General features: G+C 38.7%; 52 protein-coding genes and 1 tRNA gene (2 of these 53 only partly in view). 28 read left to right on the top strand and 25 right to left on the bottom strand.

Annotated features, from left to right (window positions below):
• Positions 1-374: the 5' portion of a pyridoxamine 5'-phosphate oxidase gene (gene pdxH / locus QVL57_RS01155; RefSeq protein WP_290076812.1), read on the bottom strand. Its footprint begins 211 nt before the window's first position; the window shows 374 of its 585 coding nt (coding positions 1-374); the start codon lies at positions 372-374; the stop codon falls past the left edge of the window.
• 103 nt (positions 375-477) lie between these two features.
• On the opposite strand from pdxH, the gene QVL57_RS01150 reads away from it, so the two are divergent.
• Both QVL57_RS01150 and QVL57_RS01145 read left to right on the top strand, forming a co-directional pair.
• Positions 478-1,365 carry a DnaJ C-terminal domain-containing protein gene (locus QVL57_RS01150; RefSeq protein WP_290076810.1) on the top strand — a complete coding sequence of 296 codons (888 nt, stop codon included), beginning with the start codon at positions 478-480 and terminating at the stop codon, positions 1,363-1,365.
• A gap of 88 nt (positions 1,366-1,453) precedes the next feature.
• Positions 1,454-1,990 (top strand): copper chaperone PCu(A)C, encoded by a 537-nt coding sequence (locus QVL57_RS01145; protein WP_290076808.1) that lies wholly within the window; start codon positions 1,454-1,456, stop codon positions 1,988-1,990.
• 80 nt (positions 1,991-2,070) lie between these two features.
• Here the strand turns inward: QVL57_RS01145 and hemA are convergent, their stop codons facing one another.
• Together hemA and hemB are read right to left on the bottom strand one after the other, a co-directional pair.
• Positions 2,071-3,294 (bottom strand): 5-aminolevulinate synthase, encoded by a 1,224-nt coding sequence (gene hemA, locus QVL57_RS01140; protein WP_290076807.1) that lies wholly within the window; start codon positions 3,292-3,294, stop codon positions 2,071-2,073.
• 5 nt (positions 3,295-3,299) lie between these two features.
• A complete protein-coding gene (hemB, locus tag QVL57_RS01135; protein WP_290076806.1) occupies positions 3,300-4,286 on the bottom strand; it encodes a porphobilinogen synthase in 987 nt (328 codons plus the stop codon).
• 136 nt (positions 4,287-4,422) lie between these two features.
• Between hemB and fabI the strand changes: the two genes are divergently transcribed.
• From fabI to rnhA, 11 genes are all read left to right on the top strand, one after another.
• Positions 4,423-5,229, top strand: coding sequence for an enoyl-ACP reductase FabI (gene fabI / locus QVL57_RS01130; protein ID WP_290076804.1), 807 nt, complete (start codon positions 4,423-4,425; stop codon positions 5,227-5,229).
• A gap of 23 nt (positions 5,230-5,252) precedes the next feature.
• The gene (gene aroC, locus QVL57_RS01125; protein ID WP_290076801.1) at positions 5,253-6,362 is read left to right on the top strand and encodes a chorismate synthase; all 1,110 of its coding nucleotides are present in this window, start codon (positions 5,253-5,255) and stop codon (positions 6,360-6,362) included.
• Positions 6,363-6,425: 63 nt separating this feature from the next.
• Positions 6,426-7,520 carry a 3,4-dihydroxy-2-butanone-4-phosphate synthase gene (gene ribB, locus QVL57_RS01120; protein ID WP_290076799.1) on the top strand — a complete coding sequence of 365 codons (1,095 nt, stop codon included), beginning with the start codon at positions 6,426-6,428 and terminating at the stop codon, positions 7,518-7,520.
• A gap of 3 nt (positions 7,521-7,523) precedes the next feature.
• On the top strand, positions 7,524-7,823 hold the full coding sequence (locus QVL57_RS01115) for an exodeoxyribonuclease VII small subunit (RefSeq protein WP_290076797.1): 300 nt from the start codon (positions 7,524-7,526) through the stop codon (positions 7,821-7,823).
• Positions 7,804-9,771, top strand: coding sequence for a 1-deoxy-D-xylulose-5-phosphate synthase (gene dxs / locus QVL57_RS01110; RefSeq protein WP_290076795.1), 1,968 nt, complete (start codon positions 7,804-7,806; stop codon positions 9,769-9,771). Before QVL57_RS01115 ends, dxs begins: the two co-directional genes overlap by 20 nt.
• Positions 9,772-9,775: 4 nt before the next feature.
• Complete coding sequence (locus QVL57_RS01105) at positions 9,776-10,540, top strand: TlyA family RNA methyltransferase (protein WP_290076794.1); 765 nt, start codon at positions 9,776-9,778, stop codon at positions 10,538-10,540.
• Entirely contained in the window at positions 10,527-11,648 is a 1,122-nt protein-coding gene (locus QVL57_RS01100; RefSeq protein ID WP_290076792.1) for an RNA methyltransferase, read from the top strand. Before QVL57_RS01105 ends, QVL57_RS01100 begins: the two co-directional genes overlap by 14 nt.
• Positions 11,649-11,690: 42 nt before the next feature.
• On the top strand, positions 11,691-12,614 hold the full coding sequence (locus QVL57_RS01095; RefSeq protein ID WP_290076791.1) for a heme o synthase: 924 nt from the start codon (positions 11,691-11,693) through the stop codon (positions 12,612-12,614).
• Positions 12,615-12,626: 12 nt separating this feature from the next.
• Positions 12,627-13,616 carry a 4-hydroxy-3-methylbut-2-enyl diphosphate reductase gene (ispH, locus tag QVL57_RS01090; RefSeq protein ID WP_290076789.1) on the top strand — a complete coding sequence of 330 codons (990 nt, stop codon included), beginning with the start codon at positions 12,627-12,629 and terminating at the stop codon, positions 13,614-13,616.
• A gap of 9 nt (positions 13,617-13,625) precedes the next feature.
• The gene (gene thrB / locus QVL57_RS01085; RefSeq protein ID WP_290076787.1) at positions 13,626-14,585 is read left to right on the top strand and encodes a homoserine kinase; all 960 of its coding nucleotides are present in this window, start codon (positions 13,626-13,628) and stop codon (positions 14,583-14,585) included.
• 3 nt (positions 14,586-14,588) lie between these two features.
• Complete coding sequence (gene rnhA / locus QVL57_RS01080; protein WP_290077426.1) at positions 14,589-15,056, top strand: ribonuclease HI; 468 nt, start codon at positions 14,589-14,591, stop codon at positions 15,054-15,056.
• A gap of 4 nt (positions 15,057-15,060) precedes the next feature.
• Here rnhA and QVL57_RS01075 read toward each other — a convergent pair whose 3' ends face one another.
• The 5 genes from QVL57_RS01075 to QVL57_RS01055 all read right to left on the bottom strand — a co-directional run bounded on the left by QVL57_RS01075 (position 15,061) and on the right by QVL57_RS01055 (position 22,281).
• Positions 15,061-15,870, bottom strand: a complete 810-nt coding sequence (locus QVL57_RS01075) for a protein-disulfide reductase DsbD domain-containing protein (RefSeq protein ID WP_290076785.1) — start codon at positions 15,868-15,870, stop codon at positions 15,061-15,063.
• A gap of 3 nt (positions 15,871-15,873) precedes the next feature.
• Positions 15,874-18,765 carry a sensor domain-containing phosphodiesterase gene (locus tag QVL57_RS01070; protein WP_290076784.1) on the bottom strand — a complete coding sequence of 964 codons (2,892 nt, stop codon included), beginning with the start codon at positions 18,763-18,765 and terminating at the stop codon, positions 15,874-15,876.
• A 93-nt stretch (positions 18,766-18,858) separates the two neighbouring features.
• The gene (locus QVL57_RS01065; RefSeq protein ID WP_290076782.1) at positions 18,859-20,124 is read right to left on the bottom strand and encodes a pitrilysin family protein; all 1,266 of its coding nucleotides are present in this window, start codon (positions 20,122-20,124) and stop codon (positions 18,859-18,861) included.
• A gap of 65 nt (positions 20,125-20,189) precedes the next feature.
• Positions 20,190-21,584 carry a threonine synthase gene (gene thrC / locus QVL57_RS01060; protein WP_290076780.1) on the bottom strand — a complete coding sequence of 465 codons (1,395 nt, stop codon included), beginning with the start codon at positions 21,582-21,584 and terminating at the stop codon, positions 20,190-20,192.
• A gap of 7 nt (positions 21,585-21,591) precedes the next feature.
• Positions 21,592-22,281: an HAD family phosphatase gene (locus QVL57_RS01055; protein WP_354669854.1), complete on the bottom strand. Its 690-nt coding sequence runs from the start codon at positions 22,279-22,281 to the stop codon at positions 21,592-21,594.
• A gap of 164 nt (positions 22,282-22,445) precedes the next feature.
• On the opposite strand from QVL57_RS01055, the gene QVL57_RS01050 reads away from it, so the two are divergent.
• The 7 genes from QVL57_RS01050 (at position 22,446) to QVL57_RS01020 (ending at position 29,243) form a co-directional block, all read left to right on the top strand.
• Entirely contained in the window at positions 22,446-23,579 is a 1,134-nt protein-coding gene (locus QVL57_RS01050; protein WP_290076778.1) for a site-specific DNA-methyltransferase, read from the top strand.
• Positions 23,580-23,605: 26 nt separating this feature from the next.
• On the top strand, positions 23,606-24,130 hold the full coding sequence (locus QVL57_RS01045; protein ID WP_290076777.1) for a DciA family protein: 525 nt from the start codon (positions 23,606-23,608) through the stop codon (positions 24,128-24,130).
• Complete coding sequence (locus tag QVL57_RS01040) at positions 24,127-24,813, top strand: thioredoxin domain-containing protein (RefSeq protein WP_290076775.1); 687 nt, start codon at positions 24,127-24,129, stop codon at positions 24,811-24,813. Before QVL57_RS01045 ends, QVL57_RS01040 begins: the two co-directional genes overlap by 4 nt.
• A 62-nt stretch (positions 24,814-24,875) precedes the next feature.
• Positions 24,876-27,542 carry a pyruvate, phosphate dikinase gene (ppdK, locus tag QVL57_RS01035; RefSeq protein WP_290076773.1) on the top strand — a complete coding sequence of 889 codons (2,667 nt, stop codon included), beginning with the start codon at positions 24,876-24,878 and terminating at the stop codon, positions 27,540-27,542.
• Between the two features lie 81 nt (positions 27,543-27,623).
• Positions 27,624-28,355, top strand: a complete 732-nt coding sequence (locus QVL57_RS01030; RefSeq protein ID WP_290076772.1) for a DUF1499 domain-containing protein — start codon at positions 27,624-27,626, stop codon at positions 28,353-28,355.
• Positions 28,356-28,439: 84 nt separating this feature from the next.
• Positions 28,440-28,513, top strand: a tRNA-Gln gene (locus tag QVL57_RS01025).
• A 121-nt stretch (positions 28,514-28,634) separates the two neighbouring features.
• On the top strand, positions 28,635-29,243 hold the full coding sequence (locus QVL57_RS01020) for a superoxide dismutase (RefSeq protein WP_290076770.1): 609 nt from the start codon (positions 28,635-28,637) through the stop codon (positions 29,241-29,243).
• A 70-nt stretch (positions 29,244-29,313) separates the two neighbouring features.
• Here the strand turns inward: QVL57_RS01020 and QVL57_RS01015 are convergent, their stop codons facing one another.
• Entirely contained in the window at positions 29,314-31,419 is a 2,106-nt protein-coding gene (locus tag QVL57_RS01015) for a S9 family peptidase (RefSeq protein WP_290076768.1), read from the bottom strand.
• Positions 31,416-31,847, bottom strand: a complete 432-nt coding sequence (locus tag QVL57_RS01010; RefSeq protein WP_290076767.1) for a SufE family protein — start codon at positions 31,845-31,847, stop codon at positions 31,416-31,418. Before QVL57_RS01010 ends, QVL57_RS01015 begins: the two co-directional genes overlap by 4 nt.
• 393 nt (positions 31,848-32,240) lie before the next feature.
• Here QVL57_RS01010 and QVL57_RS01005 point away from each other — a divergent pair, with 393 nt between their 5' ends.
• Complete coding sequence (locus tag QVL57_RS01005; protein WP_290076765.1) at positions 32,241-32,594, top strand: hypothetical protein; 354 nt, start codon at positions 32,241-32,243, stop codon at positions 32,592-32,594.
• On the opposite strand, the gene QVL57_RS01000 is transcribed toward QVL57_RS01005, so the two are convergent.
• The 3 genes from QVL57_RS01000 to QVL57_RS00990 are packed head-to-tail and all read right to left on the bottom strand — an operon-like array spanning position 32,587 to position 35,879.
• On the bottom strand, positions 32,587-33,150 hold the full coding sequence (locus QVL57_RS01000; protein WP_290076764.1) for a hypothetical protein: 564 nt from the start codon (positions 33,148-33,150) through the stop codon (positions 32,587-32,589). The genes QVL57_RS01005 and QVL57_RS01000 overlap by 8 nt on opposite strands.
• Before the next feature lie 7 nt (positions 33,151-33,157).
• Positions 33,158-33,796: a DUF1214 domain-containing protein gene (locus QVL57_RS00995; RefSeq protein WP_290076762.1), complete on the bottom strand. Its 639-nt coding sequence runs from the start codon at positions 33,794-33,796 to the stop codon at positions 33,158-33,160.
• On the bottom strand, positions 33,789-35,879 hold the full coding sequence (locus tag QVL57_RS00990; protein WP_290076760.1) for a PBP1A family penicillin-binding protein: 2,091 nt from the start codon (positions 35,877-35,879) through the stop codon (positions 33,789-33,791). Before QVL57_RS00990 ends, QVL57_RS00995 begins: the two co-directional genes overlap by 8 nt.
• 102 nt (positions 35,880-35,981) lie before the next feature.
• Between QVL57_RS00990 and QVL57_RS00985 the strand changes: the two genes are divergently transcribed.
• From QVL57_RS00985 to QVL57_RS00960, 6 genes are all read left to right on the top strand, one after another.
• A complete protein-coding gene (locus QVL57_RS00985; protein ID WP_290076759.1) occupies positions 35,982-36,569 on the top strand; it encodes a hypothetical protein in 588 nt (195 codons plus the stop codon).
• A gap of 7 nt (positions 36,570-36,576) precedes the next feature.
• Positions 36,577-36,987 (top strand): cytochrome c maturation protein CcmE, encoded by a 411-nt coding sequence (locus QVL57_RS00980; protein ID WP_290076758.1) that lies wholly within the window; start codon positions 36,577-36,579, stop codon positions 36,985-36,987.
• A gap of 3 nt (positions 36,988-36,990) precedes the next feature.
• The gene (gene ccsA / locus QVL57_RS00975; protein ID WP_290076757.1) at positions 36,991-38,880 is read left to right on the top strand and encodes a cytochrome c biogenesis protein CcsA; all 1,890 of its coding nucleotides are present in this window, start codon (positions 36,991-36,993) and stop codon (positions 38,878-38,880) included.
• A 63-nt stretch (positions 38,881-38,943) separates the two neighbouring features.
• A complete protein-coding gene (locus QVL57_RS00970; RefSeq protein WP_290076756.1) occupies positions 38,944-40,440 on the top strand; it encodes a Do family serine endopeptidase in 1,497 nt (498 codons plus the stop codon).
• A gap of 6 nt (positions 40,441-40,446) precedes the next feature.
• The gene (locus tag QVL57_RS00965; protein ID WP_290076754.1) at positions 40,447-41,124 is read left to right on the top strand and encodes a response regulator transcription factor; all 678 of its coding nucleotides are present in this window, start codon (positions 40,447-40,449) and stop codon (positions 41,122-41,124) included.
• 73 nt (positions 41,125-41,197) lie between these two features.
• On the top strand, positions 41,198-42,529 hold the full coding sequence (locus tag QVL57_RS00960) for a HAMP domain-containing sensor histidine kinase (protein ID WP_290076752.1): 1,332 nt from the start codon (positions 41,198-41,200) through the stop codon (positions 42,527-42,529).
• Here QVL57_RS00960 and QVL57_RS00955 read toward each other — a convergent pair.
• The 6 genes from QVL57_RS00955 to QVL57_RS00930 all read right to left on the bottom strand — a co-directional run bounded on the left by QVL57_RS00955 (position 42,514) and on the right by QVL57_RS00930 (position 50,608).
• Positions 42,514-44,691: a PAS domain-containing sensor histidine kinase gene (locus QVL57_RS00955; protein WP_290076750.1), complete on the bottom strand. Its 2,178-nt coding sequence runs from the start codon at positions 44,689-44,691 to the stop codon at positions 42,514-42,516. The genes QVL57_RS00960 and QVL57_RS00955 overlap by 16 nt on opposite strands.
• Positions 44,692-44,818: 127 nt before the next feature.
• Positions 44,819-47,446, bottom strand: a complete 2,628-nt coding sequence (gene pepN / locus QVL57_RS00950) for an aminopeptidase N (RefSeq protein WP_290076748.1) — start codon at positions 47,444-47,446, stop codon at positions 44,819-44,821.
• Between the two features lie 7 nt (positions 47,447-47,453).
• A complete protein-coding gene (locus QVL57_RS00945) occupies positions 47,454-48,143 on the bottom strand; it encodes a uracil-DNA glycosylase family protein (protein ID WP_290076746.1) in 690 nt (229 codons plus the stop codon).
• Between the two features lie 13 nt (positions 48,144-48,156).
• Positions 48,157-48,762, bottom strand: coding sequence for an SAM-dependent methyltransferase (locus QVL57_RS00940; protein ID WP_290076744.1), 606 nt, complete (start codon positions 48,760-48,762; stop codon positions 48,157-48,159).
• Positions 48,762-49,505: a PIG-L deacetylase family protein gene (locus tag QVL57_RS00935; RefSeq protein ID WP_290076743.1), complete on the bottom strand. Its 744-nt coding sequence runs from the start codon at positions 49,503-49,505 to the stop codon at positions 48,762-48,764. The genes QVL57_RS00940 and QVL57_RS00935 overlap by 1 nt, the downstream gene beginning before the upstream one ends.
• Positions 49,499-50,608, bottom strand: coding sequence for an acyl-CoA dehydrogenase family protein (locus tag QVL57_RS00930; protein ID WP_290076741.1), 1,110 nt, complete (start codon positions 50,606-50,608; stop codon positions 49,499-49,501). Before QVL57_RS00930 ends, QVL57_RS00935 begins: the two co-directional genes overlap by 7 nt.
• A 113-nt stretch (positions 50,609-50,721) precedes the next feature.
• On the opposite strand from QVL57_RS00930, the gene QVL57_RS00925 reads away from it, so the two are divergent.
• Positions 50,722-52,806, top strand: a complete 2,085-nt coding sequence (locus QVL57_RS00925) for a catalase (RefSeq protein ID WP_290076739.1) — start codon at positions 50,722-50,724, stop codon at positions 52,804-52,806.
• On the opposite strand, the gene QVL57_RS00920 is transcribed toward QVL57_RS00925, so the two are convergent.
• The 6 genes in view from QVL57_RS00920 to thiC are tightly spaced (at most 11 nt apart) and all read right to left on the bottom strand, a layout consistent with a single transcriptional unit that may run on beyond the window.
• Positions 52,803-53,546, bottom strand: a complete 744-nt coding sequence (locus tag QVL57_RS00920; protein ID WP_290076737.1) for a hydroxymethylpyrimidine/phosphomethylpyrimidine kinase — start codon at positions 53,544-53,546, stop codon at positions 52,803-52,805. The genes QVL57_RS00925 and QVL57_RS00920 overlap by 4 nt on opposite strands.
• Positions 53,546-54,178: a thiamine phosphate synthase gene (locus QVL57_RS00915; protein ID WP_290076735.1), complete on the bottom strand. Its 633-nt coding sequence runs from the start codon at positions 54,176-54,178 to the stop codon at positions 53,546-53,548. Before QVL57_RS00915 ends, QVL57_RS00920 begins: the two co-directional genes overlap by 1 nt.
• The gene (locus QVL57_RS00910; protein WP_290076733.1) at positions 54,171-54,944 is read right to left on the bottom strand and encodes a thiazole synthase; all 774 of its coding nucleotides are present in this window, start codon (positions 54,942-54,944) and stop codon (positions 54,171-54,173) included. The genes QVL57_RS00915 and QVL57_RS00910 overlap by 8 nt, the downstream gene beginning before the upstream one ends.
• A 2-nt stretch (positions 54,945-54,946) precedes the next feature.
• Positions 54,947-55,144 carry a sulfur carrier protein ThiS gene (thiS, locus tag QVL57_RS00905; RefSeq protein WP_290076731.1) on the bottom strand — a complete coding sequence of 66 codons (198 nt, stop codon included), beginning with the start codon at positions 55,142-55,144 and terminating at the stop codon, positions 54,947-54,949.
• A gap of 11 nt (positions 55,145-55,155) precedes the next feature.
• On the bottom strand, positions 55,156-56,115 hold the full coding sequence (locus QVL57_RS00900; RefSeq protein WP_290076730.1) for an FAD-dependent oxidoreductase: 960 nt from the start codon (positions 56,113-56,115) through the stop codon (positions 55,156-55,158).
• Positions 56,115-57,671, bottom strand: the 3' portion of a protein-coding gene (thiC, locus tag QVL57_RS00895) for a phosphomethylpyrimidine synthase ThiC (protein WP_290076728.1). 225 nt of this gene lie beyond the right edge of the window; the window shows 1,557 of its 1,782 coding nt (coding positions 226-1,782); the start codon falls outside the window, past its right edge; it ends in the stop codon at positions 56,115-56,117. The genes QVL57_RS00900 and thiC overlap by 1 nt, the downstream gene beginning before the upstream one ends.

Raw genomic sequence — 57,671 nt, 5'->3', positions numbered from 1 at the left:
AAGCTGCGCGATTGCTTAGAGGCCCATGCCCCTATTTGGCTAAGTCTGGGACGAGAGTGGAAATATTGGTCGGCTTGTTCATTGTTAATAGTTTCAACATCGCCTTGTATCCTTATTTGTTTTGCAAGCGATTTCCAATGAAAAACCGCAGCTGCTTTTAAGGTTTTAAGTAGTTCTCTGCCTTTTGCGCTTTCAAAATTAGTGTAAAAAATAAATCCTTCCCGGCTGAATTCCTTTAGCAATACTATGCGTACATTAGGGTAGCCAGTTTCATTTACGGTGGCTAGGGCCATTGCATTGGGGTCGCTAGGCTCTACTTCGCAAGCTTCCTCATACCATTTATTAAATAGGCTGAAAGGATCATTATTTTCCATTAGTTAAAACTCTTCTCGCTGATTATATATTTGCTATACTATAGACATTAATTACTTACATTTCCATATTATATGTGTAAAAGAAAATTGCAAAGAGGTGTCTATGTTAAATCCATATTCGGTTTTAGGAGTTAGCAAAACTGCAAGTGAAAAAGAAATAAAGTCGGCCTTTAGAAAACTTGCTAAGCAATACCACCCGGACCATAACCCAAATGATAAATCTGCGCAGGATAACTTTGCAAAAATTAACCAGGCTTATGAAATTCTAGGGGATGCTAAAAAAAGGGCGCAATTTGACCGAGGGGAAATAGATGGCGACGGTAAGCCGGGCTTTCAGGGCTTTACCGGTAAAGCTAATCCGTTTAACTCCGCTGGCTCTTCTGGCGGTTTTAATTTTAAATCTGAGCGTGGATTTGATGCTAGTGATATTTTACGAGATATTTTTGGTGCAGCTGGTGCTAGTGACTCTGCTTTTGGTATGGGGGCAAATAGTTCTATAAAGGCTGCTGATATAGCAGCGGAAACCTCTATAAGTTTGCAACAATTGATAGCTAACGAAAAAATAGATGTTCGTTTGCCAAATGGTAAAGCATTAAAAATACAATTACCTAAATATTTAGAAGATGGCCAGGTGATTCGCTTGCGTGGCCAGGGAGAAAGGCAGGCATTTGGGCCTAGCGGTGATGCGCTGATTACAATAAAAATTAAAAAAGATCCGCTTTTTGAAGTAAAAGGCCGTGATTTATATATGGATCTTCCTATACAACTCAAGGATGCAGTGCAAGGTGGCAAAATCTCAGTAGCGTCGATAGACGGCACTTTGGCAATTTCTATACCTGAATGGTCAAGCTCTGGTAAGTTATTTCGTTTAAAGGGCAAAGGTTTGCCTACCAAAATTGGTGGTCGGGCGGATTTATATATACGACTTTTAATTATGTTGCCAGATAAGCAAGATAAAAAATTAAAAGCTCTTTTCAACGAGGATAAATAATGCTAAAGTGATTCTAGTAATAAAATAACCATGTAATTTTTTCTTGGACTTTTATTGCTTTAATTAATGTGAGTTAGGAGAGTTAATAATGACAAAACAATTAACAAAAACATATCTATTGGCCATAGCAGTAATTGCTTCGCTTTTTAGTGTAAGCGGCGCGGTTGCTCAAGAAGCAAAAAAAGCTTCTGTTGTTGTTGAAGCACCATGGGCCAGAGCTTCTCATGCTGGTGTTAAAACCGCTGGCGGCTATGTGCATTTGGTAAATAATGGAGATAAGGACGATTTTCTAGTAGCCGTTAAATCTCCAATTGCAGCCAAGATACAATTGCATAAAATGGCTTTGGTTAACAATATCATGAAGTGCAAACTATTGCAGCATCCGATTTTGGTTAAAGCGCATAGCGACTTTACTTTAAAGCCAGGTGCTTTTCACATTATGTTTATGGACCTGAAGAAACCGCTTGTAAAAGGTGAAACTTTTCCAGCTGTGTTTTTCTTCAAGCATAGCGCTCCTGTGAATGCAACTTTTGTTGTTGGTGGTATGGACGAGGTTTCTGCTCCAGTGTTAGCTAAAGAACCAGTTGCAGTAATAACAACGACAACAAAAACAGTATCTAAGTAATTTAGATCCATTGCCGCTATTAACTTCGATAACGGCTTTATAAGACTTTTGGGCGCTTTAGCATAAGCGCCCATTTTTTATTATTCAGCGTAGGGTAGATGCAGCTCTTTCCATAATTCCTGCAGGGCTATTACCAACTCTTCTATCATTGTTTGGCTGTGCAGTGGAGTTGGCGTTATACGCAGTCTTTCAAAACCTTTTTCTACTGTAGGGTAATTTATAGGCTGTAGGTAGATATTATACTTATCCAGCAATGCCTGGCTTAATTTATTACATTTGGAAGAATCATTTACCATTAGCGGTATAATATGTGAATTGGTTTCAATTATTGGCAAATTGCTATTTTTTAACATAATTTTTAATGTTTTTGCGTTTTTTTGCTGCTTCTGTCTTAGTTTATCTCCAGCTTCGCTTTGTAAATAATTTATACTAGCCAAACTAGCTGCAGCTATAGCAGGCGGGATAGAGGTGGTAAAGATAAACCCACTCGCGTTTGAGCGTATTACGTCTATTAGTAAATCGTTTGCTGCAATGTAGCCGCCGACGCATCCAATTGCTTTACCCAGCGTTGCCTGTATGATATCGATTTTATTACTAGCATTATATAATTGAGCTAGCCCAGCACCTGTTTTGCCATACATTCCAACGGCATGTACCTCATCTAGGTAGGTTAACGCGTTATATTTTTTGGCTAGCTCTGAAATTTCAACTATCCGGCCAAAATCACCATCCATTGAATAGACGCTTTCAAAAACTATAAGCTTGGGTATATTTATGGAATATTGGTTTAAAAGTTTTTCAAGCTCTATTAAGTCATTATGTTTAAAAACATGTTTAGCAGCGCGGCTAGATTTTATGCCTGTAATTATAGAAGCGTGATTCTTTTGATCTGAAAATATTACACAGCCGGGTAAAGCCTGTACCAGCCCAGTAATTGCTGCTTCATTGGCTACATAGCCAGAGCTAAACAATAGTGCTGCTTGTTTTTCATGATAATTAGCTAATGTTTGCTCAAGCAAGTAATGATAATAGCTATTGCCTGAAATATTGCGTGTGCCACCAGCGCCAGTGCCAGTTTCTTTGGCAGCTTTGCACATTGCTCTTATTACATGCTGGTTACAGCCTTGGCCCAAATAATCATTTGAGCACCATATGGTAACTTCTTTGCTTGTTTCTTGTTCTAAAAAATATTTAGCTTTGGGAAATTTTCTTGAATCTCTAAGTAATTTTGCAAATATTCTATAGCGATTTTCAGTTTTTAATGTAGCTATATTAGTGGCAAAGGCGCGTTGATAATCATACATTAAGGCTAGTCCTGTAATAGCTGTGTGATTTGCGGTGTAAAATAGCTTATTATTATAGAAGCCCCGGCTCTTTTTATAGCCGTCAAACTTTCTAATATTGCGGCGTTTTCGTCTAACAGACCAGCTGCACAGGCAAATTTGATAGCACTATATTCTCCGCTTACCTGATACGCTGCTACCGGGAGATAGGTAAGGTCACGTAACTTTGTTATTACGTCTAGATATAGTCCTGCAGGCTTTACCATAAGTATATCCGCGCCTTCTTTTTCATCAAGGATTGCTTCTTGTAGAGCCTCATTTGCGTTAGCCATATCCATTTGATAGGTCTTACGATTGTCTAAGACGTTATTATTAGTTATTGCAGATTTTGCGGCATGGCGAAAAGGGCCGTAAAAGCTAGAAGCAAATTTAATTGCATAAGACATAATCGGTATATGTTCAAATCCGTGTTTATCCAAAGCCACCCTTATAGCTTGTATTTGTCCGTCTAGCATAGCGGAGGGAGCCACCATATCACAGCCAGCTTCGGCACATATCACAGCTTGTTCGGCTAATAGTTTTATGCTGGCATCATTATCTATATATCCTTGTGCTGTTAAAATACCACAATGTCCGTGCTCAGTATATTCGCAAAAGCAGTTATCTGTAATAATTAACATTTCTGGAGCACTATCTTTAGCTATTTTAACTATGCGCGCTAAGAAGCCGTTTTTATTTAGACTGTTGCTGCCCTTTGTATCTTTATTTTGGGTAACGCCAAATAATATTACTGCTTTTATGCCGAGCGTATAGAGATTTTTTAAATGTTTTCCTAAATTATTTTCTGCTATTCTACTTTGCCCAGGTAGAGCAGCTATAGCAGTGTTTTGCTCTGCTGTTTCTTCAACAAAAACTGGATAAATAAAATTAGTCTTTTGTAGATGTGTTTCTTGCACCAAAGCGCGCAAGGTAGGGCTTCTACGCAGCCTGCTTAATCTTAGCGAGGGAAACATTGAAAACTCCAATAGATTAACTATTGTTATGATACTATTATAGAATTATTCACTATACAATGTTTTGCTATAGAAATTCTAAACAATTTTCGTTATATAATTTAACTTTATTATTTTAAACAACGCAAGGTTTTTTATGGCGAATAAGTTATTAGATGGAAAAAAGGGTTTAATATTAGGTTTAGCGAATCAGCATTCTATAGCGTGGGGCATTGCAAAAGCCGCTGCTGCTGCAGGGGCTCAGTTGGGCTTTACCTACCAAGGCGAAGCGTTAAAAAAACGTGTAGAGCCTTTAGCTAGCCAAGTTGGTGGTGTTGTGTTTGGAGCCTGTGACGTTTCTGATTGTGATTCTATAGATGCTCTTTTCGATCAGGTAGAAACGCAGTGGGGTAAATTAGATTTTTTAGTGCATGCCATAGGCTTTTCAGATAAAAATGAGCTTACAGGACGTTATGTTGAAACGAGCTTAGCTAATTTTTTAAATACTATGCATATTTCCGTTTATTCTTTTACAGCCATAACAAGGCGCGGCATGAAGCTTATGCAAAATGGAGGCTCTATACTAACGCTTTCTTATTACGGTGCAGAAAAGGTTATGCCTCATTATAATGTTATGGGGGTAGCTAAAGCTGCTTTAGAGGCTAGTGTAAAATATTTAGCTGTTGATTTAGGACCACAAAAAATAAGAGTAAACGCGATTTCAGCCGGGCCTATAAAGACTTTAGCAGCTTCTGGCATAGGAGACTTTCGTTATATTTTAAAATGGAATGAATATAACTCGCCTTTGCGCAAAACCGTTGATATTGATGAAGTTGGAGATTCGGCTTTATACTTTTTATCCGACTTATCTAGAGGCGTAACGGGAGAAGTTCATCATGTTGATAGCGGCTATCATGTTGTGGGGATGAAGGCTGTTGATGCACCTGATATTTCTGTGGTTTAGTAAGCAATTAGCTAAGGTTGTTAATGTCGCATAATAGCTTCGGGCATTTATTTAGAGTTACTACATGGGGCGAAAGCCACGGTGCAGCTATAGGCTGTGTTGTCGATGGCTGTCCCCCCCATATTATTTTTAGTCAGGGCGAGATGCAGCATTATATGAATAAGCGTCGTCCAGGCCAGAGTGCTTATGTAAGTTCTAGACAAGAAGCAGATAATGTAGAAATATTAAGCGGCGTAATAGAGCAAGAAACTATAGATGGTACAAAAACTTATTTAACTACGGGCACGCCAATATCATTGTTGATTCGGAATATTGATTCGCGTAGCAAGGATTATGATGAATTAGCGGATATTTATAGGCCCTCTCATGGTGATTATAGCTATGATGCTAAATATGAAGTACGGGATCATAGAGGCGGCGGCCGCGCTTCTGCACGTGAAACTGCCACTAGAGTTGCGGCCGGAGTGATTGCTAGAAAAATATTACCCATGGTTAAAATACGTGGCGCTATAACTAGCATTGGTCCGTATAGTATAAATTATAATAACTGGAATTGGGAAGAGGTAGCGCGCAATTCTTGCTATTGTCCTGATCAAGAGGCATCAACAAAATTTGCAGATTATTTGAAGCAAATAAAAGAAGATGGCAGTTCAGTAGGCGGCGTTGTAACAATTATTGCCGAAAATGTGCCTAAAGGGTTAGGCGCGCCCATTTATGGCAAATTAGATCAAGATCTTGCGGGTCTTATAATGAGCATTAATGCGGTTAAGGCTGTGGAAATTGGTGCGGGTTTTAGCGCAGCTATGCTAAGGGGAGAAGAACACGCAGATCAGATGACGATAGGGTCTGAGGGGGCAGAGTTTTTAAGTAATAATGCTGGCGGTATTTTAGCTGGGATTTCGACGGGACAGCCTATTGTAATAAGTTTTGCGGTAAAACCTACCTCTTCTATTGCTAAAAATTTACAAACTATAAATAAGGCTGGTGAAGCAGTTCAATTAACTACAAAAGGTCGTCATGATCCGTGCATAGCTATACGAGCCGTAGCCGTAGGTGAGGCGATGGTAGCTTGCGCATTGGCAGACCACTTTTTACGCCATAGAGGGCAAATAGGGGTTGCAAATTTAAGCTAGCTATATTTTTTAGAATAAGCTATATTGTAATTCTTAATAGAGTTGTAATTAAAGTATTAAAATATGTATAATGAAGAAAATTTATTAAAAGCGCTGGCGGCTTTTGCAAAGGGTCAAATGGTTGTAGTAACTGATGATAACAACCGTGAGAATGAAGGCGATTTAGTTATAGCTGCTAATCATTGCACAGTAGAAAATATGGCGTTTATGATTCGTCATACCTCTGGTATTATTTGTGCACCGCTTACCAAGGAGATAGCGTCTAAATTAGACTTGCCTTCTATGGTAGAAAAAAATTCCTCTGCGTATAATACAGCCTTTACGGTTAGTGTAGATAGTAAACGTGAAACCACAACGGGTATTTCTGCGGCTGAGCGCACAGCAACAGTGAATCGGCTAGCTAATAGTTCATCAGCTCCGTGGGACTTTGTAAGGCCTGGACATATTTTTCCACTTATTGCGAAAGAAAATGGGGTATTAACTCGCTCTGGCCATACTGAGGCAGCGGTAGATTTATGTAAGTTAGCTGGCTTGCCGGAAGTTGCCGTTATTGGTGAGTTGATGAATGACGATGGTACAGTGCAGCACGGCGAAGAAGTAAGTAATTTTGCAGCAAAGCATGATTTACCGTTATTAAGCGTCGAAGATTTAATTATTTATAGACAGCGGCATGAAGAATTAGTGAAGCCTAGAAATAAATATATAATAGAAGATAGTGCGTTTAAAGTCGTCAGCTATGATTATGCTGTATTAGGATCTGACAGACATTATACAGTATTAGTAATTGGCGACACGTCTATGGGCGAGGCTGCTTTATTTGTTGAGCAGCTTAATTTTTTGACTCCGAACGGGCCGCAATTTGTCAAAAGCACAGAAGAAATAGATGAGCAATATGGCAATTATCCATGCGCCGTATGTATTCGTATAGTTGTGCAGATAAAAAACGCTAAAGATTCTACTCTTTCTCAAAGCGACGCAGAAAATTATGAGCAAGCTTTGGGGCGTCGTCAGCATTGGAGTCTTTATGGTGCTAGTGCACAAATTTTACGAAATTTAGGTATAACTAATGTTTATTTGCCTGATATTGGCCCGGGGGAGGAGCATAAAAATTACAAAAAAGAGCTCAATGCCTGCGGTATTCATTTAGAGGATAAGTAGCATATGGTTAAATCAGCTGTAGATAATAGAGATATTGCGGAGTTAACTTTTGAACAGGCAATGGCTGCCTTGGATAATATTCTGCAGCGTTTAGAAAGCGGTGAGATAGAGCTGGCACAATCTATTGCTATTTATGAACGAGGCGAGCTTTTGAAAAAGCATTGTGAAAATTTACTTAAAGCTGCAGAACTAAAAATAGAGAAGCTGAAAATAAATAATGAAGGTGCTGTTGTTGGTGCTGAGCCGCTGAAAGAGCATTCCAATAGTTATATAGATACTAGTGATGAAGATTTACCCTTTTAATAATGCAGATGGCTCAGAAAATAAGACAACAAATACTGTTTTATTAGATCAAATTGCCTCGCCGCAAGATCTGCGTAAGTTAGATAAATCTCAATTGTTGCAATTATGTGACGAACTTCGTAAAGACATTATAGATATTGTTTCGGTAACAGGTGGGCATTTGGGAGCGGGCCTTGGCGTTATCGAGCTAACGGTAGCCTTGCATTATATTTTTGAAACACCATATGACCGATTAATTTGGGATGTGGGCCACCAGGCCTACCCGCATAAAATACTTACTGGACGGCGTAAGGACATGTATAGTTTGCGTAAATCAGGTGGGCTATCTGGTTTTACCAAGCGTAGTGAAAGCGAATACGACCCTTTTGGAGCAGGGCATGCTTCTACCTCTATTTCTGCAGCCCTAGGAATGGCTGTTGCTGAAGAACTGCGCCAGGCAGAACCAGAAAAAAATGAAGATAAGGCAAGAAATGTTATAGCGGTTATAGGTGACGGAGCTATGTCGGCTGGTATGGCTTATGAGGCTATGAATAATGCGGGTGAAGCGGATGCGCGCTTGATAGTGATTCTAAATGATAATGATATGTCAATTGCACCGCCAGTTGGGGCTATGAGCAATTATCTGGCTAGGTTGGTTTCAAGCCCTTTTTATAGAAAAATTCGTGAACAAGCAAAAGAGATAAGCCATAAATTACCTAATGTTGTTTTGCAAAAAATGCGTCAATCGGAGGAATTTTTTCGGGGATTTTTGGCAGGTGGCACCACCTTATTTGATGAGCTTGGTTTTTATTATATAGGCCCTGTTGATGGGCATAATCTTGAAAATTTGCTAGCTATTTTAAAAAATGTAAAAGAGTGGCAATATGGGCCTGTGCTTATACATGCTATAACGCATAAGGGGAAAGGTTATGCTCCGGCAGAGGCAGCTTTTGACAAATTTCATGGGGTAAGTAGTTTTGATATAGCCACTGGTGCGCCAAAAAAAATTATGCAACCAGTTAAGCCTAGCTATACAAAAATTTTTGCAGAAGCTTTAATTAAAGAAGCAAAAATTGACAATAAAATCGTTGCTATTACTGCCGCTATGCCGTCGGGTACAGGGTTAGATGCGTTTGCAAAGGAATTTCCGAATAGAATGTTTGATGTCGCTATTGCCGAGCAGCATGCTGTAACCTTTGCTGCTGGATTAGCGTCAGAAGGCTATAAGCCTTTTGTAGCTATTTATTCTACATTTTTGCAAAGGGCGTATGATCAAATCGTGCATGATGTTTCGCTACAACATTTGCCAGTACGTTTTGCCATAGATCGAGCTGGATTTGTTGGCGCTGACGGTCCAACCCATGCTGGTAGCTTTGATATAGCTTTTTTGGCAAATTTACCAGATTTTGTTCTTATGGCGCCTAGCGATGGCAACCAATTACAAAAAATGGTTGCGACGGCAGCTTCTTATAATGAGGGCCCTATAGCATTTCGTTTCCCACGTGATAATAGTGCAGTTGCTATGTCTGAAATTTTGGGCGAGCTTATTTTGCCCATAGGTAAGGCTCGGCTAATTAAGCAGGGGACAACAGCAGTATTATTAAGTTATGGTACATGCTTAGATCAGGCCATTCAAGCGGCTGTCTTATTAGAGGATCGGTGTATTTCTACAACGGTAATAGATGCTCAATTCTGCAAGCCCTTGGATACGGATTTAATTACTATGGCTGCGCAGCAGCATGAGGTTATGATAACTATAGAAGAGGGAGCTATGGGCGGATTTGGTTCGCAAATCAGTAATTATTTAGCTAATAATGCCTTATTAGATGGCGCGCTGAAGCTTCGCCATATTTATTTACCCGATGTATATTTGGAGCATGGCGACCGTGAACAAACGCTAAAGCAGGTTGGGTTTGATAGCCAAAATATTTTTAAGTTAGTTCTACAAGCTTTAGGCAGAAATTTATAGCTGTATGCAGGACGGCATTCGTTTAGATAAATATTTAGTTGAGTTGGGTTATTTTGCCAATCGCTCACGGGCAGAAGATGCAATAAAGCGTGAGGCTGTAACGGTAAATGGGCAAGTAATTACTAAAGCGGGAACTTTGATTAATGCTACTTTACCTAAATCTGTTATAAAAGTACAAGACGCCGCGCAGGGTTATGTTTCTCGCGCTGCTTTAAAATTAGCTTCGGCGTTAGAGCATTTTTATATAGATGTTAGAGACAAATTAGCTTTAGATTTGGGCGCATCCACTGGCGGTTTTACACAGATTTTGTTGCAAAAAGGTGCCAAACATGTCATAGCTTTAGATGTGGGGCATAATCAGATTGCTGATATTTTGCGTAATGATGCTAGAGTTACCGTGTTGGAGGGTATTAATGCTCGGCATGTTACTCGAAGCCAATTAGGTGGTAAACAATTTAATTTGCTCGTATGTGACGTTAGCTTTATATCTTTGAAGCTAGCGCTACCAGCTAGTTTAGATTTGGCTTTACCGGGTAGCTTAGCTGTAATCTTGGTGAAGCCGCAATTTGAGGCTGGAAAAAGAGCCTTAGGAAAATCTGGTATAATTAGGGATGAACAAGTAGGATTGGCTGTGGCAAAAGAAATTTCCTATTGGTTTGATAATTTACCAGGTTGGTCAACAAGAGGTTTATGTCCTTCTTCGATAAAAGGCCGGGATGGGAATCAAGAGTATATTTTGTTTGGAGAAAAAACGTGTGATACAGCCTGATTTTCTTGAATCTGTAATGAATGGGCAGCCTTTGTGTAAATTTTTTGGCAGTTGTGGTGGCTGCACCGCACAGCATATGAGCGCTGACGCTTATAGTGCTTGGAAAGAAGGGCAAGTAGCGCAGATATTGCAGCATAATGGTATAAAAGGGACGCTGCAGCCTATTTTCAAAGGTGCTCCTTATAGAAGAAGATGCTTAACCTTAACCATAGAAAATAGCTCTTGCCAGCAAAAGCTTGGCTTCATGGTTTATCACAGTCACGAATTGGTAGATTTGACAGAGTGTCATTTAGCTTTGCCAGAGATAATAGAGCGGTTGCCAGAAGTGAAAACTTTAACTGCCTTATTGCAAAACCATGCAAAAACTTTTCGCGTTAGACTTTTATGGAGCAATCAGGGCTTAGATGTAACCTTTTTAGATTTGCCGCCGCTTGTTTGTAAGCAAAAGCAACGATTAATAGAGCAAATGCTAATTGTAGATATTATAAGGCTAAGTATAGACAATGAAATATTGTTAGAAAAAGCGAAGCCATGTTTAACTTATGGAACGGTTGAAGTAGAATTGCCTCCAGCTATTTTTGTACAAGCTGATGCTATAGCAGAAGGTCATATGATTGCCATTGCCAATGAACATTTGCAAAAATGCAAAACTATAGTTGAATTATTTTGTGGCGCTGGTAGCTTTACTTTCCCGTTGCTAGAATATATGTCTGTTCATGCAGTAGAATCAAATGAAGCTGCTCTTGCAGCTTTACTGAAAGCTTATAAAATACAAAATCATGGGTTAAAAAAACTCACTTATGAGCGCCGAGATTTAGTCCTTAGACCATTGCGTGCTGATGAATTAAATGGTTTTGACGGTTTATTATTTGACCCTCCGCGCGCTGGAGCTAAGGCGCAAGCCGCTGAAATTGCTAAAAGCAATATTAAAAAAATTGTCGCCGTGTCTTGTAATATTGCAACTTTAGTAGAAGATATAAAAATACTACAGCAAGGCGGTTACCATATTGATAAAATTATACCTATAGATCAATTTTTATGGTCTAATCATTGTGAAATGGTGGTATTATTATCCAAGAAAACTAAGCGAACTGGGTGGAGCTTATAGTAATTAATAAGCCAATAATGAATGCTGGGATATAAGGCGTTAATGATAATAGAGCATGATATACAGAAAAAACACGGCGTAGCGCCTTTTTTTGCTAATGGCGCTGATTATTTTTTATTATTAAAGCCCCGGGTTATGTCTCTTGTGCTTTTTACTGCTTTTATTGGGCTTTTACTAGCGCCTGGGCTGCTTGGTTGGTGGCGATCTTTTTTTGCTTTGTTGTTTATTGCCCTGGGAGCTGGCGCTTCTGGCGCTTTAAATATGTGGTATGACGCAGATATTGACGCTATAATGAAGCGTACTAAATCGCGGCCTATACCTGCGGGTAAAATAACCGCATTTTCTGTGCTTTGTTTTGGCGCTAGTCTTGCTATATTATCAGTTATCGGTTTGGGGTTTGTCACAAATTGGGTTGCTGCGGGGCTCTTAGCTTTTACTATTTTTTTTTATATAGTGATTTATACTATTTTTTTAAAACGTTACACGCCACAAAATATTGTAATTGGCGGCGCCGCTGGTGCCTTCCCGCCGCTTGTAGGCTATGCTTGCGTTTCTGGCAATGTTGCTTTTGAGGCTATAGCTTTATTTCTTATAATTTTTTTATGGACACCGCCGCATTTTTGGGCCTTAGCTTTATTTACCACTACCGATTATGAGGCTGCAAAAATCCCTATGCTTCCAAATATTAGGGGGGTACAGGTTACAAAGAATAATATTTTAGTTTATTCTGTGTTGATGGCTATATCTGCTTTATTGCCTTTTTATTTTTCTGGGCTGAGCTTGTTTTATTTAAGTGTTGCTATATGCTTAAATTTTTGGTTTCTGTATTACGCTTATTTATTGTGGCGAACTGTAGATACAGAAAAAATAAAGCTTAGATCTCGTCGATTATTTTATTTTTCTTTATTATATCTAGCGTTGCTTTTTTGCTCGCTATTGGTAGAAATAATAGTGAGATCTGCTTGAGGGCTGGCTGATATGAAAGATAAGCTGACTATACGTTTATGTGCACCGCGTGGGTTTTGTGCAGGCGTGGAGCGAGCTATACATATTGTAGTTTTGGCTTTAAAAAAATACGGCGCTCCAGTTTATGTTCGTCACGAGATAGTGCATAACGCCTATGTGGTGCAAGCTTTGGCAAAAAAAGGCGCGGTATTTATAGAAGATTTAGCAGAAATTCCTTTGGATAAGAGGCATTGTCCGGTAGTTTTTTCGGCCCATGGCGTGCCCAAATCTGTGCCTATTGAGGCGAAGTTAAAAAATTTATTTTACTTAGACGCTACTTGTCCACTGGTTTCAAAGGTGCATAAACAAGCTATACGGCACCAAAAATATGGAAGGCATATCTTGTTAATAGGCCATGCAGGACATCCTGAGGTTATTGGAACTATGGGGCAAGTGCCGAATAATGCTATTACACTTATTGAGAATTTAGATGACGCCAAGAAATTTCAACCCGAGGATCCTATGAAGCTGGGTTATGTTACGCAAACAACTCTTTCTGTTGATGACACCGAGGAAATTTTAACTATTTTGAAAAAGCGTTTTCCTTTTATGTCAGATCCAGCGGCGGAATCGATATGTTATGCTACTACTAACCGCCAGCAAGCCGTGCGTGAAGCAGCCGCGGGATGTGATGTATTTATAATAATTGGTTCGCCTGCTTCTTCCAATTCCAAGCGCTTGGTCGAAGTAGCTAAGAAATTTGGTGCAAAAAAAACTATGCTTATGCAAAGCGCTGAAGAGTTGGATTATCAGCTGTTGCAGGATGTAAAAATTGTGGCCTTATCTGCTGGAGCTTCGGCACCTCAGATAATTTTTAATCAGCTAATAGAGAAATTTAAAGAAAAATATGACATAGATTTCGAGTTAGTAGAGACGATTCAAGAAACCCAAACATTTTTACCAAGCCGAGAATTAAGAGACATTGCTTTAGATGCACAAGACATGTCTTTTTTAAATGGGTGACGTGTAATTATGGCTGTGTATACTAAGATTACTAAAGCAGAATTAAATGATTTTCTAATTGGTTATGATTTAGGAAATTTGCTCGCATACCAAGCCATTACTGCTGGTGTTGAAAATACTAATTATCTTTTATATTGCAAAACTGGTAAATATATTTTGACTTTATTTGAAAAGCGAGTTTCCTTAGAGGACTTGCCCTTTTATTTTAATTTGCACAAACATTTATTGAGCAAAAATATTCCTTGCCCTAAAATTATAGAGAGTAAAGACCGAAAAACTATGGGCAATTTGTGTAATCGCAAAGCGGCGATAATTAGTTTTATTGAGGGCTATGAATCTAATGTAGCTACAATAGTACAATGTGAGCTATTAGGTAATTTGGTGGCGAGAATGCATTTGGCCGTTGCTGATTTTTCAGAACGATTGGAAAATAAATTTTCCTTAGATAGTTGGCGTAATCTATGGAATATTTCTCGAGTTAAGGCTACTAATTTGGGCATCCGCACTATAGAATTTATTGAAAAAGAATTGGTGTTTTTAACACAAAACTGGCGTACAGATTTGCCTAGCGGTGTAATACACGCTGATATTTTTCCAGATAATGTTTTATTTCAAGGTGCTAGGTTAGGTGGTATTATAGATTTTTATTTTTCATGCTATGATATGTTTGCTTATGATATAGCTATATGTTTAACTGCTTGGTGTTTTAATAAAGATAATAGTTATGAAGCTGCTAAAGCTAGAGCTTTTTTGCACGGTTATGAAAAGGTTAGAGTGTTGAGTAACCTGGAAAAGCAAACTATGCCTTTATTGATGCGGGGCAGTGCTATGCGTTTTTTGCAAACACGGCTCTATGATTTTTTTCATACCATGCCCGATAGTCAAGTAATTTTGAAAGATCCTATGGTATATTTGCGTCGGCTGCAGTTTTATGGAGATTTTTCAAACTTTAACGATATAGTAGAGTAAGTTATATTGCAAAAAATTGTTACGATATATACGGATGGAGCTTGTTCTGGTAATCCTGGTGTTGGTGGGTGGGGCGCTGTATTGCTTTGGAATGGGCACGAAAAAGAGCTATATGGCAATGATGCTTTTACTACTAATAATCAAATGGAGCTTTTGGCCTCAATAAAGGCCCTGGAAGCTCTTAAAGCACCTTGTGTAGTAGAGTTATATACTGATTCTGCATATGTGCGTAATGGTATAACGCAATGGCTCGATACTTGGATAGCGAATGGTTGGCGTACCTCTAGTAAGACTCCAGTAAAAAATGCGCAATTTTGGCAAACTTTAGCCGAGTTAAACAATAAACATAAAATTACTTGGCACTGGGTAAAGGGTCATGCTGGCAATGAATTTAATGAGCGCGCAGACAAATTGGCCCGTCGCGGCATACAGGAATATAAAGCCTCTGTAACCATTTCCAGTAATAAGTAGGTTATCAAAGTGTAATTTCACCAGCTACTGCTTCGTTACCATTTATTGCTGTGTAGTGTATGATAGGATTTTTTACTAAGCTTTTGTTTAATATAGTTGCGCCGAAGATAGAGTATATTTTGTCATGGTTTAGTAGCTGCGGTTTATCCAGCGTTAAATTGTCACTATCTAGGAATATTTGTGGAGGGTTTTTATTAGTTAAATGCTTAAGCGACATGAAGAGTCTATTATCTTTTATATAGGCGTTTGTTATACTAAAGCTATTAGATGGGGCTTTTGGTAAAGCTGCGAAAGCAGAAATTAGCAAGAATCTGTCTTGCCATTTTGAGTCGCTTAGTGTAGATGACGTAAATTTAAAGTTGTTGATTACCGGAATACAAATATCTTTACACATACCAATTTGGGCGCTGCCAGTTAAGCTTTCAGGTAAGGGGCCATTATCAATCGAGCCGATGACGAAAGGTAGAAAAAGATGATTATGATAGCCATTTATCCAATTATTGCTATTAATTATTAGTTCTGGTGCTGGATAAAATAATTGTGTTTTTGCTTTTTTTGCTGATTCTTTGTCAAGCACAAGCCTAGGCGGCAGGCCATTGCTTCCGGGGTTACGCCAATAAGTTTTCCAGCCAGCCTTTAGATTTATTTCTATGGCACCTTTTAACACTGATGGCCTATCTGCTTTTGGCTTTTCTAGAATAATTCTACTGCTCCCGCCTAGGGAAGTTTGCCAATCTGTACTGAATGAATAGGCTCGGCCACAATATATATTAGTGCAAGCAAATAGGTATAAAAAAAATTTAAATTTATTCATATCTTAATTGTGTTGCTTTATTAGTTCTATGATTTTATCGATGACTAAGGGTTCTGAAAATACTATGCTTTGAATATATTCACAGCCCAATTCAGCTAATAACCTAGCATCTTCTTGGGTATCAACTCCAGTAGCAATGACTTTGTGATTCAATTCATGCGCCACATTTATGAGAGCTTTTATAAAAATTGTTTTCTTGCTAATATTTTCTGTTAGCACTGATTTATCTAGTTTAATAAAGTCAAAATTATACCTTGTTAAATAAGCTAGAGATGAGTAGCCAGTGCCAAAATGATCTAGTGCTAATTTAAAATCTAAATTTTTTAAATTCGTAAGTAAATCTGCAGCTTGCTCTGGCTTTTCTAGCAAAATTGCCTCGGATAACTCTATTACAAAACGTTTCGAATCAAAAGGGTAACGCATTTGTATAGACTTCATATTATTTATTAATTCTTGATTTAGCATATCGGCGCTAAATAGGTTCATAGTGATAAAAAGGTTTTTGTCAAAAAATCTTTCTTGTAGTTCGAATAAATCTTTAGCTATGGTAGTAAAGGTAAAATTAGCTATGTCATTCACACAGCTTGTATGCTCGGCACAGGCAATAAAGTCGGTAACAGATAAGGTGCCATATTGTGGGTGCTCCCAGATGGTATAAGCCTCAAAACCTACAATTTCACTGTCATTGAAGGTTAAAATTGGATGATAAATTACTCGCAGCTCTTCCCGCTCAATAGCTTTTGGTAAATCTTTGCTAAGGCCATCTAAGCTAAAATTGAATGAGCGCATAGTGGGCTTAAATAGCTCTATACTATTGCCCCCGGCGTGCTTAACGTAGCTTACGGCTAATTGCGCGTCTGATAAGACTTCTGCGGCTGTATAGCTTTTATTTTTTAGACTGTACAGTCCTATTGATGCAGTTAATTTTATTTCATTGTTAGATAGTTTTACAGGCGCAGAGGCAGCTTTTTGTATAGTGGAGATAAGAGCTGCAACGTCGTTAGAATTTTGTGGCGAAACTAGAATAATAGCGAAACGATCTGCCTTTAAATGGCATAAAGTATCTTGTGGCTTTAAAAGCCTATTTAGTCTTTTGGCTATTATCATTAAAAAATTATCGCCAGCTGCATGTCCATAAGCCTGATTAATGCTACGGAATCCGTCAAAATCTAACACCAATACCGAAGGGTTAATGTCTTTTTTTAATGCCGATAAGGTCAAGAGACTTTGTAGGCGATCTATAAATAATTGTCGATTTGGCAGGCCAGTTAGATTATCCCGTACGCTATCTTTTAGTAAATGCTCTTGTGCTGTTTTTAACTCGGTGATATTTACCAAGGTACCGATGCAGTGACTTATGGTGCCATCTTTTTCAGCAAAAGGTCTAGCTCTTAAATTAAACCAATGGTAGTGATTGTCGCTTGATCTTATGCGAAAATTTTGCTCTATTTGACCTTTTTTTGCATCTAATATGATGTTTAGATTAGCATAAAATTTATTTCTGTCATCCAGATGAAGAGAATTGATAAAATTATTTATTGTTCCATTTAGCTTAGTTGCTCGGGCACCTAAAAATCGAGTTAAATCTGGTTTAATGTGTACTTGATCGCGCTGGACATCCCAGTCCCACACTATATCACCTGCGCCCATCATTGCTAATGATCGTTTTTCGCTATCAGAAAATAATCCTTGATGAAAAACGGTAGAGGAAAAAACTTGCTGCAAAATAGTAAAAGCTATAAGTAAAACTAATAAAATTAAGCCTCCGCCAAGGGCTGGTTCGATAATATCATTATCTATTTTTGCGGTGATACAGCTATAAGTCGCTATAACCCATAAAATTAAAAACAACCAAGTTGGAATGATCATCACCGCCCGATCTAAACCTCGTATAGCTAGCATGGTTATTATAATTGCTCCAGCAAATGTAGTGCCCCCCAGTAATATTCTTGCTAAGCTAGCTGTGAATGCGGGATGATATATAGAAAAAAATAACAAAACACATGATAATATTGTAGCCAAGATTATTGTGTAATAGAGCTTATAGTGCCATTTATATAAATTTAGGTATGCGCATAAAAATAACAACAAAGATGCCGTAATGGATAGCTCAACACAAGCACGCCATATAGGTTCTGACCCAGTGGTCATTTTAAATATTTTATCGAAAAAATGAAAATTTACGCTGATATAAGCCAAAGCAGACCAAGCAAAAACCGCTGCCGCAGGGAAAATAAATGTTCCCCTTACAATAAATAAAACGCTTAGCAATACGGCTAAAAGCCCTGCTATACCTAATAAAATGCCTTGATAAAAGGTGTAAGAATTTAATGTGCTTTTATAAGCATCGGTTTGCCATAAATATATTGGCATTAGTTTTTCTGAGGTTATTTCAGCAACGAAGGTAATTACTGCCCCAGGGTTTATGGTGATAGAAAATACGTCATGACTGGCGCTATTTTGACGTATTAATGCAAAACCTTCAGATGGAGTGATGCTCAATATACGTTTGCTGCCCAAATCGGGATGCAATATACCAGACCCGACCAGCCGATAATGTGGCGTTACAATTAAGCGGTCAATTTGTTCATTGGTAGGATTAACTATAGCAAAAACTGCCCAATAATGTTTCGGACTTTCAGTTGTTGCTTGTACTTCAATAGTTTTAACTATGCCATCACTGCCGGGGCTTGTTGTAACTTTGATAGATTTTGTGTTGGTTTGATATAACTCAACAGCTTGGGATATGTCTAAGGCTATATCTTGTGGCGTGATTTTTATTAATTCACGTGCATGAAGTAAAGAGGGAGTTGCTAGCAATAAAGAGCTAATTAGTAATATATAAGCAGGTAGGTTACGCCATATATTAAAAGATGATTGTATAATAGTTAGCACGTTAAACCCATAAGACTTATATGTTATATTCCTGTCTATAAGGTTTAGCATATTTTTATATGCTGTCGCTAGCATTTAATAAAATTTTTTATCCTAGCTTTGTAAGCTAAGGTATATGTCATCATATTCTATTAGCTTTTTTATAGGACCAACAGCGGCAAGGCTAGGGCGAGAATTTAAAAATATTCTCTCTGCTAATTCTGTAATTTCTCTTGGCGTAACGGCATGTAGTTTTTTTAATATTTCTTCATTGTTAACTGGCCGGCCGTAAGTTAATATTTGTCTGGCTATGGCTGGCGCTCTTGCTGCTGAGCTTTCTTTCGACATAATTAAACTGGCTTTATATTGTGCCAGGGCTCTGCTTACTTCATCTGGACTAATATTTTCGCTAATACGTTTCAGCTCTGTTATTACCGCTGGCATTAAAGTGGCTATGCCGTCTTGATCTGTTGCGGCAGAAATTCCAAATACCCCAGTATCGCTAAATCCCCAGTGAAAAGCATAAATAGAGTAGCATAGCCCCAATTCTTCGCGTATATTTTGAAACAAGCGAGAAGACATTCCGCCACCTAGAATTACAGACAGCAGCTGTGTTTTATAAAAATCGCCATGCATATAAGCGCAGCCTTCGAATCCTAATATTACCTGTGCGTCCATTAACTCACGGTGCTCGCTTTTGCACCCACCTATGTATTTTGCCTGTTTATAACTATTATCTGCTTTTTTTGATGGAAATTCGCCTAAGCCTTTTTCAACATTGCTGGCAATTTTATCATGCTCTACGGCGCCAACTGCTACAAATACCATATGTTCTGCATAATAATGCTGATTCATAAAATTGGACATGTCCGAGCTTTGAAAAGACTGTACGCTTTTTTTGGTGCCTAAAATAGGGCGCCCAATCGCCTGGTCTTTATAAGCTATATTCATGAAATGGTCAAAAACTACGTCATCTGGGGTGTCATTTGCAGCGCCAAGCTCTTGTAAAACTACTTGTTTTTCTTTTTCTAATTCAGCGCTATCAAAGAGTGGCGCGGTCATGATGTCGGATAAAATATCTATTCCAAGCTCAGTATTTTCTTGTAATAACCGCGTATAATAGCCAGTATTTTCTACGCTAGTTGCTGCATTAATTTCCCCACCTACGCTTTCTATATCATGGGCTATTTTCGAAGCTGATCTGTTAGCGGTGCCCTTGAAGGCCATATGTTCCAGCATATGTGCGAGACCATGTTGCTGTATTGCTTCGTTGCGAGAGCCAGATTTTATCCATATGCCTGCGGTTACACTCTCTATCTCTGGTATTTTTTGGGTGGCTATAGTTAAACCATTTTCTAGCTGGCTTATGGTGACTTTCATTTTGTTTACCTAAATTTATTTACTCTTTAAGATATATAAATATGGCGTTTTATACATAATCAATGCTATAGCTGTTGGTATATGAATTGCTTGATAGTCTCTGCATTATTATCTAAGCTGTAAAAAAGCTCGTTTTTTTTCATAATTTTTCTTGCCCGTGCTGGTAGATCTGGCCAGATACCGCAAGCATTTTTTACTGTTTCGGGAAATTTAGAAGCGCTAGCGGTGGCTAAGGCGATTATTGGTGTAGAATAGGAAGTTTGTTGTCGATTTCTTGCTACATGTATTCCAACAGCAGTATGTGGGTCGCACAGGTAATTATTGTTTTCATATAGGTTTTTTATAATGTCATTTACATTTTCTACTTTAGCGCTGCCTGCTATAAAATCTTCGTTTATTTTATGACGGCAGTCATCACTTAAAACAAAATAGCCATTTTGGTTTAATTCTTGCATTTTAAGGTTTGTGTAGTTGCTATCACCGCCGCTTGTGTCAAATAGAAGACGCTCGAAATTAGAAGAAATCTGTATATCCATAGAAGGAGAAGTAGTTGGGCAAATAGCTTTAGGCTGGTAGATCCCTGTATGCACAATGCGGGTTAGAATATCATTTTCGTTAGTAGCAATTATAAGCTTTTCTATAGGTAGCCCCATTTTTTTGGCTAAATATCCTGCAAAGATATTGCCAAAATTTCCTGTAGGTACACAGAAATTAACCTTTCTATCTGGGGCACCTAAGGCCAAGGCTGTATAAAAATAATAAACGCTTTGAGCTAAAATGCGGGCCCAATTTATTGAGTTTACTGCTGTAGGATTAACCTTTGCTACAAAATCTTTGTCATTAAAAAGGCTTTTTACAATAGCCTGGCAATCGTCAAAGCAGCCATCAATAGCTATGGCATATATATTGCTAGCTCCCGTAGTGGTCATTTGTTTTTGTTGTATTTCGGAGATTCGACCTTTTGGAAATAAGATAAAAACTTTTGCTTTGTTTTTTTTCGCGAATGCTTCTATTGCAGCGCTTCCGGTATCGCCAGAGGTTGCCGCTATAACATTTAGGTTTTTATCTGTGTTTGCTAATATTGTTTCTATTAAATTTGCTAAAAACTGCATAGCTATATCTTTAAAGGCTAAGCTGGGGCCGTGAAAAAGTTCGGCTATAAATTCTTTGCTCGCTGTTTGTATTAATGGGCAAATGGCAGGATGGCTAAAATCTTTATAACTCTGCTTTATAATTTTTGAAAATTCTGCTTTGCTAATATTAGAGCCTTCTATAAAAGGCCATAGTAAAATTTCTGCTAACTGTGTGTAATTTTTATCGCGCATGTGGCGTAATTGCTCAAAATTATACTGAGGGTAAGATATAGGCACATACAAACCCCCGTCTGGCGCTAGGCCGGCCATTAAAATTTCGGTAAAATTCGCTGCTTTAGCGTTGCCTCTGGTACTTACATATTGCATTTATTGGCTAATTATCTTTCCAATTTCGTAAAGCGTTAATTACTAAATTTAGTTCGCTATGATCAGCATACACCGTTTCGGCTCCTGCATCGGCTAAGGCGTTTGCGTGGCCCGGATAGGTGTGGCTGCCGCCTGTAAAGCCCACGGATCTCATATTTGCCGCTTTTGCTGCTGCTAGCCCATGTATAGAATCTTCTATTACTAAACAATGCGCTGGTTTAATATTAAATTTTTCTGCTGCAAATAAAAATACATTTGGGTCTGGCTTTAGTTTTTTAGTGCCAACATCCTGTGCAGAGAATAGGCAATTTTGGAATGGCTGCATCAGATCAAATAATTCTAGCATGTTTGTTAAATTTTCGGTAGAGGCATTAGAGCATATACAGTGGGGTAGCTCTAAGTTTGCTATAGCTTCTTTTACACCATGGATCAAATTTAGCTCTGTACCCATGCGGGCTGCAAATTGTTTATGTAGCTCAGCAACTAAATTTAGAGAAAAATAGATGTCCGTTTGTTTTTCTAGTCTTTTTAAAATGTCCATCATTATAAGTCCAGCGTATTTTTCGCTAACTTCTTGCGGTGTTATAGAATAACCCGCCTTAGATAGCAGCTCAGCTATTATCAGGCTAGAAAGATGCTCGGAGTCTACTAACACCCCGTCACAGTCAAAAATTATAAGTTCAATAGGGTACAACATATTACACATCTATAGTCAGTGAGAGTTATTTGATGAATTACTTATATTACCTGAATTTTTTTTTAAATACAATTTTTAGTTTGTTAACCATTTATTTAGCTTATTAACAGATAAATGTAAGGAAGGCGGCGGCTGAATTAGGTTTAAAAGTTTTCGGAAAATTTATGGTGTTGCAGAATATCAGAAAAAATTATAATAGTGATGCTCCTGAAAAGGAACCGTGGCGTAATAGCTTGATAGCTGGCAACTGCGTTACTGCTTTAGAGCAAATCCCTAGCGCCTCAGTGGATATGGTATTTGCTGACCCCCCTTATAATTTACAATTGAATGGGGAGTTGCACCGGCCAGATAACTCAATTGTATCAGCCGTAGACGACCATTGGGATCAATTTGAAAGCTTTAAAGCCTATGATGCTTTTACCAGAGCGTGGCTGCTTGCTTGTCGCCGGGTGCTTAAGCCGACTGGGACTTTGTGGGTGATTGGTTCGTACCATAATATTTACCGTGTTGGTTCTATTATCCAGGATCTGGGTTTTTGGTTTTTGAATGATATTGTGTGGCATAAGGCAAATCCTATGCCTAATTTTAGAGGGCGACGCTTTCAGAATGCACATGAAATTCTTATCTGGGCTGCTAAAGATAAAAATTCACGTCGTTACACATTTAATTATGACGCTTTGAAAGCCAGCAACGAAGATGTGCAGATGCGCTCTGATTGGATTTTTCCGGTTTGTAAAGGCGCTGAGCGGATAAAGGGAGCAGATGGCAAAAAAGCGCATCCAACCCAAAAACCTGAAGCCTTACTGCGGCGTATCATCATGGCTTGCACTAAGCCTGGTGATGTTATCCTAGACCCGTTTTTAGGTACTGGTACCTCTGCAGCTGTTGCTAAGATGTTGGGGCGTGATTTTGTAGGTATAGAACAAGAAAAAAGTTATTTCAAAGTGGCCCAGCAGAGGATAGCTCAGGTTGTGCCTTTAAATGAAGATGAGTTAAAGCCGTTAAAAGCTAAGAAAAGTGACCCGCGCGTGCCTTTTGTTACTCTAGTAGAACACGGCTTGATAAAAGCTGGACAAGAAATTTGTGATTGCTCTAAGAAACATATTGCTAAAGTTAAAGTAGATGGCACTATAGAAGTACGTGATATACGAGGGTCGATCCATGCTGTAGGGCGTATAGTGCAGGATATCCCCGCTTGTAATGGTTGGGCGTATTGGCATTTTGAAAATCAAGGGGTTTTGCAACCGATTGACGAGTTGCGTAAATTGTATAAAAAGAATTTTTTAAATTTGTCTTAAGCAAAACTTTGTTTTATAAATAACGTATGAAAACAAAACCCAAAAAGCTTAAAGATTTAGCTTTTAATTTATTAGACCCTATGATTAGGCGGCGCACAGGGCTAACTTTTGAAGTTATTGAAAACTGGCCATTAATTGTAGGTTCCGATGTGGCTTTGCTATGTAGTCCTGTAAAATTAAATTGGCCATATGCGCCTGCTGGTAGCGACGAATATAAACCAGCTACTCTACTAATTGCCTGCCAAGGTAGTACTGGTGTGCAAGTTATGCATCAGAATTTACAAATTATTGAACGAATCAATAGCTTTTTTGGTTATTATGCCGTAGATAAAGTAAAAATAACTCAGAAACATGTAAATTATAATGATGATTATAGGGATTTTTCCTTGGAAAAGGCAAAAATAATTAAAGAAACGCAACTAGCCGTTGAGAAAGAAGCATTTTTATGTGATATAGTAAAAGATATTCGAGATGAAGGTTTAAGAAAATCTCTACTCGAAATTGGTCGCTCCATATGCAAGGAGCTAATTATAAAAAGGGTATACCAATGAGCGCACTACTAACAAAACTTATGCTAGCTTTAAGTTTAATTTTTTTTGCTGCAGAGCCAAGCTTGGCAGAAAGTCTAGCGCCAGCAAAAAAAGTACAAAAGATAAATACGGCTATTACTCCCTCTGGTATGGTTGATGAAAAAAAATTGCTTATCCCAGGCCCGCTGCCAGATATTATTGAAGGAAGCGATACGGCACCTATAACTATAGTAGAGTATTATTCGCTAAGTTGCGGGCATTGCGCTAATTTTCATTTGCATGATTTGCCGATAATTAGAAAAAAATATATTGAAACTGGAAGGGTTCGCTTGATTAAGCGCGAATACCCTTATGATTCTCGTGCAACAGCAGGTTTTATGTTAGCTCGTTGCGCCCCAAAAGCGCAATATAATGCTTTGATTGATGTATTATATGATAAATTTATGTCTTGGGTACCTGTAGCTGACGCTTTGCCGCCTTTAGAAAAAATTGCTCGACTAAGCGGCTTTACGACTGAAAATTTTAAAGCATGTTTGCAAAATGAAGATTTACTAAAAAAAGTTAATTCTAGTTTTGAAAGAGGACGCAATGAATTTGGTGTAACAGCCTCGCCTACGTTTTTTATAAATGGCGAAAAATATGTGGGTGCCTTTACAGCTGATGAACTATCAAAGATATTGGATAGTTTATTGCGGCATGTTTAAATAGAGCTACTATTATGATACATTGAGTTTGTTGGTGTTAGGTTAAACTATGGAGAAAGCACATGGCTAAATGGGTATACAAATTCGGTGACGGAGAAGCAGATGGCACAGCTGAGGATCGGAATTTGCTTGGTGGTAAGGGGGCAAATTTAGCCGAAATGTGTCGCCTTGGCCTGCCTGTTCCGCCTGGCTTTACCTTAACAACAGAAGTCTGCGGGTATTATTATAATAATAATTTTACATACCCAGAAGAGTTGCGGTTTTTGGTTAGCCAAGCTTTAACCTATTTAGAAAACAAGACAGGGCGAGGTTTTGGCAGTGTAGAAAATCCGCTATTACTTTCTGTTCGGTCTGGTGCTCGTACTTCTATGCCGGGCATGATGGATACAGTTCTGAATCTTGGACTTAATGATAGCACAGTAGAGGTGCTAGCGGCACAAGCGAATCCTCGTTTTGCTTATGATAGTTATAGGCGTTTTATACAAATGTATTCTAACGTTGTGTTATCTGTAGAGCATGATATTTTTGAGGATATTTTAGAACAGTATAAGGAAGAAAAATCCTATGAGCTAGACACCCAAATGCAAGCGCAAGACTGGAAAAACATTGTCTTAGCCTATAGGCAAGCGGTGCAAGATAATTTAGCTAGGCCTTTTCCACAAGATCCCCTAGAGCAATTATGGGGCGCAATAGGAGCGGTATTTGCAAGTTGGATGACGCCGCGGGCCGTAGTTTATCGACGTTTGCATAATATCCCGCAAAGTTGGGGTACAGCGGTTAATGTGCAGTCTATGGTTTTTGGTAATATGGGCGATGACTGCGCTACAGGCGTGGCTTTTACGCGGAATCCTTCTACGGGGGAAAAAGAATTATATGGTGAGTTTTTAGTAAATGCACAGGGCGAAGATGTGGTGGCTGGTATTCGTACGCCACAGATTTTAACAGAAAAATCGCGCAAGAGCTCTGGGGTTGAGTCGTCTTCTTTAGAAAAGTTAATGCCACAGGTTTTTGAAGAATTTTCTAAAACTGCTGATATTTTAGAGCGACATTATAGAGATATGCAAGATTTAGAATTTACTATTGAAAAGGGTAAATTATGGATGCTGCAAGCTAGAAACGGTAAGCGTACAGCAAAGGCAGCATTAAGAATTGCTGTAGATATGTATAAAGAGGGGCATATCACTAAGGAAGAGGCACTATTGAATGTAGATGCGAAATGTTTAGATCAATTGTTGCATCCTTGTATTGATCCTGATGAGGAAAAGGAAGTTTTTCTAGAGGGCTTGCCAGCTTCACCGGGGGCCGCTACAGGTGCTATAGTTTTTTCTTCTGCGGAAGCGGAAAAAGCTGTGGCAGAAGGTCAAAAAGTTATTTTGGTGCGTGTGGAAACAAGCCCAGAGGATATACATGGTATGAATGCTGCTGAGGGCATACTTACTACCCGTGGCGGTATGACTAGCCACGCCGCTGTGGTTGCGCGTGGAATGGGCAAACCTTGTGTGTGCGGAGCTAACGGGGTAAAAATTGACTACGCTATGCAAGTGATGCAGGTCGGTGACCGTATTTTTAAAGCTGGTGATATAATTACTTTGGATGGCAGTACTGGACAAGTTATCAAAGGTGAAGTAGCTATGCATGAGCCGGAGTTGGATGGTGATTTTGCCCTTTTAATGCAGTGGGCAGATGAGATTCGGCGTATGGATGTGCGGGCAAATGCGGAAACCGTGGTAGAAGCTAAGGCTGCTGTTAAATTTGGTGCGCAGGGAATAGGCTTGTGCCGTACAGAACATATGTTTTTTGCTGAAGATCGCATAAATGTGGTTAGAGAAATGATACTAGCTAATAGTGAGGCTGGTCGCAAAAAAGCCTTGGATAAATTATTGCCTATGCAACGGGGTGATTTTATCCAGCTTTTTGAGGTGATGCAGGGCATGCCTTTAACTATACGCTTGTTGGATCCTCCTTTGCATGAATTTTTGCCAAAAGAAACAACGGAAATTGTAGAAATAGCAGCAATAATGCAAGTAGACGTGGCGTTATTAGAAGCGCGTGCTATAGAACTGCATGAGTTTAACCCTATGTTGGGGCTACGTGGTTGTCGCTTGGCTATTGCCTATCCTGAAATTGCGCGTTGCCAGGCAAGAGCGATATTTGAAGCTGCATGCGAGGCAGCGCTAGCTACTGGCAAGCCTATAGAGGCAGAAATTATGGTGCCACTAATTGCTACGAAAGCTGAATTTGATTATATAAAAAAATATATTGATGAAGAGGCGCAAGCAGTGATGCAGGAAAAAGCTATGCAAATTCCTTATATAGTAGGCACCATGATAGAGCTGCCGAGAGCGGCATTATGCGCAAATGATATAGCTAAGACAGCAGAATTTTTCTCTTTTGGAACAAATGACCTAACGCAGACTACTTTTGGTATTTCGCGCGATGATGCTGCTCCTTTTTTAGCTACTTACATAGCTAAGAATTTATTGCCGCAGGATCCGTTTGTTTCTATTGATATAGAAGGTGTGGGCGCTTTAATTCAGATGGCTGCAGAGCAGGGTAGGCGTAGTAAAGCAGGGCTTAAGCTCGGTATTTGCGGTGAGCATGGTGGAGATCCTGATTCTATTATGTTTTGTGAAAAAGTTGGCTTAGATTACGTTTCTTGTTCACCCTTTAGAGTGCCAGTTGCAAGGTTAGCAGCGGCGCAAGCTGCTATAAAACTGCGTGATAAGTAGGGGGTGGCTTGAAAAAAACAGTTCTAGCGTTATATTAGCTATTATATTTAAGTTATTAGCCAGGAATTGTGCCATATGAGCATGAGATATATACGCCAATATTCGCGTTTTGTTCATTTATGCTCTTATTTTGGATTGTTGTCTCTTTGGCTTTTAATAATTACAGATTTGCTGCATTATTTTGAAATTATATCGCAAGAACTATTTTTTCTTTTTATAAAAATTGCTGTTATATGCGCTCTGGCCAGCTTATTGTTGGTAGCCCTAGCCTTAAGAGATATGTGGCGGTATGGCGATAAGGGTGGCTTGAAAGCACTGCGCGCTGCTCTTTACTCTAGTTTTGTATTGGCCTTTGTTGGGTTAGTCGTAGTAAAATTTTATAAATCTCCTATGGTAAATGATGTTTCTACAGAGTTAAATAATCCACCAGAGTTTATTGTTGGTTGTAAAGATTATAACCCAACTGCGGTAATTTTATCGCGAGAGGTGCCTAGGCGTTATGACACTAGCATAGATAATACTATAATAGCTATAACGCAACTTGCCAGTGCCAACCATTGGACTGTTATGCAACAACAGCAAAATAACCAAATGGCTTTGCTAGAGCTAAAATGTAAGGATTTGCTTACAGGCTTTATTTCTCATATTGTTATACGCATCCAAAAAGAAAGAGATACAGTTTTTGTAGATGCTCGAAGCGCTACTTGTAGCTTGCTGCGTGACGGTGGCCTGAGCGATGCTGTAATTAGCTCATTGTTACAGCAATTAGATGGGTCACTTTTGATAGGTGATTATGATCCTACCACTAAATAAAAAAATAAAAAATTTCTTTGTTTAGATATTGCTTAAAAGCTAATCATGGCTTATAAGATGTTGTTAGTTACTGAACTATTGTTTTGGGGTATAGCCAAGCGGTAAGGCAGCGGTTTTTGGTACCGCCATCCCTGGTTCGAATCCAGGTACCCCAGCCAAATTTGATATTTTATTTATATAGTTTAGACTGTATTTTTTGAACTAATTGCGATATACTCCATTTATAACTAGCTGGCGTCATGTGGTCTGCCAGCATATAATATCTTAATGAGGCTTAATATGACACAATTTACCTTACCTGAGTTACCTTATAGCTATGATGCATTATCTCCCTATATGTCTAAAGAAACTTTAGAATACCACCACGATAAGCACCATAAAGCTTATGTAGATAATGCGAATCGTCTGATTGTAGATACCGATTTAAAAGGATTAAGTTTAGAGGAAGTTGTTAAACACAGCCACCAAAAACATATGGGATTATTTAATAATGTGGCTCAGCATTATAATCATACACATTATTGGCGTTGGATGAAAAAAAATGGTGGTGGAAGCCCTAAACTTCCGGAAGCTTTGCAAAAGCTTATAAAAGAAAGCTTTGGCTCTATAGAAAATTTACAAATGCAATTTTCTGAGAATGCTAGCACGGTTTTCGGTAGCGGTTGGGCCTGGCTTATGTTGAAAAACGCTAAACTTGAAGTTATAAAGACTAATGGTGGGGAGAATCCGTTGATTTTTGGTGGGCATGCTTTGCTAGGGATAGATGTTTGGGAACACGCATATTACATTGATCATCGTAATGCTAGAGCAGCTTACATTAAAGGATTTTGGGATAATTTAATAAATTGGGATTATGTTGTAGAGCTTTTTGAAAAAGCGCATAAGTAATCTGGCTATTCATTCTATGGCGTAGTATAGTCTTGTACTGCGCCATTTACATTTTTACACGCTGTGTTAGCTAATTTATATCGCTTACTTTCAAGATATAAGAGTAGATATAGGCAACTTCCTTTAGTTTGCTGAACCTATCGGCAGAGCCAGCATGGCCACTATCCATGTTTATGCGCAATAGACTGGGGTTGTCATCTGTTTTTACTGCTCTTAGTTTGGCTATCCATTTAGCTGCCTCCCAATATGTCACCCGTGGATCGGTTAATCCTGCTAAAGCGAGGATATGTGGATAATCTTGCGGGCGTAAATTATCATAAGGTGAATAAGAGGCGATTAGCTTATAATCTTCTAGATTCTTTATAGGATTGCCCCATTGCGGCCATTCTGGCGGAGTCAATGGCAGGCTGGCATCTAACATTGTATTCAATACATCAACAAAAGGTACTATAGCTATTATTGCCAGATAATCTTGTGGTGCCATGTTGGCTATCGCTCCCATAAGTAATCCCCCAGCGGATCCGCCATAGGCTATTAATTTGTTGTGACGTGTAAAATTTTGTTCTACTAAATGCCTGCCAGCGCTGATAAAGTCAGTAAAGCTATTTGGTTTGTTTTTATATTTTCCGCCTTCATACCATTTTGTGCCTTTTTCTTTTCCGCCTCTTATATGCGCTATGGCGTAAATAAAGCCGCGATTTACTAAAGAAAGTGTATTGGCTGTGAAATCGGCGGCTATAGAAATACCATATGCGCCATAGCCATATAACAGACATGGAGCGCTGCCGTCTAATTTGGTGTTTTTGTGGTAATATAGAGAAATTGGTATAAGCTCACCGTCTACGGCAGGCGCCATTATTCTTCTGGCTATATAATCTTCACTATTATGTCCTGATGGTATAAGTTGTTCTTTTAATAAATGTCGTTCTTGGCTATGCAAATTGTAGCTATAAAGCTGTTGTGGGGTGGTTAACGAAGAATAGGTAAAACGTATGGTTCTTGTTGTATATTCAAAGCCATTTATAACATTTAGGGCGTATATTTCTTCATTAAAGGTTATAGTTTTTATGTTATCTGTTTCATTATGCTTGATATATTTTATGCTTGGCAAGCCATTTTCTCGTTCTAGCCATACTAAATATTCTAGATAAGCATGATGCTCTAAGATTATTCGCCCTTCTTGGTGTGGTATGCATTCCTGCCAGCGACCATTTAGTAGTGCTTCTAAACTTGCTAACATTATCTTAAAATCTTTAGCACCATCTTTATTTGTTAATATATAAAAACTATCTTCGGTTGCGCATAAGGAATATTCTAGGCCTTTCTCTCTCTGGCGAACACAAAGCGGTGGTGTTGCCGGGGTATTTGGATTTATCAGCCATACTTCACTTGTTTCGTGGTCATGTATATCTATAAAGATATAATCACCTTTAAGCGAACGGCTTATGTTTAAGAAAAAGCCACTATCATTTTCGGTATAGATTAATTTATCTTCGGTACTGGGGCGCCCAATTTTGTGGTAATACACCTCATGTGGGCGATGCTGTTCGTCTAATTTTATATAAAAAAACCCGCTAGAATCGTTATCCCAAGCTATGCTGCCGCTAGTATTTTCTATGCTATCTGTAAAGGTTTCGCTACCGTCAAAGCTAGATATTTTTATTGTATAAAATTCTGCTCCTTTGTCGTCAAAAGAAAAAGCAAATTTTTTATGGTCTGGAGAATGCGTTACAGAGCTTATTTGAAAATACTCTGTAGCTTTTTGCTTGATTTTTTCTTGATCGCCATTCAAATATATAAAGCGTTCGCTATCATTGATTTTTGTCCGGAAAAAATTAGGAAGCCCAGCACCAATTTCATAACACAGACCATAAGCAAATGGACCATCGGGACTTGGTACTGAGCTGTCATCTTCTTTTATACGTTTTTTTAGCTCTAAGAATAGCTCTTGTTGCAAAGCCTCTGTGTCGTGCATAAATGCCGTTTGATATTTATTTTCAGCTTCTAAATATAGGCGGATTTCTGGGTCTAAGCGTTGCGGTTTGTGCAGAACCTCTTGCCAATTTTCTGCACGCATCCAGTGATAATTGTCGATTCTCTCTATATTATGTTGAATAGTTTTGTGTGGTAGAATTTTTGCTATAGGCTTTAAATTTTCAAATTTTTCTGTGGTCATTCAACAATTCCTTTAGTAGCAATATAATTTTTTATATGTTTAATTATGGCTTTAACGCCTCCGGTGCGCTGCTGGCTTAAATGTGCTGCTAGGTCTAGGCGTTGCAGTAGGGGGTCAATATTGGCATTTAAAGCTTCATGTATAGTTTTGCCATTATAAAAAGTTAATATAATATATAACAAACCTTTGACTATATGTGCGTCTGAATCGCCTAAGAAATTTAAACTTTGGGTGCCGTGCGGTTCTGGTTTTAACTGTGGATATAGCCAGACTTGGCTTTGGCATCCTGAAATTTTATAATCACTGCTATAGGCCTCTGATGGCATTGAGGCTAGATAGCTACCTAGTTCTATTAGGTAGCGATAGCGATCTTCCCAATTGTCGAGTAGCTCAAAATTTTCTTCGATAGTTTGTATATTATGGTCCATAGTTAATAGCTAACATTTGCAGGTTCAATTGGCTGATTGGTAAAATGCTTGTCAAAAAATAAATATAGCCCTCTCAGGCCATCTCTGATATGCGTTCCTAAGGAGTAAAAAACTTTTTCCCCTGTTTCACAAATAACAGGGCTTTCTTGGCAGCCGTTATTTATTAATTCAGTAAGTTTAGAGTTTAAATATCCTGCATCTTTAGCGGGGCTTATGGCCGTGCTTAGATGGTTTGTTTGTATTGGCGCTATATTCTCTGTTGTAAATAAAGATATAAAGATGCATACAAGCGCAAAGAATAAACAAAATTTTAAAGAGGATTTTATCATATTATTAAGTTATGTAATGTAGATAGTACGCCATAGAGTTAATTGATTGATTTAAAGACATACTATGGCAAAAAAGGCTAAAAAGCAACGTAAACCTATAGTTAAAATTGTAGCTTTTTTACTTAGAGTTTTTCGCTATGTTGTAGGGCGGTGTTTTTTCCTGGGCATGGCTTTGGTTCGCCTGGGTAGTGGTTATGCAAAAAATAATAAGCTAATAAGCTTGGGTTTTTTATTGTTTTTTGGTTCATTTATAGCGATAAGTTATAATGCTATGTATCGCCAAAACTTTGATAAAAATAGCCTTGCTAATGCTGTTATGACGGAAACAATAAACTTAGCTAGCGTTGAAGATAGACAGCTAGAGCAACCGATTTTGAAGCCGCGACATACGCATAAACGCCACAAGATTATTAAATAATTTCGCAGGATGTTGAGCTGATTAGGCTTTGTACCGATTTTAATTCGTCTGGGGTGTGAGCATATGCTTTTAAGACGGCGAAGCCGTTTGTTATACCGCGAGCTATCATAAGTGTTGAATCTGCGCTGTAGATATGCGTGTCTCTATAATATTTATGTACTAAAGAAAGTTGTAGTGGTGTTGACAAAATTATATCTAATGGCTTGTGGTGGATGAGTTCACTATTTAAAGAATAAACCAGTTCGCCTGTATTGTCATAAAAACTTAGGGCCCAAAAATTTCTTGCCGCTTCCTTTGATAATATATGTATGGCTTTGTTAGGAATATTAAAAGGACAGATATAATATTTAAAAAAGATATCGCGGTTTGAAAAAATCAGATCTTTTTCTGCTATTTCACTAAATTTTGCCCTAGGGTATGTTTGTATTAATTGATTATAGGCAGGATTTAGCCTTATAAGTTGAAAATAAAGTACGGTACATATGTGCGCAATAATAGCGCTTGTAAATACAATAAGAAATGTATGTAGATATTTTGGTAAAAAGTTCTTTTGCATCGTACTCTTATAGTTTTTTATTGCATGATATCATATGGATCGGCGGTAATTTAAGTTTTTCAGCCGTTCGGGCTCGTAGATAGGGGCTGTTGTATAAAGACAAGATTAAGCTAAATTTGCCAGTTTCAGGAGCAGCAAGCCAATTCCCTGACATTGGATTGTTTAATGAAGATATATATATCGTATAATCATTATTGTAAGGAGCGATAATATTATTAGAGCTAAGTTCGAATGGTAATAAAGCGGCTATTGGTAATTTTCCTTGTGCTTCAAACGTTGCAATAGAATTTGTTATTACAGTCCGTTCATTCTGAGCTAGCGCGTATAGCGTAAATAAACTAGATGGGGGAAAAGGACCATTTATTTGATAAACACAGGCTGCATCTAGTCGCTTGCCATTTTCGTCAAATTTAGCCCTTAGTATAATATCTTCATTAGTTTCTAAAGAAAATTTGTGAGCTATAGTTTGATGCGCAATTTCATATGGGCTTTGCTGAATGCTTAAGCCTGGAGAAGTGCTGTACCAATTGCCAATTTTAATATGCTCTAGCGCTGGTAAATGGCGCAAAGTAAAATAAAAACTAGCTATGCCTATGGCGATTCCTATAATTGAAGCCCAAATAACGGTTGAAAGATATTTAATCATGCGTCAGCGCCTTATTAATATCCTCTAATATGTCGGTAGAAACTGGCGATAATACCCCTAAATTACCATAGTTAATCGTATCTTCATTGGGCTCATTTGAAGGGCGAGAAATATTTTGCGCCACGCCAAATAATGGATGCAATTTGATATTTCTATGAGCATATTCCATAATTGTATGGAATATCATAGCGGGTAAAATTCCTCCAAAAAGCCTATTAGTTGGGCTATAATTATCATTTCCCATCCATACGGCTGTCGTATAATCTCCAGTAAAGCCAACAAACCAGGCATCTCTATAGGCCTGAGAGGTACCAGTTTTTCCAGCAACTGGTATATTTTCTAGTGCCGCACGGTGCCCAGAGCCTCTTGTTACCACTTGCGTCATCATTTGGTTCATATAAGCGGCCGATTGTGCGCTCATTACCTGGCGCATGGGATTTTCTTGCCCATTATAAAGCCATAATAGACGACCACTACCGGAACTAATCTTTAAAAATAAATGGCGATTTCCGGCTCTTCCGCCATTAGCAAAGACGTTAAAGCCCGTAGCTTGATCCATGGTTGTCATATTTGAAGTACCCAAAACCATGGTTTTATGCGCTAGAATATCAGCATTTATACCCATATTTTTTATCAGATCGCGTATCGGCTGTGTGTCGCCATGCAGAAATTCATAAGTCAGGCGCACTGGCACGCTATTTATCGAATATGCCAGCGCTGTGGTTAAATTTATACGCCCTATGAATCTACCATTGTCGTTGCGCGGTGCCCAGCCGCCCCAATTTATTGGTGCGTCTACTATGGTTGTATCCGGCGTTAAGCCGCGCTCCATAACTACAGCATAAACGTAGGGTTTGAATGCAGACCCAGCTTGGCGCCCCCCATGCACTGCGCGGTTAAAATGGCTTTCGCCATAGTCCTTGCCGCCTATCATCGCCCGCAAACTACCGTCATTAGACAATACTACCACTGCGGCTTGGCTTACATTATAGCTTTTGCCATATTGCTGTAGGTGATATTGTACAGCCGCCTGTGCGGCCTCTTGGATATTTGGGTCTAGTGTTGTTTGTACTATTAATGAGTGTTCATTGAATTTATCCTGCATTTCTTTAATTTTTTCATAGGCATAATCCAAGAAATAATCTGGGCTGGTAAAAGGAGTGGTTACAATGGCTTGTGCTGGGTGGGCCCGGGCTTCTTTTATTTCGCTTTCATTCATAAATCCGCTATTTACCAGATTAGAAAGCACAACATCGGCTCGTTCTTTGGCTGCTTCTGGATGTATGTGGGGCGCGTATTTACTTGGCGCTTTAAATAGGCCAGCTAACATAGCGGCCTCTGCCAAGCTAACTTGTCTTATGTCTTTTCCGAAATAGAATTTTGCTGCAGCGTTAATGCCAAAGGCACCGCCACCCATATAGGCGTTATTAAGATACATTTGTAGTATTTGTTTTTTGTCGTAATTTCTTTCGAACCATAAAGCTAAAACTGCTTCCTTAACTTTTCGCACAAGGGTACGCTCATTGCTTAAAAACATATTTTTAGCCAATTGTTGTGTAAGGGTAGAACCTCCTTGTACTACGCCGCCTTGCGCCAAATTTTGCGATAAGGCTCTGCTGAGCCCATATAAATCTATGCCGTAATGATAGAAAAAACGACGATCTTCTGTTGCTAAAACTGCTTTGACAACATAAGGCGGCATTTGGTCTATAGCGACATTTTGTGATTGTACGGTGCCCCTAGAGCCGAGTAGCTTATTATAGCGGTCTAAAAAAGTAACCGAAAGATGGTCTTTATTATACCAGTCGGTTTTGGTTATTTGTAATATCGAAGTGGCAAGAATAGTAAATAATGCTGTAAAGATAAGCAAAAATGTTAGCGCTTCATCTGTTATTTCTATTACAGCACGCAAAAAACCAGTAAGGCGATATCGCTCTATAGTATTAAGCAAGATACCCCAGGCTACAGCAGTTGAATTCTTTATTTTAAATAAGCTGTCATCAATAAGTGAATCTATAGCTATAAGTTTGTCGCTACCTGGACTTTTGAATTTTTTATTTTTATTTTTTTTAGGCCATAGCATCTTACAAATTTATCTATAATAATATGGGTATTAGTTGTCCATATGGGGCAGAGGGGGCGTTTTTCTATAGTTTTTTTGTAAAAAATCCAGTATAGCTCTATTATGCTCTTTTGGTTAACTACAATTTTTATCTGCTTTTCTATATCCTTATTAATGCTATCTACGCTTTCGTTGCGGGCATTGATTGCCTCGCCCTCTGTAGATGCAAAAGCTAATTATAGAATTTTAGTTGTTTGCATGTTTAGCTTTGTTTGTTTAACTTTTGGGCTTTATGCTTTGCTCGGCTCTCCTGGATTAATTAGCCCCGCTAGCGATGGCAAGCAGTATTTTGTTAAACTGGCTACACAGCAATTGGCTACACAGCATTATCAAGACGCGGCCGATAACTATAGTAAGGCTTTGAAACAAGGTGTAACAACGGCGCCGCTTTTAGTTGGCTATGTGTTAGCTCAAGCTGCGGCAAAAACTGACTTTTACATAAGTGAAGAAAATATGGTATTATTGAAGCAGGCAGCTTCTTTAGCGCCAAATGACATATACCCTGTGGTATATTTGGCCTTAGCTTTGCACCAGCGCAGAAAAAACAAAGAAGCGGTAGCAATATTGCAGCAATTTTTAACGAGTGCGCAATTAACGCAAGCAGAAAAAGCCAAAATAAAAGCTTTTATTATGCAATATAAAATCGGGTAATTTAATTATGTACTCCATAAGACATAGAAGCAGGTATCAGCAAATATTTTTGCCACTTATATTTGTAATTGCTGGTATTTTAGCTATTATCTGCACTTTATATGCCTTTAACAATATGATTAGTTTTTTTAAAACGCCATCCCAGTTAACACTTAGCGACTACAATTCAATGAAACAGCTACGTATAGGGGGATATGTAAAGCGTAATAGCTTTGCGCCAAGTAAGGCTTCTTTTCTGCTTACAGATGGCGATAAATCTGTTTTAGTTATGTATAAAGGAAAACTGCCAGCGCTTTTTCGCGAAGGACAGGGCGTTACCGTACAGGGTCATTTTATTTCGAGACCAGATGGTAGCTATGGCTTTGAGGCGACGCAAATTTTAGCAAAGCATGATGAAACTTATAGGGCGATAAAATAAGCGATGTGGATAGAAATAGGACATTTTGTTTTATGTAGCTCTGTTGCTTTAACTATAGTGCAAATTGTTTTTTGTATTGCTGGACTTAGGATGCGTAGCGAATTTTGGTTGCCCATTGTTTCCTTGTCGATTACCCTGAACGTAATTTTATTGTTATTTACTTGTCTTACGCTTTTATATGGCTTTTATGTCTCGGATTTTTCTGTAGCTATAATAGCCCAGAGTTCTGATAGCCTTAAGCCATTGTTATTTCGTCTTGGTTCTTTATGGGCAAGCTATTCGGGGTCTATGCTTTTATGGTGTTTTTTTATAAGCCAGTACAGTGCAGTGTTTGCTTTAGCAGAAAACACTTTAATAAAGGAGGTAAAGCTCGGCGTATTTTTAGTGCAATCGATAATCTTAGTCCTTTTTTTATTGTTTTTAATTTTTTTTGCTAACCCATTTTTGCGTTTGTATCCCGCTGCTTTACAAGGTACAGATTCAAGCGCTTTGCTAGAGGATATTAATCTTGTCATCCACCCGCCCTTGTTATATTTGGGCTATAGTGGGTTATCGTTAGGCTTTTCTTTGGCGTTGGTAATGCTGTTTAGACCCCTTGATGTTACTATCGAAGCGGTGATAAGGAAATATAGCAAAATTGCTTGGATTTTTTTAAGTATGGCTATGATAGCTGGGTCTTACTGGGCTTATTATGAGCTGGGGTGGGGTGGATATTGGTCTTTCGACCCTGTAGAAAACTACGCGCTTATGCCTTGGTTAGCTGCGTTAGGGGGTATGCATGCCAAAAAGTTTACCTGGTCTATAAGATTTGCTATTTTAGCTTTTAGCCTTGCTTTAATAGGCACCTTTTTTGCGAGAACAAATTTTTTATTTTCAGTACATAGTTTTGTGTCAGATAGTTTGCATAGTATCGCAGTTTTATTACTGATAGTGGCTATAATTTTACCAGCTATAGTTATTTTTTATTTTAGATTGCCTAAAATAAAGCTTCTATCTTCTGGTAGTTCTGTTTTAGCTATGTGCTTGTTTGGTGGCCTGCTTGTGCTAATTACTAGTTTATTATTTTCTAGCTTTACCCCTTTAATTTGGAATATTTTGTTCAACGTCAATATATTTATTAAACCTAGTTATTATTCATACATCAGCCTTCCGGTTATGCTGTTTTTATTAATGCTCATGCCATTTGGTAATTTATCCAAATATTGTACTATGCATTCTGTATATTATATTGTGGCTGCAATTTCTTTCTGCACAATTATATATTATTTGTTACAGCATTTGGAATTATTTCTGTTATTGCGGTTGCTATTATTGGGCTTTTGCCTATTGGTTCTGCTAATAGAATTCTATAATATTTGGCGTAAGATAAAATTTTATGCAGTTTTTGGTTTAGCTGATTTATCGTCTTTATTTGCGCATTTTGGCATAGCGATTCTTGCATTGGGTGTAATAATTAGTAGCGTATTTAGTTCCCATGTGAATACAACTTTAGCTATTGGTGAAAGTAAAATTTTTAATACTATGGGTGGGGCGTTTGAGATAAAATATAGTGACTATTCGCTTAGTACGGCGCCCAATTATGAAGCTACAAATTATATATTTACCGTACGGTCTCAAAATCAGCCAAAAACTTTATACCAATTGACTTTGCAGCAACGGCGTTATTTTCGCCAAAAACAGCAAATATCTGTAATAGCTTTACGCAATTATGGCTTTTCGCAGCTGTATTTAGCTGCACAAAATGAAAATGCTAAGCATTTAGCTATGTCTATTTCTTATAACTACAATATATTACTAATTTGGTTGGGTGCTTTTATAAGCGTATGCGGCGCTGTGTTTAGTTTGTTTGGCAAGTTAAATTATAGACTGCGTTTTATTACAAAAGTTTCATAAAAACTGCGTCTTAGAATACTATGTTATTGTTAGTAAATATTATAAACTTCGTGGAGAGATACTATGTTATATAAAAAATTAAGAAAACCAATAGTAGCAAGTAGTTTTTTTTCAATTTTTAGCGCAACGGCCCTAGTTGTTATGCCTTCTTTTTCTAATGCAGCTTTATTACCTATAGTGCCTATGAAGCAAGTAGCTCACCAAGGTTTTGCGGATTTGGTAGAACGGATAAAGCCAGCTGTAGTTTCCGTACAAGTGCGCAGTGATGAAACTAGCGATGAAAGTGATTTTACCAGCTTTTTTGATTTTCCTAATATGGACGCACTACCGGATGATAGCCCTATAAAGCGTTTTTTTAAAGATTTTGATGAAAATTTTACTCATATGAAAAAGTCGCGCCAACATGGCCGATTACACTTGGTAGCGCAAGGTTCCGGTTTTTTTATTTCGAGTGATGGTTATGTGGTTACTAATTACCACGTGGTGAATGAAGGTACTGCGTTTTCTGTAATTTTAGATAATGGTAAAGAGCTAAAGGCAAAATTACTTGGCAGCGATTCTCGTACGGATATAGCGTTATTAAAAGTAGAGGATGCTAAATCCTCTTTCCCTTTTGTAAAATTTGCTGATGATAGTAAAGTAAGAGTAGGCGATTGGGTGGTTGCTGTTGGTAACCCCTTTGGTTTAGGTGGCACAGTAACTGCGGGTATTGTTTCTGCACGTGGCCGTGATATTGGCGCTAGTGCTTATGATGATTTTATACAAATAGATGCAGCTGTAAACCGTGGTAACTCCGGTGGCCCTACTTTTGATTTATCTGGTGCCGTTGTTGGTATTAATACTGCTATTTATTCTCCTTCGGGTGGTAGTGTTGGCATAGCCTTTGCTATACCTTCGAGTACTGCCCAAAGTGTGGTGGCTCAATTAAAAGCAAAAGGCGCTGTGGAGCGGGGTTGGATAGGCGTGCAGATACAGCCGATTACTAAGGAAATAGCAGATTCTATAGGCTTGGTGCCAGCTAATGGCGCGATTATTGCTGACACTACAAAAGATGGCCCGGCTTATAAAGCAGGGCTTAAATCTGGTGATGCAATAGTAGCCGTAAATGGTGCTGCTGTTAAGGATGCTAGGGATTTAGCAAAAAAAATTGCTGATATTGCTCCACAACATACAGCCGATCTAAGCTTATGGCGCGCGGGGAAGAAAGAAACAGTAAAAATTACTGTGCAGCCAATGCCAAAAGACAAAACCCGCCACGTATTTACGCGTAGCGCTGAGGGTAGCAAAGATCTTGTAGCTCGGCAATTTGGGCTAAGCTTAAAAGAAAATGCACATGGCAAGGGTTTATTGATAATCCATGTTGACGCAGACAGCGATGCAGCGGATAAAGGATTGCGCTCTGGCGATATTTTGAAAGCTGTTAATAACCAAAAAGTGGATACGCTGAAAGATTTTAGTCAAGCTATAGAGTTAGCTAAAAAATCTGGGCGTAATGCTGTATTGTTTCAAATAGAAGATAATGAGCAAAATCGCTTTGTAGCTTTGCCACTTAAAAACTAGCATAATATGCGTATTCTAATTATAGAGGACGATAAAGAAGCGGTATATTATCTGCAGCAAGCTTTGCAAGAAGCGGGTTTGGAGGTGTATGCCGCTTTTGATGCCAAAAGTGGTTATGAAAGAGCTATGAAAAGCAATTTTGATGTTTTAATCATAGATCGGCTTTTGCCTATGGGCGACGGGTTGAGTTTAATTAGTAAATTGCGTAAAAATAATATAGATACGCCTATTTTAATTGTTTCTGCCTTAAGCACAGTAGAGGATAAAGTAAAAGGCTTGCGCTGTGGTGGCGATGATTATCTTGGTAAGCCTTATGCATTTGCAGAATTATTGGCGCGGGTTGAAGTTTTAGCCGTTAGGAAAAAGCAACAGGCTAGTGAGACTTTATTAAAGCTTGGTGATTTAACATTAGATCGTGTAGTACACAAGGCTTGGTATAACAATAATGAAATAATGTTGCAGCCACGTGAATTTTTGTTGCTTGAATATTTATTTCGTAATGCCGGGCAATTGGTAACCAGGACTATGCTTTTAGAAAATGTCTGGAATTATCATTTTGATCCGCAAACCAATGTGGTAGACGTGCACATTTCACGTCTTCGCACAAAGATGGAGCAAGCTGGCGTTCCTTCACTTTTAACCACTGTGCGTGGGCAAGGCTATATATTAAATGCGAGTTTATAGAACTACTGCCTTTCGATTGAGTTTATGCTATCTTTTTTTATTTGGGCTCGTTGCCATTTTATTTTGGCATTATATGACGTTTTCGTCTATTTCGCTGCTTTCAGAGCAAACCTATAGTAGTTTGCAAAAAGAGCGCTATAGTTTAGCCAATCTATATAAGCAAAAGGGGCTACAAGTTTTATTACGCGAGATAGATAAGCGATCGCGACATCCTGGTGCTTTTTTATATGTTTTATTGGACCCTTTGGGCCGAATAGTACAAGCAAATGCCGAGCAAGTAGAAACAGATAATCTACGCGGCCCGACACATTCTTACAGCTACCTGCATTATGGTCAAGAAGCAGAGCATTACGCGCATAAAGCTATGGCAGTTAGTCTAACCTTACAAAATGGGTTTCGCTTGCTTATAGGCCGAGATCTTAATGATTTAGATAAATATATCAAAATAACTTCTCATGCTTTATTTGCTGCGCTTATTTTGATGTTTATCGGGGCATTTTTGATATGGTTTTTTGTTTCTCGCCGGGTATTAAAAACTATAGATAATATCACCAAAGCTAGTGGACGCATAATGGCCGGAGATTTGACGGAAAGACTACCCGTATCCTGCAGTAATGATGAGCTAGCTCGTTTAGTTGTTAATTTAAATGTTATGCTAGAAAAAATAGAAAAATTGAATAGCGGGATAAAGGAAATTTCTGATAATGTGGCGCATGATCTAAAAACTCCCCTAACGCGACTTAAAAATATAGCTCAGGCTTCTTTGATACATGCGCAAAGCCCTGATTTTTCTGCAGCTATGTATCAAAACTCTCTTAGCGCTATAATAGGTCAAGTTGACCAGATTATTACGACTTTTAATGCTATTTTATTAGTTTCAAGATTAGAAACAAGTAATTCTACAGAAATTTTGAGTTACTTAAATGTAAAAGATTTATTGCTGGATGTAATAGAGTTTTGCGCTCCCGTAGCGCAGAATGCTGGTATAGAGCTAAGTGTGGGGCAAACATTTGATTATTCGATGTTTCTTAATCGTGAGCTAGTAGCGCAAGCATTGTTTAATATTTTTGACAATGCCATTAAATATGGCGCTAGCAATGCCGAGCCAAGCCGCGTTACAATTGATATGCAGCTGGAGGTTATGGCGAATAGCATTGAAAATTTGTTGATTATTGTACAAGATAATGGCGAAGGCGTGAATGAACAAGAGTTAGAAAAGCTTAGCGAGCGTTTTTATCGGGCCGAAAAAAGCAGAACTCAACCAGGTATAGGTATAGGGCTTAATTTAGTTAAGGCTGTTATGCATTTTCATAATGGCGCTATGGCTCTTAGCAATACTGGGAATGGCTTTAAGGTCGTACTATCTTTTCCAAATAATAAGGGTGAACCTTATGCGGGCAGGTAAATAGAAACAGTTGTTCCTTTATGTTCTTGCGATTCTATTTTTAGTTGTCCATTATGTAGTTCAATTAGGGACTTAGAGATGGCTAACCCAAGGCCGGAGCCAGCATAAGTTTTGCTAAATTGGTTTTCTACTTGTTCAAAAGGTCTGCCTAACTTTGCTAATGCTTCAGCAGAAATACCAACTCCGTTGTCGCTTATTTGAATAGCTACAATATTATTTTTTTGTATTGCTGAAATTGTTATTTGACCTTTTGGTAAACTGAATTTCACTGCATTTGATAAAATATTTAAGAAGACTTGTTTAATTGCACGTTTATCTATGTTGGCTGGTAAAGTTTCTGGCATATTTAGCTCGGCACTGAGCTCTTTTTCGCTAATATTAGGCGCAAAAAATCTTTGTGTTTCTTGTATTATAGGTATTATATCTTCTTTTTGCAAATCTAGGCTAAAGCGTCCGGCTTCAATTTTAGACATGTCCAAAATATCATTAATCAAAGTTAGCAAATGCTTGCCTGAGGCATGTATGTCATTTATGTACTCCTGATACCTCTCATTGGCTAGGGGACCAAAAGTAGCCGAAAGCATCATTTGCGAAAAGCCAATAATTGCATTTAGTGGGGTGCGTAATTCATGGGACATATTTGCTAAAAATTCTGACTTTGCTTTATTAGCGTTTTCTGCTTTTTCTTTTTCAGTTTGTAGTTTTTTAGTTAACTGAATATTTTCATTACCTTTGATTTTCATTTGCTGAATTATATCTAGTAATGATTGGTGTTTTTCTTCTAGATGTTTATTGTTTAGTTTAAATTGTGATATATCTGTAGCTATGGAAACCAGACCACCGTCGCTAGTTTTTTTGTCATTTACCTTTACCCAATTATTTGTGTCTAGCTGTCTTTCGTAAATCTTTAGCCCATCTGCCTCATAAATAATCTCTGCTGCTGTTGGGCCTATTTGTGACTTAGTTTCTATATTTGTACGTAACACGCCGGGCTGTAATAAATGCTCTGGCAATCCGGTGTGTTTGCGGTATTTGCTGTTGCACATAACCAAGCGATTATCCTTGTCCCACAAAGCAAAAGACTCAGATATATTTTCTATAGCTTCGCGTGTTTGTAAATCCGATTGCTCTATTTTGCAAGCTAATTCATATTGGTCACTAATATCAAAAGACATGCCGATAAGATGGGGCAAGCTAGAACTGTCTAGCTGTGCTTTTAAGCGTATCCACACGCAGTGGCCCTGTGCATGACGTATAGGTAAATTGAGATCTATATCATGTAGGTTGCTTTTTAATAAGGCATTCGCTATTTCATATAGGTCTATTGTTTCGTCATTGATTAAGTCGTTAATAGCGTCTATAGATAAGGGACCTGATAGGGGCTTGTACCCTAGCATTGTGTAAAGTGAAGAAGACCAGAAAACCCTGCCAGTTGCCAAATGCCAGTCCCACATACCACATTGAGCGCTGTCCATTGCAGCAGAAAATCTAGAGTTTGCATCCCGTAGGAGAGTTTCGTAGCTTTTTGTGTATAGGAATTGTTTATAATAAGCGTATAGTAAAGAAGAGCAGATAAGTAATAGTGCTGCAATTTCTAATATCGCCCAATATATTTCTTTTTTTAAGTCCAGGGCAGCTTCATCGGAAAGATAGGTAAGAACGCTATAAGAGGCCACGGGTGTTGTTGCTTTATATATAAGTGCTTTATGTTCTTTTTTATTCGGCAAAAGATTTTCGTTACTGGCTAGTAAAGCCCCATTGGGCGATAATATCTCAATGATTAAAGAGGATTGTATTGGTAGAAGACTTTTGGCCCACGTCTGTTGCAGTAACTCTTTGGCTTGCTCCGATGTGAGATTTTTGTTTTCTTTAACAGTTTGGTTTATGGCCAGTAGCAAACCATTTGCCGTTGCGTGTATTTGGGCCTTTATATATTGCTCTTTTTTGTTTTTTTCTTGTTTGAAATGGACCAGAAAGATACTGCTTATAGCAACCAAGAAAACACAAAAAGCTCCTATAACATAAAAATGGGTGTAGGTTCTGATTTTGAATAAAGAGGCGTGTAGATAATGTGGCCAAAAAGCTACAGTTGGTTTATTAATAACCCCAGTGGTTTTATTATAAGCCGACTTAGCCACATTTTGTGCGCCAGAATTTATCATAGGTAATCCTACCAAAATTAAAATTTATACATAGAGTGAATCAAAACTGATTCATTATGTCTAGAGTTATTTTAATAAATTATTAATTTTTATGATAACTAGCTGAAAATAAAGAATTTTATATTATTTATGCCTCTTTTTTTAACATACGGGATAATATATCTGCTATATCATTTGAAATAGTTGGTTTTTCAAGCATGTTTTCTAATACAGCTTTGGCCTGTGCATAGCGCTTTGGCTCAAATTTTTGCCAATCGCCAAACGCTCCCAAGAGATTCGCTGCTAAATGCGGATTATGCGGGTCAATTTGTAATATTATCTTGCTCACAAATTGATATCCTGCGCCATCTTCTGCATGAAAATTAACTAGATTACCGTAAGCGAAGCTGCCTATTAGCGCTCTAACCCTATTTGGGTTATTAAAAGAAAAGGCCGCATGTTTGCACAAAGCTTTTACTTGTGCCAGACTTTCAGTCGAGCTTACCGTTGCTTGTAATGCAAACCACTTATCCATAACCAAAGGGGTTTCTGCATATAGATTTTCAAAATCCTTTAGAGCTTGATTGGTGTTCTCGGCTTTCGGGAATTTATGAAGTAGCATACTTAAAGCTGCAACACGCATTGTTAAGTTATCCGCATTATTATATTGCTCATATGCGCGGGTTGGAGAGTTTTCGTATAATGAAATATAAAATATGGCTATATTATATAGGGCGCGTTTGCCAGCCTCTTCTGCGATAGGGCTATAATTGGCCTGTGGAGCAAATTTTGTTAATATGTCTTTAAAGATTTCTATATTAGCTTTTGCTATATTTTCTTGCATGACACAACGGGCTTTGTAAATATGCTCGGGATTAAGGTTCTCTTTTAGATATTGTGCAATTTCTCGTTCGCTGGGCAAACTTAGATAGGTAGCTTTTAAAGCTGGCTCTAGCTCGCTATTATTGGCTATAGCTTGCATCGCTTGCGCAATATCCGGATCTAATTCTGAAGTGTGTACATTATTGTTTGTTGTATAGTTTTTTATTATAGCGGCTAGTTTTTCTAAACTTAGTTGCTGTAAATTATGCCAGATATTTACTGGATCTTTGTCGTGTTTTATCAAAAACAGCCGGTCTTGCTCTGCGCTATGTCCGTTTACATATTTTTTTTCTATGGTTACTGGACTTGATAAGCCGCATAATAGTGAAACATATGGCATGTCTGCTAAAGCATGAAATTCAAAACTGTCCTTTTCTTTAGTAAGCAAAAGCAGGCCATGTTGTAAAAGCTGTCCTTGCTGGCTAAGCAAATTAAAATTGATGGGAATGCTCATAGGCTGGAGTTTTTGATTATTTGTGCCTTGTTGCAAACTTTGCTCTAATTGAATTTTCAGCGTAGAGTTTTCAAAAGATATTAATGCTTTAATATGTGGTGTTCCAGATTGTGAGTACCATAACATGAACTGGCTGAGATCTTGGTTGCTTACATGTTCGAAACATGCAACAAAGTCTTCTACAGTACAGGCCTGTCCATCATGAATTTCGAAATAACGGTCCATAGCTTTGTGAAAGTGTTGTTCTCCTAGCATAGTGTGCAGCATGCGTACGAGCTCTGCGCCTTTTTCATAAACTGTAGTGGTGTAAAAATTATTGATTTCACTATATTGGTTGGGCCTTACCGGATGAGATAAGGGCCCAGCATCTACTGAAAATTGGCTAGCTATTAATTGGCGCACGTCATTTATGCGCTGTACCGCGGCGGAGCGCTCTGCCGCGCGGAATCTTTGGTCTCTATAAACTGTTAGGCCTTCTTTTAAGCATAGCTGAAACCAATCGCGACATGTTATACGATTGCCTGTCCAATTATGAAAATATTCGTGGGCAACTACACGTTCAACGCCAGCATAGTCACTATCTGTGGCAGTTTCTTTATCTGCTAAAATGCATTTGTCATTAAAAATATTGAGCCCTTTATTTTCCATAGCTCCCATATTAAAATCGCTGACCGCAACTATATTGAACAGAGCTAAATCATATTCACGTGAAAATTGTTTTTCATCCCATATCATGGCGCGCTTTAGTGAGTCCATAGCAAAGGCTGCTCTGCTAGTCTTAGCTTTTTCTGTATATATAGCCAGGTCAACTTTTTTCTTGCTGGCGGTTATAAAGCTGTCTTTAAGAACGTCTAAATCACCAGCCACCAAAGCAAATAAGTAGCACGGTTTAGGAAAGGGGTCATGCCATCTGGCAAAATGCCTATTTTCGTTTAGATCGCCAGTCTCTATTAAATTTCCATTAGATAATAAAATAGGGCATTTGGTTTTATCTGCTTCTATATATACTGTATATACACTTAAAACATCTGGGCGGTCGTAAAAATAGGTAATGCGCCTAAAGCCCTCAGCCTCACATTGTGTACAAAAAATGCCATTAGAGCGATAAAGTCCCATAAGCTGCAAGTTGCTATCTGGGTTTATTTTAGTGGTAATTTCTAAGGTGAAATTTGTAGCTGGGATTTGTAAAATTTCTAATTCATTAGGGCTAGCTCTATAAGCAGATTTATCAATAATCTGTCCATTAATGCTTATTGCTTGTAAATCTAAATCGTCACCATTTAAAATCAACGGGACTAATTTTTGTTGTTCTGTGCGTATTTCTAATCTAGCTTTTACAATAGTATGCTCTGTACCTAAATAGAATTCTAAATCTATTTTGGGGATAGAATAGGGGGTGGGTTTATAGTCACTAAGATAGTAAATTGGGCGTTTAGTCATTTGGCACCTATTCTGTTAAGCTGGTTTTTATATTTAATATGGCTTGCCATAAATGCTTGGCCATGTTGGGCGTTATAGTATTAATATTTTTGACATCGTAGCTTGTAATAACTTTGGCTGTTGTATGCATTTTCGCCGCGTTAGCTAATGAAGCAGAGCTTATGCTGCCTAAAAGCAATAATATTTTAGGTTGCAAGAGATTAATGAGTTGCTCTGCAAAAGGTAAGCATAATTTTATTTGTTGTGCAGAGGGCGCCGCCCCTCCTAAAGGATGCCAAAAAACTAAATTTGCTTTAGCTATGTTTTTATTTTTTAGTCCAGCGGTGTCAAGCATCTTATCCAAAAGTTCGCTATGCTTCCCGGTAAATAATTCGCCTGTTTTATCTTCTGTGCTGTTTGGATAGTCGCTAAAAATTAATATATCGCAGGGGGCCGGCTTAGGCATTGCAGTGAAAAAACATAAATTATTAGCAATTTTTTCTAAATTAAGCTCTTCTGAGCTAGCAACTATCCTTTTCAATTCACTGAGCGTGGTTATTTTTGGCTTTTTTACTATTATAGGAGTAGGCTTTGGGGAAGCCGTAGGTGCTAGCAATCTATTCTGTGGCAGAGGCGCGATTATATAGTCATTATTATCTAAGATAAAAATCTCAGCAATATCGGAAAAGGAAAAATTATTATGCGCGGCTAAAACCATAATGCGTAGCATACTACAATATAGTCAGTTTTTTGCAAAGTTTTTTGCAAATTAGCAAATTTATTTGATAATTCTTTCGTTTATAAATTTCTTGTCTAAAGCTAACTTTATTTGTAGCGGCTAAAAAGCTGCAAAAATATTCTGCGGCTTGCGGGCCTTGTATTTGCTCGTCTATAGGCAAGCTATAGCTTACTAATAATAAATGGGCAGAAGATGTTAGACATTGTGCTATAAAATAGGCAAGCTTTTGTAACTCTTCTGGCGTTAGATAATATAGAAATTCTGACAAAATTATTAAATCAAATTTTTTATATAATAGCTTGGGCATGTTATAGGGGATTTTGGTTTGTATAAAGTGGATATTATTATGTTTGCTACAAATATGCTTTGCGCGCTTTAGAGCTAGTGTGGAGCTGTCTATAGCATAGACAGACTTTGCCATGGATGCGAGTTTGTCCGTAAAAACGCCAATTGAACATCCTAGCTCTAATATGCGATTATAATTTTGTTTTGGCAGCGTTTTTAGACTGGTTAAATATTTTTCTTCTTCATAGCGAGAAGTCAAATAATCCCACGGATCAAAGCTATTTTCATATAATAAGTCAAAGCGGTCTTTCATTATATTATTTTAAGGCTCAGGAAATACTCGGGGCTGTGGATTAGATGTTCAAGCGTTTCTTGCTGCATGATAAAGCCGTCAGGATCATCATTTATCAAAGCAGTCATTTGTGTTCTATGTGCTAAACTGGCTGCCTTTTTACGCTCTAGATAGGGCTGGGGGTCGAAAGTAAAGCACTTATAATTTTGTAGAGCTTTTGTCCTGATAAAACGGCCCCAAACAGAATAAAAATAAAGCTGTGCATTTTTGAGGTAACGTTGCTGCAATAATAAAGCGATTTTGGCTGTATTTTTGTGATCTATATGTGGGTCAAAAAGCCAACTAGCCCATATTGCTTTTATATTTGTATATGCTAGCAATGTTGCTATAGTTTCTGCAGCTTTTAGCTGTTCTTTGCCGTTATTTGGACTGTGTTGATCTATATAATTTAACCAATAGGTTTTTGCTTTGCCATTAGTTAATATATCACAGGATTTTATGAATTCTTTGCGGCGTGTGTCAATTAGCCTTTGTGGAAACCAATCGCGGGAATTTTGGTGTGAGGCTCGGCCATCTGTAAGGCATATTATATGTATATCTGTTGCCATATCGCTTGCTGCTGCTATAGCTGCTCCGCAGCCTAAGGCTTCGTCATCTGGATGAGGCGCCAAAACAACTATGGGGCCATTGGCAGATAAGCTGCTTATGCTTATGTTATCGGCGGCTATTTTTAATAATGTACCTTTAGCAAATGCTGTTACCATAGCCATAAATCCGGTGCTTGCAATAAAATCTCGGCTGCTTTTTGTAATTTTTGATCTGGGGCGGCTTGGCGTAGAAACAAACCTAGATCTCGGCGTCTTTGTTCAATTTCATACGAGGTTAAAAAAGCTTGTACTCCCAGAGCCTTTTCACAAAGATTTAATATATAAAGACAGCTATTTTCAGTTATTTTGCGGGCGCTGAGTGCAGCCGCGACCCCTAGATTAGTTGTTTCTACAGAAATTTGGTTGGCGCTTTGCTCTATTTGTCTTATGGCTTGAGAAAGGCTGGCTGCGCAAGATAGGGCTGCTATTTTTGCTTTGCCTAAACGCGCGATTTGAATAGGGTCCCTAACTCTATTACGTTGCTGCAGCATTATCTGCCAGTCATTTATTATAGCTTCAGCACAGCCTAATTGTATAGCGCAATAACGCCAAACCCCGCCGTCGAAATATGGCTCTTTAAAATAATCATCAGCTACGCCTATAAAATCCTGTTCGCTTATTACTATATTGCTAAAGTCATATTCGCCTGAGGCTGTAGCGCGCATTCCGCTGGCTTGCCAATGTTTAATCTGCGCTCTTGCCTTGTTTTTTACATCTATTATTGCTAACATTAAGCCAGTTTGGCTAGTTTTTTCTATAGTAATTATTGCAAAATCTAATAAATCTGCTCCAGAGGCATAAATTTTGTTACCATCAAGAATGTATTGGCTTTGGCCTCGCTGCTGGGCTTGCAGTGGTTTGTCGCCGTTAGTAGCCCAAACTCCGACAAGCTGATTATTTGCTAGGGCAGTAAAAATTTTATGTTTTAATTCTGGATTAGCATAGCAGTCAATCAATTGCACAGCGTTAAAATGACCTTCAAAAATACGACCAAAAGAAGGATTGGCATAGCCCAAGGCCCGCATATGAACAAAAGCATTTTGATAGTCGGCATTATTAGCTAAGGCTAAATCTTGTCCTCCATAAGCTTTTGGTAAACATGCTTTAAATAACCCCGCTTGCTTGGCTAAGCTGCACGCATAAGCAAGACCTGCTGTTTCGCTATTTTTATAATCGTTTTTTAATTTTTTAAAAATTGGCTTTGCTAAATGTTCAAACATACTAAAATAACATAGGACGAGTTAATTGTTAAAACAGACTCGTTATTTGTTTTTGAAAAGTTTTTTTGGTGACCTAGCTAATAAATTAGCTGGATTTATTTAAGGGGAGTGAGATGAGCAAAGATATTAAGCAGCCCAAGACAGAAAAAGGCAAAGCAGGCGAGTTGCATCAACTAGCGGGCGATGGCTTTGTTGGGCTAACTACAGCGCAGGGCGCTGCGGTTTCAGACAATCAAAATAGTTTGCGTGCTGGTGTTAGTGGGCCCACTCTTTTAGAAGATTTTCATTTTCGTGAAAAGCTTTTTCATTTCGACCATGAACGTATTCCAGAGCGGGTTGTTCATGCTAGGGGGGTTGGAGCGCACGGTTATTTTGAAACGTTAAAGTCTATTTCTCAGTTAACAAAAGCCGCCCTGTTTCAAACTGTTGGTGAACGTACCCCCGTTTTTGCACGTATTTCTACTGTAGCTGGTAATAAGGGCTCTATGGATTTAGCGCGTGATGTACGTGGCTTTGCGGTGAAATTTTATACTAAAGAGGGCAACTGGGATCTTGTCGGCAATAATATGCCAGTGTTTTTTATACAAGATGCTATAAAATTTCCAGACGTTATACATGCTGTAAAAGCGGCTCCAGACCGTGATTTTCCTCAGGCCCAGAGTGCTCACGATAATTTTTGGGACTATATTTCTCTTACGCCAGAAGCGATGCATATGGTGATGTGGATTATGTCTGATCGTGCTATACCGCGTAGTTTACGATTTATTGAAGGGTTTGGCGTGCATAGTTTTCGTTTTATCAATGTTGAAAATAAATCTAGTTTTGTTAAATTTCATTGGAAGCCTAAATTAGGCATGCAATCTGTTGTTTGGAATGAAGCAGTAAAAATTAATGGTGCCGATCCTGATTTTCATCGCCGTGACTTATGGCAAAGTATAAAAACTGGACAATATCCCGAATGGGAGCTAGGGGTGCAGGTTTTTGATGATGAATGGGCTAAAAAATTTGAGTTTGATATTTTAGACCCAACGAAGCTTATACCGGAAGAATTGTGCCCGGTTGAGATAATAGGGCGTATGGTGTTAGACCGTATGCCAGATAATTTTTTTGCTGAAACAGAACAAGTTGCTTTTTGTACGCAAAATATTGTGCCTGGCATTGATTTTTCTGACGATCCTTTACTGCAGGGTAGGAATTTTTCTTATTTGGACACACAAATAAAACGTTTAGGTAGTCCAAATTTTACTCATTTGCCTATCAACGCCCCGAAATGTCCTTTTCACCATTTTCAACAAGATGGCCATATGGCCTTTCACACTCCTGTAGGGCGGGCTAATTACGAGCCAAATAGTTGGGGCGCTAAAGATGGCGGCCCACGTGAACAAAAAGAAGCAGGTTATCATTCTTTTCCACAAGAAATAGGAGGCAAAAAACTTCGCGAGCGTAGCCCTAGTTTTGGCGATCATTACTCGCAAGCACGGCAATTTTATATTAGTCAAACTAAAATCGAGCAGAAACATATTATCGCTGCGTTGAGTTTTGAATTATCAAAATGTGCTCATTTGCACATTCGTCGTGCCATGATAGCGCATTTGCTTAACATTGATACCAGTTTGGCGCAAAGCGTAGCCGATAATATAGGTCTTGAGTCTTTGCCAGCGCCTGCTGAAACTGCTGTGCCTGCGCGTACCGATTTGCCGCCTTCACCAGCATTGAGTATTTTAAAAAATGGACCGAAGGCTTTCAAGGGGCGAAAAATTGGTGTGTTGTTAAGCGATGCTATAGACAGCAGTTTATTGCAAACTATAGAACATATTGCAAAAAAGCATGAAGTTAATATTGAGCGTATTGCTATGAAAGTAGGCGGTATTGTTGATAAAGATGGGAAAAAAGTTAACGTACATCACCAGATAGATGGCGCACCTAGTGTGTTGTTTGACGCTATTTTGCTGTTAATAGCGGAACCCCAGATTACTGCGATGGTAAAAAAGCCAGCGATTCGTGATTTTATAAATGATGCATATGCCCACTATAAATTCATTGGCTATAATGATGCATCTAAGCCATTTTTTGCCAAATTGGATCTTTCTGCGCGGATGGATGATGGCTTTATGGAAGTAAATCATGCAGCAGATGTTGAAAAATTTATTGCTAGCTGTGGCGACATACGTTTTTGGCAACGGATAGATGCAGCTTAGTCTTTTATAAGTTTATAGACGTAGCCTTTTGCTAGCTTTACAGCGCGTGTCAAATCGTAGTCTTTGGCTAGTAACGCAGTAATTGCACTGGAAAGGGCGCAGCCAGTACCGCGCATTTGTTGAGGCAGAAATTTTTGCTTAAAATATCGCGGAGCGTTATTTCGGGTTAATAAAATATCAATAGCCTCAACACAAGACGCAGCGTGCCCACCTTTTATCAATAGTGCGTTCAGCTTTGTTGTTTGCATTAATTTTTTGCCTTGTATAATTGCTTGTTCTATAGTTGTTGCTTCTTTTTCTTGTACGAAAAGGCTTAGCTCTGGTAGATTAGGTGTTAAAAGACTAATTTTGTTTAGCAATAGCTGACTTATCGAGTTGACCATATTTGGTTGGCTTAACATATAGCCAGAGCTAGATTTTATCACAGGGTCTAGCACAATGGGTATAGTTAGGTTTTGAATCTTTTGCTCGATAAGTTTAACATTCTCTATAGAACCGATCATGCCAATTTTTATAGCCGCTATCTTTTGTGCCTGCCTAGCACAATCGATTTGCGCAGAAAGTAAATCTGGTTGGGTTAGTTCAATATGTTGCACGCTATAATTATCTTGTACGTTAATAGCAGTTAGGGCTATGGCTGACTTTACTTTAAAAAATTCTAATGCTGCTATGTCCCGTACTATGCCAGCGCCGCCAGTTGGGTCTGTTCCAGCAATTACTAAGGCGCATTTTTTTTTCATTATTTGCGCCAATTTTCAGTTGTGTTTAGCCATTCTAACGTCCGGCCTTTGGGGTCGCTATGCAGCGAAATATCTGTAACCACAGCTATACTATCTGCTCCCGCCTGTAGTGCTAGTAGGGCGCGTTGTGGGGTAAAGCCACCAATAGCTACTAATGGTAGGTTGCCTATAGTTTTTTTCCAAATGGTTAGTTTTTCTATGCCTTGTGGTGGCCAAGGCATTTTTTTTAATTTTGTTTCATAAACTGGCCCGAGTGCTATATAGGCCAGATTTACTCCTTTAGTTTTTAGCGATAGAGCAATTTGTAATTCCTGTTTGCTATGGGTGCTTACGCCGAGCTTTATTCCAGATCGTGCTATAGCAGCAATATCGCAGTTAGCTAAATCTTCTTGACCAAGATGTATAAAATCACAGCCTGCTTCTAGCGCCAATTGCCAGTGATCATTGATAATTAATTGGCAATTATATTTATTGCAGAGATTTTTGGCGCTTATTATATTTTGTTGCAATGTTGCTGCCGAGGCGTTTTTTATGCGTAATTGCACCAGCTTTATTCCTAGCGGAATTAGCTGCTCTAATAAAGAATTATTATCTGTTATGAGGTAAAAGGGGTCTAATATTTGTTTATTCAAAATTTGCTAAGCCTAAATTAGGGGTAGAGGGAAAAGCCATGTCTCGAGGGGATAATAAGCCAGATTGGTAGCCCAGTCGGCCTGCTTGTACAGCTAATTTAAACGCTTTTGCCATTAGCTCTGGGTTTGCTGCTTTTGCTACTGCTGTATTCAGTAAAACAGCATCATAGCCTAGCTCCATAGCTTTAGTTGCATGGGATGGCCGGCCAAGGCCAGCGTCAATTATTAGCGTCGTATCTGGCAAATAGTTTCGCAACGACCTTAATTTATAGTTATTTTCTATACCGCGTGCAGAACCTATAGGGGCGCACCACGGCATTATAACTTTGCAGCCCATAGAGCGTAATTTTTGTGCTACCACCAGGTCTTCGGTGGTATAGGGAAAAACTTGAAACCCTTCTTTGATAAGTATAGCGGCAGCTTCAACCAGTTCAAATACATTTGGCTGTAGGCTATCTTCATTTGCTATTAGTTCTAATTTTATCCAGTTGGTTTTAAAAATTTCGCGTGCGCATAGGGCCGTAGTTACGGCTTCTTTTACGCTATAGCAACCAGCGGTATTTGGTAATATGGTTAGCTGCATATCTTGCAAAAATTGCCAAAAGCTTCCGCTTTGTTTGCCGCTTGCCATTTCGCGCCTTATAGAAACGGTTATAATTTCGGCTTCTGCCTCTAGGATAGCTTTTTGCAAAACTGTTAATGAAGGATATTGTGCTGTACCTAATAAAAATCTAGAGCGAAAAGTTTTATTATAAAGCTTTAGCATAGTCATCCACCTTGCATGGGGGTCAAAATCTCAATAGCGTCATTATCTTTTAATAAATATTTCTGACGTTTATCCGCTGGTACTAATTCGCTATTTACAGCAGTAGCAAACCATGGTTGTGTATAGTCCAGCTCTATCAATAATTCTTCTAAGTTATTTGCTTGGCTGTTGGTTTTTTCGCCATTAATAATTAGCTCCATTAATAAACTCCTTACTGTAGCAATTGCACTAATTGTTGGGCTAGATAGGGGCTTATTAAATAGCCATGCCTATAGAGACCGTTTATGGATATATATTTGCCAGATGCATCAATGCGGGGTAAATTGTCAGGAAAAGCGGCACGTACGCCGACACTAGATTCTAGTATAGTAGCATTGCCAAAAGCGGGGTGCAGCGCATAAGCTGCGCTTAGTAACTCCATCATAGAGCGCGCTGTTATAGGAGCGCTACTATCGCTTTCAATCATTGTGGCACCTATCATAAATTCACCGTTGGGCCGCGGCACTATATACAGCGGTATGCGTGGATGCAGCAATCTGATGCTGCGAGAAAGCTTTATATCCTCGCATTTTAATAACAACATTTCGCCGCGTACGCCGCGCAACTGCGTAAGGTCATTTTTAGCATCTATGCCAGTCGCGCTTATAATATAGCTATATTTACTTTCGTCTATTTGTTGCGCAAAAGGATTTATAAAATTTGCGCCTTTATTTGCTAATTGCTCTTTTAAATGCATTAAAATTTGCCTAGGGTTTAAATATGCCTCGTCTTTATAGAATAGGGCTGTATCAAACCTGCCAGCTAAATCTGGTTCTAAAATAGCGATTTCTTGGCTATTTAAATAGCTATAATGTTCTGTTTGCGCAGCAAAACGCTCTAATTCGCTTTGATCTCTACTGGTTGCTAAAACTAATGTGCCAGTTTTATTTACCAAATTAGGAAAGTTTTCTTGCCACCATTCAATGGCCTTAACACCAGCGTTTTGTATTAATGCTTCACTACTTTCTCTTTCGCAATAGGGTGCCAACATGCCGCCAGCATACCAGCTTGCCGAGCCAACAGGCGCTGCGCTTGGTGCTGCTATATCTAGGATATATTTTTGTTTTTTTATTAATTCCCAGCTAGCGACCAAAGCTGCAATGCCACCACCTTGGATGAGTATTTTTTGCATTAGCTTTCTTTTTTTATGTATAAATCTCCGCCTGCTTGGTATTTTTGCGCCATGTTGGCCATGCCTTCGGCTTTTGCTTGCGCTGCTGCACTGTCTTTTATATCATGCGATATACGCATAGAGCAGAATTTGGGACCGCACATAGAACAGAAATGTGCTACTTTATGCGCCTCTTTTGGCAAAGTCTCATCGTGAAATTTACGTGCTGTTTCTGGGTCTAAAGAAAGATTAAATTGGTCGTGCCAGCGGAAGTCAAACCTAGCGCTAGATAAAGCGTCATCGCGTTTTTGTGCGTAGGGCAGCCCTTTGGCCAAATCTGCAGCATGGGCTGCGATTTTATAAGTTATAACGCCGGTTTTTACGTCATTTTTGTCTGGCAGGCCTAGATGCTCTTTTGGTGTAACATAACATAGCATAGCTGTACCAAACCAGCCTATCATGGCGGCGCCAATGGCGGAGGTAATATGGTCATAGCCTGGCGCGATATCTGTAGTAAGGGGGCCTAGGGTATAAAAGGGGGCATTATGGCAATGTTTAATTTGTTCTTCCATATTTTCTTTTATTTTGTGCATTGGCACATGGCCCGGGCCCTCTATCATTACTTGTACATCATGTTGCCACGCTATTTTTGTAAGCTCGCCTAATGTGCGTAGCTCTGCAAATTGCGCCTCGTCATTTGCGTCTGCTATGGAGCCAGGGCGTAAACCGTCGCCCAGCGAAAGCGAAACATCGTAAATTTTAGCGATCTCACAGATTTCTTCGAAATGTTCATACAGAAAATTTTCTTTATGGTGGTGCAAGCACCATTTGGCGATAATAGAGCCCCCGCGTGAAACTATGCCAGTAACTCGACCTATAGTTAGTGGAATATATGGTAGGCGAAGGCCAGCGTGAATGGTAAAGTAATCTACACCTTGTTCTGCTTGTTCAATTAAAGTATCGCGAAAAACCTCCCAAGTTAAATTTTCAGCGATGCCATGGACTTTTTCAAGAGCTTGATAAATTGGTACTGTACCAATCGGAACAGGCGAATTGCGCAAAATCCACTCTCTTATATTATGTATGTTGCGGCCAGTGGACAAGTCCATAACTGTATCAGCTCCCCAGCGAGTTGCCCAGACCATTTTTTCTACTTCTTCTGTCATGCTGGAGGTAACAGCAGAATTGCCGATATTCGCGTTTATCTTAACGCGAAAGTCGCTGCCTATTATCATGGGCTCGCATTCGGGATGATTGATATTGCGTGGTATTATAGCGCGGCCTTCTGCTATGGCTTTGCGCACAAATTCTGGGCTTACGAATTGTTCTTTTTCTGAAATAGAGCAATTTTCGCGCAGGGCTACATATTCCATTAAGGGTGTTATTATACCAGCTTTTGCATAGGCCATTTGGGTAATAGCTTTGCCGTTTTTTGCTCTTTGTGCCAGTTTTTTTACTGGAAACAGCGGGGTAGCCAAGGCGCCATTTACAAAGCCATTATCTTCTGCACGTATTTCTCGGCCCTTATATTGTTCGCAAACATTATTGAGCTCTGGCCAGCTAACCAAGGCTGGGCT

Origin of the sequence: Bartonella sp. TP, from assembly GCF_030406085.1 — a bacterium.
Lineage (GTDB): Bacteria > Pseudomonadota > Alphaproteobacteria > Rhizobiales > Rhizobiaceae > CALTWN01.
This window is presented reverse-complemented; position numbering and strand designations above follow the sequence as displayed.

Excerpts from the sequence above, each read along its gene's own strand:
- QVL57_RS01150 (WP_290076810.1), top strand. The coding sequence starts at position 478 with ATGTTAAATCCATATTCGGTTTTAGGAGTTAGCAAAACTGCAAGTGAA.
- QVL57_RS01145 (WP_290076808.1), top strand. The coding sequence starts at position 1,454 with ATGACAAAACAATTAACAAAAACATATCTATTGGCCATAGCAGTAATT.
- hemA (WP_290076807.1), bottom strand. The coding sequence starts at position 3,294 with ATGTATGATTATCAACGCGCCTTTGCCACTAATATAGCTACATTAAAA.
- hemB (WP_290076806.1), bottom strand. The coding sequence starts at position 4,286 with ATGTTTCCCTCGCTAAGATTAAGCAGGCTGCGTAGAAGCCCTACCTTG.
- fabI (WP_290076804.1), top strand. The coding sequence starts at position 4,423 with ATGGCGAATAAGTTATTAGATGGAAAAAAGGGTTTAATATTAGGTTTA.
- aroC (WP_290076801.1), top strand. The coding sequence starts at position 5,253 with ATGTCGCATAATAGCTTCGGGCATTTATTTAGAGTTACTACATGGGGC.
- ribB (WP_290076799.1), top strand. The coding sequence starts at position 6,426 with ATGTATAATGAAGAAAATTTATTAAAAGCGCTGGCGGCTTTTGCAAAG.
- QVL57_RS01115 (WP_290076797.1), top strand. The coding sequence starts at position 7,524 with ATGGTTAAATCAGCTGTAGATAATAGAGATATTGCGGAGTTAACTTTT.
- dxs (WP_290076795.1), top strand. The coding sequence starts at position 7,804 with ATGAAGATTTACCCTTTTAATAATGCAGATGGCTCAGAAAATAAGACA.
- QVL57_RS01105 (WP_290076794.1), top strand. The coding sequence starts at position 9,776 with ATGCAGGACGGCATTCGTTTAGATAAATATTTAGTTGAGTTGGGTTAT.
- QVL57_RS01095 (WP_290076791.1), top strand. The coding sequence starts at position 11,691 with ATGATAATAGAGCATGATATACAGAAAAAACACGGCGTAGCGCCTTTT.
- ispH (WP_290076789.1), top strand. The coding sequence starts at position 12,627 with ATGAAAGATAAGCTGACTATACGTTTATGTGCACCGCGTGGGTTTTGT.
- thrB (WP_290076787.1), top strand. The coding sequence starts at position 13,626 with ATGGCTGTGTATACTAAGATTACTAAAGCAGAATTAAATGATTTTCTA.
- QVL57_RS01075 (WP_290076785.1), bottom strand. The coding sequence starts at position 15,870 with ATGAATAAATTTAAATTTTTTTTATACCTATTTGCTTGCACTAATATA.
- QVL57_RS01065 (WP_290076782.1), bottom strand. The coding sequence starts at position 20,124 with ATGAAAGTCACCATAAGCCAGCTAGAAAATGGTTTAACTATAGCCACC.
- thrC (WP_290076780.1), bottom strand. The coding sequence starts at position 21,584 with ATGCAATATGTAAGTACCAGAGGCAACGCTAAAGCAGCGAATTTTACC.
- QVL57_RS01055 (WP_354669854.1), bottom strand. The coding sequence starts at position 22,281 with ATGTTGTACCCTATTGAACTTATAATTTTTGACTGTGACGGGGTGTTA.
- QVL57_RS01050 (WP_290076778.1), top strand. The coding sequence starts at position 22,446 with ATGGTGTTGCAGAATATCAGAAAAAATTATAATAGTGATGCTCCTGAA.
- QVL57_RS01045 (WP_290076777.1), top strand. The coding sequence starts at position 23,606 with ATGAAAACAAAACCCAAAAAGCTTAAAGATTTAGCTTTTAATTTATTA.
- QVL57_RS01040 (WP_290076775.1), top strand. The coding sequence starts at position 24,127 with ATGAGCGCACTACTAACAAAACTTATGCTAGCTTTAAGTTTAATTTTT.
- ppdK (WP_290076773.1), top strand. The coding sequence starts at position 24,876 with ATGGCTAAATGGGTATACAAATTCGGTGACGGAGAAGCAGATGGCACA.
- QVL57_RS01030 (WP_290076772.1), top strand. The coding sequence starts at position 27,624 with ATGAGATATATACGCCAATATTCGCGTTTTGTTCATTTATGCTCTTAT.
- QVL57_RS01020 (WP_290076770.1), top strand. The coding sequence starts at position 28,635 with ATGACACAATTTACCTTACCTGAGTTACCTTATAGCTATGATGCATTA.
- QVL57_RS01015 (WP_290076768.1), bottom strand. The coding sequence starts at position 31,419 with ATGACCACAGAAAAATTTGAAAATTTAAAGCCTATAGCAAAAATTCTA.
- QVL57_RS01010 (WP_290076767.1), bottom strand. The coding sequence starts at position 31,847 with ATGGACCATAATATACAAACTATCGAAGAAAATTTTGAGCTACTCGAC.
- QVL57_RS01005 (WP_290076765.1), top strand. The coding sequence starts at position 32,241 with ATGGCAAAAAAGGCTAAAAAGCAACGTAAACCTATAGTTAAAATTGTA.
- QVL57_RS01000 (WP_290076764.1), bottom strand. The coding sequence starts at position 33,150 with ATGCAAAAGAACTTTTTACCAAAATATCTACATACATTTCTTATTGTA.
- QVL57_RS00995 (WP_290076762.1), bottom strand. The coding sequence starts at position 33,796 with ATGATTAAATATCTTTCAACCGTTATTTGGGCTTCAATTATAGGAATC.
- QVL57_RS00990 (WP_290076760.1), bottom strand. The coding sequence starts at position 35,879 with ATGCTATGGCCTAAAAAAAATAAAAATAAAAAATTCAAAAGTCCAGGT.
- QVL57_RS00985 (WP_290076759.1), top strand. The coding sequence starts at position 35,982 with ATGCTCTTTTGGTTAACTACAATTTTTATCTGCTTTTCTATATCCTTA.
- QVL57_RS00980 (WP_290076758.1), top strand. The coding sequence starts at position 36,577 with ATGTACTCCATAAGACATAGAAGCAGGTATCAGCAAATATTTTTGCCA.
- ccsA (WP_290076757.1), top strand. The coding sequence starts at position 36,991 with ATGTGGATAGAAATAGGACATTTTGTTTTATGTAGCTCTGTTGCTTTA.
- QVL57_RS00970 (WP_290076756.1), top strand. The coding sequence starts at position 38,944 with ATGTTATATAAAAAATTAAGAAAACCAATAGTAGCAAGTAGTTTTTTT.
- QVL57_RS00965 (WP_290076754.1), top strand. The coding sequence starts at position 40,447 with ATGCGTATTCTAATTATAGAGGACGATAAAGAAGCGGTATATTATCTG.
- QVL57_RS00960 (WP_290076752.1), top strand. The coding sequence starts at position 41,198 with ATGACGTTTTCGTCTATTTCGCTGCTTTCAGAGCAAACCTATAGTAGT.
- QVL57_RS00955 (WP_290076750.1), bottom strand. The coding sequence starts at position 44,691 with ATGATAAATTCTGGCGCACAAAATGTGGCTAAGTCGGCTTATAATAAA.
- pepN (WP_290076748.1), bottom strand. The coding sequence starts at position 47,446 with ATGACTAAACGCCCAATTTACTATCTTAGTGACTATAAACCCACCCCC.
- QVL57_RS00945 (WP_290076746.1), bottom strand. The coding sequence starts at position 48,143 with ATGGTTTTAGCCGCGCATAATAATTTTTCCTTTTCCGATATTGCTGAG.
- QVL57_RS00940 (WP_290076744.1), bottom strand. The coding sequence starts at position 48,762 with ATGAAAGACCGCTTTGACTTATTATATGAAAATAGCTTTGATCCGTGG.
- QVL57_RS00935 (WP_290076743.1), bottom strand. The coding sequence starts at position 49,505 with ATGGTAACAGCATTTGCTAAAGGTACATTATTAAAAATAGCCGCCGAT.
- QVL57_RS00930 (WP_290076741.1), bottom strand. The coding sequence starts at position 50,608 with ATGTTTGAACATTTAGCAAAGCCAATTTTTAAAAAATTAAAAAACGAT.
- QVL57_RS00925 (WP_290076739.1), top strand. The coding sequence starts at position 50,722 with ATGAGCAAAGATATTAAGCAGCCCAAGACAGAAAAAGGCAAAGCAGGC.
- QVL57_RS00920 (WP_290076737.1), bottom strand. The coding sequence starts at position 53,546 with ATGAAAAAAAAATGCGCCTTAGTAATTGCTGGAACAGACCCAACTGGC.
- QVL57_RS00910 (WP_290076733.1), bottom strand. The coding sequence starts at position 54,944 with ATGCTAAAGCTTTATAATAAAACTTTTCGCTCTAGATTTTTATTAGGT.
- thiS (WP_290076731.1), bottom strand. The coding sequence starts at position 55,144 with ATGGAGCTAATTATTAATGGCGAAAAAACCAACAGCCAAGCAAATAAC.
- QVL57_RS00900 (WP_290076730.1), bottom strand. The coding sequence starts at position 56,115 with ATGCAAAAAATACTCATCCAAGGTGGTGGCATTGCAGCTTTGGTCGCT.